Below are 46228 nucleotides of genomic sequence, written 5' to 3'. Positions count from 1 at the left end.
GGTTCAACTGTTGATGAATTGTGCAATATTAAAGGAATGACTAGTTTACACATCAATACGCTCTGTAAGTTTTATAAATTACTTTGAAATTTATTTATACATATGGTTTATTGCGATAATTTTCCCCTTATTTGTCCAAACGATGTGCGGAATGTTTCGTTGGTCCGATGTATTCGTTTAGTTGGAAAGAGCCTTTAATGGCAGCTGTGATGAATTCTTTTGCTGCATAAATGGCTTCTTTCACGTCTGAGCCGTTGGCTAGTTCAGCTGTGACTGCGGCTGAGAATGTGCAGCCTGCGCCGTGTGTGTATTCTGTGTCGATCTTGTCTGTTTCAAGGCGTTCGAAGGTTTGTCCATCATAAAGCAAGTCAATCGCTTTATCTGGGCTTAGCTTGCCGCCGCCAGTGATGACCACATACTTTGCACCAAGTTCATGGATGCGTTTTGCGGCTTCTTCCATTTGTTCCATCGTTTTGATCTCGCCAATGCCGCTTAATTGACCTGCTTCGAAAAGGTTAGGTGTGATAACTGTTGCCAGTGGTGTGAGCTTTTCGCGCAATGCTTCAGCGTGCTCTGGGTAAAGGACTTCGTTTGCCCCTTTACATACCATAACAGGATCAATGACGACATTTTTCAGCTCATATGTTTTGATCGTTTCAGCTGCGAGTTCAATGACGTCAACTGTTGGCAGCATACCTGTTTTTAACGCATCTACACCGATGCCTTCCACGATCGTCGAGAGCTGCGCGCGGATTGTTGATGTATCGATTGGAAACACTTGATGATCCCAGTTGTTATGAGGATCCATTGCAACGACAACGGTTAAAGCTGTCATCCCGTAGACGTTTTTTTCTTGAAACGTTTTTAAATCTGCTTGGATACCTGCACCGCCGCTTGAATCCGAACCTGCGATGGTGAGTGCTTTATTCATAGACATAGTTGCTGAACCTCCAATGTGATGTGTAACAGTTACTGTTCTAATCCTTATTATAATCAGCTTTTCCATTTATCACAATGAAACGGCATAAAAAAGCGTTCCACTCTTCATGGAACGCTCATTCTTTATCTTTTACAAATCACCAATTTCCCTTTTTTCAGCTCCTCTACAAGCGTTAAGGCTAATTCTTGATCGGCGCCGGTCGACATGATTTTGGCCATCAGTTCATCATCCCTGGTGCGAATGACATTGGCGATCTGATCTAAAATCCCTTGATCGACAGCTGTCATGCTCTTTGCTTCCGTGTACTCAGTAACGGTATCAGAGCGTTCGGGGTCATACGCAAACACAAACACATCGTCCTTTGCTGATTGTATCTGTTCGATCGTCTGTTTGGCTTCTTTACTATTCTCAACTGTGAAAAATTCCATCATCATCACTCCTTTTCATCAAAAATTCCCATTTTCTCGATCAATCAAACCGTCTTTTATATCATGAGAAGAAAGCCGATTTATGTTTTAATGAAAAAGACGAATCTATTAAAGGAGTTAGGCCGATATGAAGATTTCTTTATTAATTGTGACACATAACCGGCTGAGCGCATTGTGTGAACTGCTTGAATCCATCTCGAGACAAAGCGTACAGCCTTTTGAAATTGTGGTCGTAAATGATGCAGGAGAGCGAGTGGACGTGATTCAGGAACTCTATCCAGAGCTGCCAATCCGCTTGATTCATTTAGAGGAGAATGTCCAGCATGTGAACGCAAGAAATGTTGGGGTGCGGGAGCTGACAGGTGACGTCATTATGCTGAGTGATGACGATGATTATTTTACACCTTGTCATATTGAACGTATGAGCAAGGCGTTGGAAGACGCTGATTTTGTCTTTTCGGATGCGGAAATTGTTTCGTTTGAAGAACGAGGTGCGACTCGTTTTCCAGTATCAAGACGTTTGTTTGCTTATACAGCGGACATTGAGGACATGCGTGTTTTTTCTACATATGTTCCTTCTGGCAGTATGTACAAACGACGCATACATGATGAGATCGGCTATTTTGATCCAGCGATGCATCACTACTGGGACTGGGACTTTTTCCTGCGTGTTACGCAGCATGCACGAGCCAAACGAGTGCCAGCTGCCAGTGTGATCTATGCGTTCTTTGATGGTGGGGGCAATCAGTCGAGTGATCTTGGTGAAACAAGGAAGAACTATTTAGATGACCTGAGTGAAAAGCATGGGCTCGGTGATTTGCCGACAGCGAACTTTGCTGTCCTATTAGAAGAACCAGCGATGAAAAAACGAGAATCAGAGAGTGAGATTGTATGGGATGGAAAACCGATGATCTCAAGATTGGCACAACAGACAGAAGGAGGACAACCGCAATGAAGCCATTTTTAAATGATAGCTGGTGGGCTGTGATGAAAAGTGAATTTGAACAGCCATATTATCAGGAATTACGTGAGTGGGTAAAGGAAGAATATCGTACGCAGATCGTGTTTCCAAAGCCAGATGACATTTATCGTGCCCTCCATTTGACGTCGTATGAAGATGTGAAGGTCGTGATTTTGGGACAAGACCCTTATCATGGTCCAGGACAGGCACACGGATTAAGCTTTTCTGTTCAGCCTGGTGTCAAGCATCCGCCATCTTTGAGAAATATTTTTCAGGAGCTAAAGGATGACCTCGGCTGTCCGGTCCCTAACCATGGCTCGCTTGTCAGCTGGGCAGAGCAGGGTGTCTTGCTGTTAAACACCGTGCTCACTGTAAGAAAAGGGGAAGCGAACTCGCATAAAGGCAAAGGCTGGGAACGTGTGACAGACCGCGTCATCGACGTCCTGAATGACCGAGATCAGCCAGTCGTTTTTGTGCTTTGGGGCAGACATGCGCAAAATAAAAAAGAACGTATTGATCAAAGCAAGCATTACATCATTGAGTCACCTCATCCAAGTCCTTTTTCCGCAAGAAACGGCTTTTTTGGCAGTCGTCCGTTCTCAAAAGTAAACGCCTATTTAAAACAAATGGGGATCGATGAAATCAACTGGTGTATCAAGGACATCGAATCAAAATAGGACGAGGGGAAATCCCTTCGTCCTGTTTATTTTAAAAATTTACGGACAATGTCGAGTCCGTTTTTCGCATTTGGATAGCGGAAAGAAAAATCAAAGCGATTGGTCTGGCGCAGGACGCTTTTTTCATGCGTAAAGGTGAAAAAGCTTTCTTTTCCATGATATCGTCCGATACCGCTTTCACCAACGCCTCCAAATGGTAAGTATGGAGTGGCGACATGCATCAGCGTATCATTGATGCAACCCCCGCCAAATGAGAGGTTGTCTAGAATATAGGCTTCTGTTTCTTTATTCGTTGTAAATAAGTAAAGAGCGAGCGGCTTTGGTCTTGCCTTAATCATGTCAGCTGCCTCTTGAAGAGAGTCAAATGTGATGACAGGCAAAATAGGTCCGAAAATTTCCTCCTGCATCACAGGGTCTTCCCATGTAATGTGATCTAGAATGGTCGGTGCGATTTTGAGCTCTTGTTCATTGCGCTGTCCACCTGTCACAATCGTGCCATTAGAGAGAAATTGTGAAAGTCGATCAAAATGACGCTGGCTGACATTTTTTCCGAAATGCGGATTTGTTTCAGGCTGGTCCCCGTAAAAGTCTCGGATACAGGTCGTCATTTCACGCAATAGGTCCTCTTTGATCGATTCATGAACAAGTAAATAGTCTGGTGCAATACATGTTTGACCAGCATTCGTGAATTTACCAAAGGTGATTCGCTTCGCAGCGAGCTTGATGTCTGCATCAGGCATGACAATGCATGGACTTTTTCCGCCGAGCTCAAGTGTGACAGGTGTGAGATGTTTTGCGGCCGCTTCCATGACGACTTTGCCGACGGCTACACTCCCAGTAAAGAAAATATAATCAAAAGGCAGTTTCAGAAGCTCTGTGCTGACATCCACACCGCCTTCAACGACCGCTGCAAGATCTTCTTGAAACACGCTTTCCACAATCGTGCCAATCACGTTTGAGACGTGCGGCGTTAATTCTGACGGTTTTAAAGTAACGGCATTTCCGGCAGAAATGGCTCCAACTAATGGCGAAAGGGCCAATTGGAAAGGATAGTTCCAAGGGGCAATAATCAGAACACTTCCGTACGGTTCCTTAATGATCATACTTTTTGATCCGATATGGGTCAGAGGTGTTTTCGCGCGAGATGGTTTGGCCCATTTGTGAAGATATTTGACGGTATGATTGATCTCTTCATATACCATGCCAATTTCTGTTGTATAGGCTTCCTGTTCGGATTTATGTAAATCATGGGCTAAGGCTTGTAATATGTCCTTTTCATGATGTTTAATGGCTTTTTTTAAATCGTTAAGAAGACGGATTCGATCTTGAACCGCTGGTGTTTGCACGTTTTTTTGTTTGTGAATGAGTTCAGTGAGTTTGCTCATCTTTCAGTCCTTTCAAAGACGATATTGTTTCTTTTTTATTATGTGTGAATCTTGGGTAAGGGTCAAATAAGAGGAACAGAAGCACACAGCTTTGAAAAAATGAGCCCATTCGGTTTGTTCATTTGGTAAAATAATGTTGGAAAACGAATTTTTTAGATTGGAGGGTCTACCCTTGAATATTCATATATCAAGTCTGCTTCAAAAAATGGAGGAAGCCATTCAAAAAGCAAAACAAAGTGGAAATGATGAAGAGGTGAAACGTCAAGCGGCGGTCATTTCTTCACTATGTGATGTCATTCTCGACACATCATCACAGGTGCAAATGCCGCAGTCTTCGGTTATTTCACCACCTCCATCTATACAGACACCATCTGCACCGGCTGTGTCTACGGATCAAGCCATGCTAGAGAAATTGATGGGCACTAGCGGTGCAAAGAAATTTCAGCATAAAGAAGAGGGTCAACAAGAGAAAGATGGCAACGGTGACTCTATTTTTGATTTTTAATGGTCTTGTCACGACAAAGGGAAGGTGATCGGGTTGAAACTATTTTTGGGCGCCATTCAGTGGATGGCATTTTTTATCGCAGCTTCTATTGCTGTGCCGATTGCGATTGCACAAGCATTTGAATTAAATCAAGTGCAGTCGGCGGAACTGATTCAGAGTACATTCTTTTCACTTGGACTTGTGGCGATGGTGCAGTGTTTATGCGGTCATATGTTGCCGATCAATGAAAGTCCAGCAGGGCTGTGGTGGGGGGTATATACCCTATATGCAGGCATGACAGGGACGATTTTTGCTACATATCCTGAAACCTTGCAAGCATTACAAGGGGCTTTAATTTTTAGTGCTGCGTTCTTTTTTATTTTTAGTCTCTTTAAAATCATTAATTGGCTTGCGTCTTTATTTACGCCGGTTGTCACAGGTATTTATTTGCTGCTACTTGTTGTGCAGTTAAGTCAGCCAATCATGAAAGGGCTGATGGGGATCGGTTATCGGGGAAATCAAGTAGATGGGCTTGTCTTTTGTCTATCAATCTTGATTATTGTCATCACCTTCATGATCAGCCGCTCAAAATGGCATTATTTAAGACAGTTTTCTGTGTTATTCGCACTTGCAGGCGGCTGGCTGTTATTTGCTTTACTCGGACTAGCGAAGCCAGTTCGCATTCCTGAGCAGATCATTGAGTTTCCAAAACTGTTTCCGTTTGGCATGCCAGTCTTTGACAGTGGACTGCTTGTCACGTCCTTTTTTATTACGATCTTACTCATTGTGAATATGCTGGCAAGTATTCGAATTGTGGAAAGTTCCGTGAAGGCATTTGGTGAACTGCGTGAGCGAAAACGAGCTAGACCGGCTGGTTTTGTCGCCGCATTTGGTCATTTGCTAAGCGGACTGATTGGTGCGATTGCGCCTGTCCCTATTTCGGGGGCAGCGGGCTTTATACAAACAACCAAAATTCCATCGAGAAAGCCATTTTTTATTGGCAGTCTGCTCATTGTCCTCATTAGTTTATTTCCATTATTGATGAGCTTTTTCTCTGCATTGCCTTCTCCTGTGGGGCTGGCTGTGAACTTTGTGGTGTTCTCTTCTATGATTGGGATTGCTATGTCTGAATTCGATCAGTATGAAAAAGAAGACATCCCGCGCATTCGATTTGTGCTTGGCATCGCTGTTTTAGCAGGCGTGGGCGCAATGTTTGTGCCGCAGGGGGCATTGAAAGGCATGCATCCTGTGCTGATTTCTTTATTGAGCAATGGTCTTGTGCTTGGCACACTGATTGCGATTGTGGTCGATCAAGTGCTACTGCGAAAGAAGAAGAAATCCGACAATCTCGTGTCAGCATCATAGGAAAGTTGAATGTTGGATAAGACCCGCGCTATGATAAACATAATAGATGAGATAAGGAGAATGACGAATGAAACTATTTTTCATATTAGGTGCCATTAACGCCATGCTTGCGGTTGGTCTTGGAGCCTTCGGTGCACATGGACTGGAAGGGAAAATTCCTGAAAAGTATATTGAGATCTGGAATAAAGGGGTTCAATATCAGATGTTCCATGCCATTGGCCTGTTTATTGTCGCCTTTCTGGCAGATAAGCTGTCAGGTGTTTCCCTAGTGCCGACCGCTGGCTGGGTGATGCTGGCAGGCATTCTATTCTTCTCAGGAAGCCTTTATGTGCTTGCCTTGACTCAGGTGAAGATTTTAGGTGCCATTACACCAATTGGCGGAGTGGCATTTATCGCTTCTTGGATCATGCTAGTGATTGCAGCAGCAAAAAATTTATAAGATAAAAAACCGATGCTCTCATAGGGGCATCGATTTTTTTCTTAACTCCAATAAGGAGAATAGTTCGGAGGTGCTTGATAATAAGGTACATAGTGAGAAGGGGGGACAGGGTGCGTTTGTGCCTCTTCCTCCCGATGACAGAAAGGTCCGATAAACACACCAGGTTTCACAGGCTGCGTCGCCTGCTTCCACTGCGTTTCGTTCATGCAATAAGTATGTGCCATGATATGAGAAGGCGTGAGGGTTAGAAGGTCTGAACCTAAGATGACTTCTGGCGTCGATGCGTTAAAAATGGCTAACAAATGGGTTTTGTCCTGTAAGGCGACTTCGTAATGCCACCAGCCTTGTGGCACATTGGCTACCTGCCCAGGGGTAATGGTGTAGGTGGACAGTTTTTTAGTAAATGGGTTCAACATAGATACAGCAGCAGAGCCGGCGATACAATAAACAAGCTCGGCAGCATTTTGATGATAATGAGGCTCTACTACTTTGCTTTTACTCAAATATATATCCAGCAGAGATACTTGATCGAGCGAATTTAATTGTTTTTTTCCTAAAACATTAATCAGGTTGTGTTGGTCATATTTCACAAGGGGGCTTTGATTCAAATCAAATGAATATTTGACATTCGGCGATGTATAATCCAGCTCAACAGTCATTGATGTCACCTCTAGGCGTTTAATAAAAACTACTAGGCATCTTATGAGCCTTCCCCCGAAGGTGTGTCAAAAACCTAGACAAAAGAAAAAAGCAAGGGCGTCTGCACCTTGCTGCTGATATGACCTTGAGGTTATCTCGGAGAATACGTAGACATCGAGTATGGATAGTCATATTGAATTTCCCCATCAAACGTAATGTAATCAAGGTAGATTGTTAACAATAAGTATCGTGTCCCTGTTTTGTTATCACTAATGATAATGTGATCACGTCCTGCGGCCTCAATGACTCCTCTAAAAATTTTAGAGTTCCATTCTTTACTTGCCTCAAACGTCATATAGATCGTGGCTACTTTGCCGCGGTTTAATCGTAAAATATTTTCAATATAGGACTGCTCAAGCGGCAGCTGACCGGTGACGTTCTGCTGATAAATCGGTCCAGAAGGAATTTGATAGGGCTGCCCGCCACTTTGCCCACCTTGGCCTCCTTGTGAAGTACCAGTAGACGGCATTGGCGAATACCCCTGCTGCATTTGACCCTGCATTTGACCCTGCGTTTGGGGAGGGACTGAATAACCCATCTGCTGCGCAGGATACGGATTTGCTCCATATTGTTGCTGGCGAAAATCTTGACCTTCGAAACCCGAACCTTGCCCAAATTGATTTTTCAATTTCATAACGTTCCTCCTCTTTCCTCATGGTGTTCTAAACAGAAGGCAGAAAAGCGCCTGTTGTTTCCATAGCATTCTTTTTCTCTTTCACACTATGAGACAGGAAGAGAGAATATGTACATTGAACGAAAAAAAGGAACTGCTTTGTGCAGTTCCTCGGTATTCAGACAAACCCCGTATTCGTACTGCCTGGACTGCAAAGGTTTCCAACAATCTAAGGAATGCCTCTTTACATCAACCAATTCATAGCCCGCTGCACGTCATAAAGAAGGGTCATGATGAGAAAAAATAAGGCGATCGGTGCGATGGCAATGATAAAGGCCTGCCATATTCTCAGCTTCATCACAGCAACAAGGCCTAAAACAGCCATCCCAAATATCCATGCCTTGGTATACGCATCAACCAGTGGTAAAACGCTGAGATAATACCATACTTCATAGTGCTGGTCTAAATAGGGTGAGATTTTCACAAATGTATACGGACCAAGCAACCCCACAGTAAAAATCCAAGTAAGAGCAAATAAGGTGGAAGGGAAAATGACCGTCAGTGTGCAAGCTTTGAGCACATCTCGATACGGCGCTTTACTGCCAAAAAACAGTCGTCCTAACCACTGTAAAATGAAAGAACCGAAAAATAGAAGAAAATTGCCTACTAAAATACCAAAACCTGCTCCGTGTAACAGAATAAAAGGATATGGAATATAATTGCCCATATACTCACTAAAATACCCTTCGTACATCCAGCTTGTACCAGCGATACTTGCAAGGAGTATCATCAGCCACATGGGAATAGAGGTATGTTCATATGAGCGAATAATCGTTTTTGTCGCGACAAAAATTTTAAAGAATCGAAAAAAACCTTTTGCTTCCTCTTCTTGGGAGAGATCACTCTTCATATATTCCAATGTTCTTTACTCCTTTAATACACATAAATGATTACTTATATTACCAAAATTTTTACGTTTTTCAAAGATAGATCATGAAAAAAATCCAATTTTATAAAAAATAGGTCACTCTACAGTCTCTTTAAGAGGAGACACATATGATAACCATAGTTTAAAAGAGACCGAGGTGAAAACATTGACGAAAGTAACGGTCATTATGACGAGCTACAACAAAGCGGCCTACGTTGGCAGATCAATTGAAGCGGTGTTGCAGCAGACCTTGTCAGACCTTGAACTTTTTATCATGGATGATGGATCAAACGAACAAACCCTTGCTGCTATTGAGCCTTTCCGTAAAGATCCACGCGTCCATTTTATCCAAAGCGGGGTGAAAACGCTGGAGGAAAGAACGGCGAAAACCCGCTATGCCGTCCTCATTAATCAAGCATTAGAACAGGCAAAGGGCGAGTATATTTCCTATGCCACAGATGACAATGTCTACGCACCAGACCGTTTAGAGAAGCTCACGAATTATTTAGATGCTCGTCCGAATGAAGAAATTGTCTATTCTAGTTCAAAAGTTATCTATTTAAATAGCGAAAGAGAGCCAGTAAAGGAAACGATTCGACCTGCGCAAACGGTGCAGTGGAATGCACCTTGTGCTATTGATCACTGCTCGGTTGTACATCGTGCATCCATTTTAACAAAGATTCGAGCTGAGTTTGGATCCTACTGGGACGAGAGTCCGCATTTTTATCGAATAGGGGATGCCCGGTTCTTTTTTAGATTAAATCACTTTTATCCGTTCTACCCTTTTGATGAGGTATTGGATACAAACTACATCACAGAACAGTCTATTCATTATCAGTTGGCAGAAGAAGAGAAAAGCGATTTTATTCAAGCACTTCCTCCGCAGTCTACCTGCAGGGAGCTCCGTCATATATTAAAACAAAGACATGGGAGGTGACCTTAAGTGTCGCATTATATTCATCATTATTGGCAGGTGTACTTTGAGTATGTGAATCTGATGAAAGACTTAACCTATCGCCACATCCCCCTTGGATTAATCAGTAATTTTTATCAATACATCAGCCCTGAAGTGAGGGAACGTATGGAAGATGAGGCGTTTGGTGAAGAGCTGACAACGACTTGTCCAAAGCCGCAAGACATTCAGCCCTTTTTTGATCAGCATAAACAGCAGATCAAGCGTATCCCTTATCGTCCGAGTCATGGAAAGGTGCTGCTTCACTTTGAACACCTGCGTTTTACTGAACAAAATTACACGCGGTTCCATCCGAACCAAACAGTGGTGCTCGCGCGCTGGAAGAAGGCTGATTATTTCGGATTACCGGTGATCAGCAAGCCGGAATTAGCCGGAGAGGTTAATAAAGAAGCCCATGTTGAATATATTGAAAAAGCAAATGCTCTATTGAAACCTTACGCCCACCATCCTGTCTTTGGCAATGTCTTTTTTAGAGAAAAGCTTCGGAAGGACATTGTGCAATTTATTGATGTGATTGACCAAATAGAAACGCTATTTGAGATGCAGCCTATCACAGCTGTCGTGGTTGGTACGACGGAGGATGCATATAGCCGTGTGCTCGCCTTGCAAACCGTGAAGCGTCATCTCACAAGTATTTGTCTTCAGCACGGTGCGCTCATGGGAGACGAAGCCTTTTTGCCGATTTTCACCACCTGCCACGGGGTGTTTGGAAAATATGAAAAGGACTGGTATGTAGACAAAGGCTGTCAGCTTGAGCAGGTGGAGATCACAGGTCACCCGAGATTTGATTTGGTGCAGGAGCGAACACCGCTTCAACAGGAAATGGTCTTTCGTAAATTGAACTTCAACCCTGCCAAAAAGACTGTACTTGTGGCAACACAGCCGTTTTCAGAAGCCTTTTACGGTGATGTTCTTAAAACAATTGCAAAACGGAAAGACATTCAGCTGATTATGAAGCCGCACCCGTGGGAAATCGCTCGAAATCGTTTAAATGACTATACAGCGATTGAGCGCGCGGGGAACCATGTGAGATTAATTAAAAAAGAGATCGACTTGTATGACCTCCTGCCGTATATGGATATGGTCATTACGCTCACATCAACAGTTGGTCTGGAAGCAATGCTCTTTAATAAGAGTGTACTGATTGGAAAAATGACAGAAGGCAGAAGATACCCTTATTACGAGTCGCTTGGAAGCTACCACATGGAAAACCCTATTGAGTTGGCCGAGAAAGCGATCCGTATTTTATCGGATGAACAAGAAATGAAGCTGGCGAAACAGCAAGGGGCTCGTTTCATTCAAGAACATTATCCGCATGCACAATCGACCGATGTTCTGCTTTCTCTGCTCAAAACAAAAACAGGCATGGATTTTCAGAGATGAAGATAGGGGTGTGCAAGCGATATGGGACAAAAGAGAGCACAATTTCTTCCTTATGCACTGCCTTTTATTGAACAGGAAGAAATTGATGAAGTCATTGGAACATTAAAGTCCGGCTGGTTGTCCACCGGACCAAAAGTGAGACAGTTTGAAGAAGAGTTTAGGCAGCTGACTGGAGCGAAGCACGCAATAGCAGTGAATTCATGTACAGCTGCTCTATTTTTAGCGTTAAAGGCGAGAGGCATTGGAGCTGGTGATGAGGTCATCACAACGCCTCTGACGTTCTGCGCAACAGCCAATACGATCATCCATACGGGGGCAGCCCCTATTTTCGTGGATATTGATCCGGCGACACTCAATCTAGATGCGAAAAAATTAGAAGCGGCCATTACACCACATACGAAAGCGGTTGTCCCTGTACATTTTGCTGGTCAATCGTGTGATATGGACCAAATTTTAGCGATTGCCAAGAAGTATGATTTGTTCGTGCTGGAGGATGCCGCTCATGCCCTTTATACGACCTATCACGATCAACCGATTGGATCAATTGGTGATGCGACCGCTTTTAGCTTTTATGCAACGAAAAACATAGCGACTGGTGAAGGCGGCATGCTGACGACAAATGATGATGCCCTTGCAGCTAGAATCAGAAGGCTGGCGCTCCATGGCATGAGTAAGGGAGCGTGGAATCGTTATGGAGAAAAGGGAACATGGTATTACGAGGTCGAGGAACCGGGCTATAAAATGAACATGTTTGACGTGCAAGCATCGTTAGGGCTCGTTCAGCTAAGCCGGTTGAAGGAGATGCAGACACGCAGAGAACAGATTGCGAAGACATACAATCAGGCATTTCAATATGAAGCTGGTCTCATCTTGCCGCCTGTACATGATGAGGGAAGACATGCGTGGCATTTATATGTGCTACAAGTTGATCCAAAAGAAGCACTGATCACACGCGATGACATGATTGATCAGCTGCAAAAGGAATATAAAATCGGCACGAGTGTTCATTTTATTCCCGTTCACTTGCATCCATATTATCAAGAGACCTTCAACCATTCACCAGAGGATTTCCCTGAGGCACTCACTTATTACAAACGAACGCTTTCGCTCCCGCTCTATCCAAGTATGACAGATGAAGATGTGCAGGATGTCATCACCGCAGTCGTGTCAATTTTAAAAGACAAGAAGGCCTCTTCATGAAAGTCGTTCATGCAATAGACGATCAGGTGCTGGCAGCTTGGCTGAAAACATATGGTCATGAAGCGGAACGCATGACAGGATTCAAGCAGTTTGCTCTTGTCAGCGGCGCTAAGCTCAAAGCAGTGCTGCTATACGAATGGTCCAAATGGGAGAGCGGTATTTTTGACAAGCATATTTTTCATGTGAAGTTTGTGGAAGCTGAATCAGCGCTGCTCTTTAAAGAATTGATGGAGAGATTCATCAATTGGATGAGAACAGAAAAATGTGATTTTTTCTTTTTACGTCTTGAGGCGGCTGATCTTGAAAAAAACCGCATTGTTCAAAAACTATCCTATGTGTATTATGTCGGTGGTCTCACTAGGCTTGAGGCACCGCCTGCTCTCATGGAGATGCCATTATCAGATCAAGATGTGGTGATGGGTGTGCCAGATGAAAAGGATTACGATGAGGCGGTCTTACTAGGTGATCAGGCTTTTGTGAAAAGCCGTTATGCCCTTGATCCATATTTAGACCAGCGTGTTGTTCAGCATTTTTATCAGGAGTGGATGAGAAACAACCTACTTGGACGCGCAGATATTAACCTCGTTGCCAAGGTAAATGATGAAGTGGTTGGCTTGATTCAAGGTATGACAAAGGGGCATGAGATGGGGCTTGAGCTTTTTGCGATTAGACCGGACGTTCAAGGAAAAGGGATCGGAAAAAAGCTGTTTATTGAGATGATGAAAGTGTCTCATCACAGAGGGCATCACTTCATTTCTGCGGGGACACAGCTTCATAATACGACAGCCATCCAGCTGTACGAAAAGATGGGATTTAGGACAACAAATGCCTTTTTGTATTACCATGTGTGGCCGAAAAAAGGAGAGAGGTAAGATGGCGCATTTCTATATCGGAGATCGCAAAGTGGGAGATGATGCGCCTGTCTTTATCATTGCAGAGGCAGGCATTAACCATGATGGAAAGCTGGATCAGGCACTTGCTTTAATTGATGTGGCAAAAGAAGCAGGGGCTGATGCGGTGAAGTTTCAAATGTTTCAAGCGGATCGGATGTATCAAAAGGAACCGGGGTTATACGAAACGGCCAAAGGAGAAGAAGTGTCTATTTTTTCTTTAGTGGAACAAATGGAGCTGCCGCCAGAATGGCTGCCTGTCTTATTGAGGCGTTGTAAGGAAAAAGGATTGATGTTTTTAAGCACCGTGTGTGATGAAGAATCGGCTGATTTATTGAATCAAACGAATCCGCCTGCTTTTAAACTGGCATCCTATGAAATCAACCATTTGCCTCTTTTGCGTCATACGGCTTCTTTTCACAAGCCGATCATTTTTTCAACAGCTGGGGCCACCATTGCTGATGTTCATGAAGCATACGAAACGATTACGAGCCAGCAAAATAAGCAAGTCGCCATCATGCATTGTGTGGCAAAGTATCCAGCACCTAGAGCATATACGAACCTGCGGGTAATTCAAACCTTAAGGTCCGCTTTCCCTGAAGCAGTCATTGGCTTTTCAGATCATAGTGAACACCCGACGGAAGCGCCAGTAGCCGCTGTGAAGCTCGGGGCAGCAATGATTGAAAAACATTTTACAATAGATAAAACATTACCCGGAGCGGATCATTCATTTGCTCTTAGTCCTGAAGAATTAAAGGAAATGGTTCAGCACATTCGAGCAGCAGAAAAGCAGCGGAATCAAGCGGAAATAGACGTTCATTCATTACCAGAGGAGCTTCTTGGCAGTTCTTATAAAACGACAACAGCCATTGAAGGGCAGATTCGAGAATTTGCGTATCGAGGAATTTTTACGACCAAAGGCATTGCAAAGGGAGAGATCCTCACGTCAGAAAATGTAGCTGTGCTGCGCCCTGGACAAAAAAATCAGGGGTTGCATCCGCGATATATGCCGATTTTACTTGGCACAAAGGCTGTGAGAGACATCCCAGCCCATACAGGTGTTTCGTGGAAAGACGTACTCATGCAGGAGTCTCGAGATGATGCATGATGTACTTTTTGTCATTCAGGCTAGGATGGGGTCAACAAGACTGCCCAAAAAAGTGATGAAACCGATCGGCGGCATGGCGCTGATTGATTTGATTGTGGAGCGGGTGAAGCAATCAGATGATTACCATCACAAAATGCAAAACCTTATGATTGCCACAACGGTCGAGCCAGAGGATGACTATTTGGCTCAATACTGTATGTCAAAGGGTTATAAGGTGTTTCGAGGCAGTGAGGCAGATGTGCTTGAGCGGTTTGCGCAGATTGTCCGCCAATTTGAACCTAAAACGGTTGTACGTTTAACGGGAGACAATCCATTTATAGATCCTTCGCTTTTGTCGAAAATGCTTGAAAAACATAGACAGGAAAAGGCTGATTACACATATACGAACGGAACACCACTCGGTATTTCCGGGGAAATGATTGAAGCATCTATTTTATGTGAAATCGACAAATTTCCCCTCACTTATTCAGAACGTGAGCATGTCACGCTGTATATCAGAAAGCATCCCGAGCAATTTCACCTTCAATTATTCACACCGCCCAAAGAACTTGCATATCCTGCTTATCGATTCACGATTGATACAGAAGAAGATTATGTGTTTGCTACCCGTTTATTAGAGAAAGCTGGTGGTTCTATTGCTGTGCCGACAGCTGAGCTCATTTCCATCTGTGAACAACATCCAGACATTGTTTGTTTGAATCAATCTGTGAGACAGAAGGATGCTGAATGAACAAAAAAATCATGATTGTTGTTTATGGGGGTTTTTTAAGAGGAATGGGTCATGTCGTCAGAATGAAACGTTTGGCAAAAGAACTGCTTCAGGAAGGGAACGACTTATATTTCTATACAAATGATCAGATTTGTGTAGAAATGCTTTCGCACCCAAAGTGGCACGTTCAGATGGTGCATGAGCCGAATGCGCTTCTCCAGGTCCAACAAGACATTAAAAAGCTAAAGCCTGACCTTTTAGTCATAGATGTCCTTGATTGTGATCTTCAGTTTCTTCAAATGATCAAAGACTCCTGTGGCAGTGCGAGGCTGGTCTTATTTGAGGAAAAAAGAGAGGAAGCCTGTCAGCTTGCAGACACGGTCATAAACGGCATTTATGGCGGTCTGGACGGGAAGCACGAGCAACTTAATGGCACGGCTTTTTATCATGGAACGCCCTATTTATTGTTAGATCACGAGATTAATCGATTCAAAGACACATATGAGGTTCGAAAAGAATGTAAAAAGGTGGTCATCAGTCTTGGCGGTAGTGATCCGTGCGGCCTGTTATCAAAGGCTGTATCGGCGCTTCTTCAAACAAATCACCTAGACATTTTAGCGGTCGCAGGAAAAGCCTCTCACATCAAAGAGCAAGTAGAGGCGGAACATATCCAATTCATTCAACATACAGATCAACTACCGGTTCTTTTATCAGAAGCTGATGTGGCTATCGTAGCAGGCGGCATGACGTTATATGAGGTAATTTGTATCGGGGTGCCCAGCATTGTCCTATCGCAAGTAGACCACCAAGCAGTGACAGCGAGCATGTTTGCGCAAAAGGGCGCTTGTTTTCACCTTGGATTAGGTGCCCTTGTGGAAGAAAAAGACCTGTTGCAAGCTGTTCAAAAACTGTCTGACAGCTATTTTCTCCGCAGAAGCATTCATCTTAATGGACGTTCACTCATTGATGGAAAAGGAATCGAACGAGTGAAAAACATTCTTATACACCTCATGAATTCACACCAAAAAGAACATAAGGATGTGTAGATGTGAAGGGAGTTATTTTAGCAGGAGGAAAGGGATCACGGCTGGCACCATTAACGAAGATTTTCAACAAACACTTGCTGCCGGTTGGTCCATACCCGATGATTTATTGGTCATTATTCAAACTGAAAGAAGCAGGAATTGTAGATGTGATGCTGATTTCACAGGAAGAACAAATTCCGTTGTTTCAAAAGTTATTGGAAGATGATCGTGAACTTGGGATGAACATTGTGTATCAAGTACAGCCAGAAGCGTCTGGTATTTCCGATGGTTTATCCTATGCAAAGCCCTTTGCTCAAGGGGAGAAATTTGTGCTGATGCTTGGTGATAATGTATTTGAAGATTCATTACGCCCTTTTGTCGACGCCTTTAGGCAACAAGAAAGCGGAGCCAAGGTTTTATTGAAAGAGGTGGCAGATCCAAAACGGTTTGGCATTGCAGAAATTGATCCTGCTCATCACCGAATTTTATCAATTGAAGAAAAGCCAGAGCATCCGACGTCATCTTACTGCGTCACGGGCATCTATTTTTATGATCAAGACGTCTTTCAATATATCGAGGAAATCTCGCCGTCAGATCGAGGTGAACTAGAGATTACTGATGTGAATAATCTCTACATCTCAAATAGCCAGCTGACCTATGATATGTTAAAAGGGTGGTGGATTGATGCAGGAACTCATGAATCTCTCCACGAAGCATCAACAAAAATGTTTGAAACGATGAAGGAAAAAGAGGGATACGAATGACGAAGTCTTATTTAATTACAGGTGGAGCAGGGTTTATTGGACTGAATTTTGTGAAGCTGCTGCTTCAAGAATCCGATGTCCGGCTGACCGTATTTGATAAATTAACATATGCCAGTCATCCAGAGGAGATGGAATATTTATCAAAGCTGCCTCATGTCCGTTTTGTCCAAGGAGATATCACGCTGCAAGACGAACTAGATCAAGTATTTGATGAAGCCTATGATGCCATCATTCATTTCGCAGCAGAATCACATGTCGATCGCAGTATTGAGTCAGCAGAACCCTTTATCCAAACAAATGTCCTTGGTACCTATCGTATGCTTGAAGCTGTCTTAAAGGGAAAGGCGAATAAACTCATTCATATTTCCACAGATGAAGTATATGGAGATTTGGAGCCGGATGATCCTGCTTTCACAGAACAAACACCACTCTCACCGAATAATCCTTATTCAGCAAGCAAGGCAAGTTCAGACCTGCTTGTGAAATCTTATATCCACACCCACCAATTACCCGCCATGATCACAAGATGCAGCAACAACTACGGACCTTATCAGCATGAAGAAAAATTAATCCCAACCATTATTAGAAAAGCGGTCAATGGTGAAAAGATTCCGATTTACGGAGACGGCCAGCAGATTCGCGATTGGCTCTATGTAGAGGATCATGCGAGAGCCGTAAAACAAGTAGTAGAAAACGGAACAGCCGGTCAGGTGTACAATATTGGCGGAGGCAACGAGAAAACAAATCTTGATTTAACCAAAACCATTCTCACACATCTGGGCATCTCTCATGACCAAATCGCGTTTATTCAAGACCGGAAAGGGCATGACAGGCGGTATGCCATTGATGCCAGTAAGCTAAAGGAAGAGCTCGGCTGGGTGCAGGCAACTTCATTCGAAAAAGGTATTGAAAAAACGATCGATTGGTATCGTGCCAAATATGATCAAAGTGAAGAAGGGTGACCGATGAAAGTTTTAATCACCGGTGCAGGCGGCCAATTAGGGAAAGAATTGACGAAACAGCTGAAAGAAAAAGATATCACCGTCATTGCTTTAACAAGGAGTATGCTGAATATCGCAGATCAACAGGCAGTCAGACATGCAATGAGACATTTCCGTCCGGATATTGTTGTCAGTGCGGCTGCTTATACGTCTGTGGATCAATGCGAAACAGAAACGGAAAAAGCCTATCTTGTGAATGGGATTGGCGCCTACTATACAGCGCTTGAGGCTAAGAACGTAGGGGCTGATGTGTTACATGTCAGCACAGATTATGTATTTGATGGGCAAGCGGATACCCCTTACCAAATCGACGCACAAGCAGATCCACAAACCATTTATGGAAAGAGTAAGAAACTTGGAGAAGAATTGATTCATCTTGTGTCAGATGAAGTGAAGATCATTCGGACATCGTGGCTCTATGGACATGAGGGACATAATTTTGTGAATACCATTCTTCGACTGGCTGAAACGAAGAATCATTTGCGCATCGTCAATGATCAGTTAGGGTCTCCTACTTATACAAAGGATGCCGCAGAAGCTTTGATTCACTTGTTTGACCAGAAAGCAGGTATTTATCATGTCAGTAACCGAGCAAGCTGTTCATGGTTTGACTTTGCGACAGAAATTGTGGCAGCAAGCGGTCTGTCTACGATAATTGAACCCATTTCCACTGAAGAGTATGGTTTCCAAACACCTCGGCCCGCCTACTCTGTTTTAGATCTGCAAGCGATTGAAGCGACAGGCTGGAAGCCAAGGCATTGGAAGGATGCACTTCACGAATACTTGCAGAAAGAAGGGAGATTCGAGCAGCATGATTGATGGTGTACAAACGAAAAAACTCATGAAACATTGTGATGATCGCGGCTTTTTCGCAGAGCTTATTCGAGATGACGAACCGATGCTGAAGCGCTTTGGGCAGGCGTCGTGGTCGAAAAGTTTCCCGGGAGTCATCAAAGCCTTTCATTATCATGAAAAACAAGACGATGTTTGGTTTTTCCCAGCAGGTCATGCACAGGTCGTTTTATACGATTTGAGAGAAAATTCTCCGACAAAGGATCAAACCGATGTGTATTATATGGGAGAAGATAATCCGATGCTGCTCCTCATCCCAAAGGGAGTTGCCCATGGCTACCGCGTATTAGGCGAGACGCCGCTGCAGATTGTGTATTTTACAACAGAATCGTATGACCCAAAAAACCCAGATGAGAAGAGAATTGCGTGGAATGATGAGGCGATCGGATTTAATTGGGAAACGACATTTAAATAGAGAAGAGAGGCCTTTCGCAGGAGAAAGGTCTTTTTTTGTTGAAATACATTCTGTATGTGTCATTTTATGTATATTGATGAAAAGGGATGTGGATGAGTTTGTCTAAAAGAATTGCATTTGTAACAGGGGCAAGTACGGGCATTGGAAAGGCAATCGCAATAAAACTTGCCGCTCAGAGCGATATGAAGGTGATCATCAACTCTAGAAATATGGCCTCACTTGAACAGACGAAACAGCACATTCAAGATATGACAGAAACAAAGGAACCGCTGTCTCTATTCTGTGGAGATATGTCGCTTGAAGCAGTGAGGTCGGAAGCCTTTGAAGAAATAGAAAAGGAGTTTGGCAGACTCGATGTGCTGATCAATAACATTCCAGGAGGAAAGCCAGATACATTTGATTCATCTGAAACTGACCAGATGCTGGCTGCTTTCTCCCAAAAAGCCATCGCTTACGTCGATACAATGAAGCGTGCAGCAGCATTGATGAAAAGACATGAATATGGACGGATCATTCAAATTGTCGGGAACCTGTGGAAGGAACCTGGTGAACAAATGTTTACGAATAGTATGATGAATGCAGCGATTATTAATGCCAGTAAAAATGTAGCCACACAGCTTGCGTCGTCTAGTATTACGGTGAATTGTTTAAATCCAGGTTTTATTGCAACCGATCGGTATGAACAATTTATCGGCAATATGATGACGAAGCAGGGAGTGTCACGAGAGCAGGCTGTACAAGCTGTCGCATCAGGTATTCCAATGCAAAGAGTAGGCTCAGCGAGTGAGATGGCGTCATTGGCAGCTTTTATGGCATCAGAGGAAGCTTCTTATATCACAGGGCAACAAATCTCCGTAGACGGTGGAACGATGAAAAGTATATAAACTGAAAAAAACCCGCTATAGGCGGGTTTTTTGATGAAATCGAATGGGGAGGATGGACAGGCGATCGATAAAGAGAGCAAGCTCCTCAATCGGGGCAACCATGGAAATGCGTACATGACGGCTTCCATTGGCTCCAAATACTCCTCCAGGCGTGACGACAACATCGGCATGTTCGAGTAAATAGTCAGCAAAGGCATGAGAATGTTCAAAGTCATCAGGAATCGGAGCCCATAAATAAAAGGCGCCGGGTGGACGTTCGATTGTCCAACCAAGCTTTCTCGCCGCTTGCCGGATGAAGAAATTGATTCGTTCAAGGTATATCGCCTTTAATGATTGAATATGACGGTCATCACTTTGCAAGGCAGCAGTCGCTGCATGTTGAAATCCGCCATACATACTGACAAACACGTGGTCTTGGAAGGTGTTGATGGCTTGGATGATCTCCTCATTTCCAACAGCAAAAGCGACTCTCCATCCTGCCATATTAAAAGTCTTTGATAGAGAATATAATTCCACTCCTACACTTTTCCCAAGAGGAGTATTCATGAAGCTCACGGGTGTTTGTTCGTAATGAAATGACCCATAGGCGAAATCATGAATAACATATAGCTCGTGAGCGGCCGCAAAGGTAGCAGCCTCTTCAAAGAATGCCTCATTTGCGACAGCACCCGTGGGGTTATTCGGATAATTCAAGAACAGTACTTTTGCTTTTTTGACTACGTCACGATCAATTGAGGAGAGCTCTGGTAAATAACCATTTTTCTCTTCAAGTTTGATACTGTATGGCTTGGCGTCCGCCATCAAAATGCCTGAATGATATTCAGGGTATCCTGGATCGGGAACGAGTGCGATATCTCCTGGATCAAGCAGACACTGACTCATGACATACAGCCCCGTTTTTCCGCCAGTGAAAAGAGCAATTTCCTTCTGCGGATCAATCTCAGCGCCGAATTCCGATCTATAAAAATCTGCAATGGCTTGTTTGAAAAAGTCAAAGCCTCTAAAAGGGGCATATTGTTGAAATGGCAAAACACCCGCTGACTCCTGTAGGGCACTCACGATATGGGGAGGAGTTGGTAGATCAGGGTTCCCCTGACCTAGATTTATGATGTTTGCTCCGTTTTTTGTCTTTTGAGCTATTTTTTCAAAGACGGTGCCGAATTTCTGTTCAGGCAGCCGCTCAATCATTTTAGATGCTAACATTTTCACCACAGCAGCCTCTCTTTCTATCCCTTCACTAATTCATCCATTAACTGAATCGTTGCCTGTTTCTGAATGTTGCGGATGGACGCGGCAACGTCTTGTGAGGATGATCCTTTTAATTCAAGAGATACGATTCCATTAAAAGCTTCAAATAAATCAAGATCCACAATAGTCCCTTTGGCAGGGAATGATTGACTGACAATCGCAGTATCTCCAACGAATGCCTCCTCTGGAATAGACACATGATCAATGGTGATATGTGTGGCTTCAGGTGGGATAAGCCCACTCTCTTTAAAATGCTGAGGGTACAGGTGGCAGTCCGCTACATAAAATGTATGTCCAGAAAGCAGCTGTTTTGGCAGTACAGCCTTTTTGCCATCAACTAATACATCAATCAATAGCTTGGCCATATCGACGCCAAAGACCTTTTTAATATTTGGGATCATATTCCAGCCAGCGAATCGAGCCGCTGATTCGATCAGTCCAGTTTCTCGATTTTTCATGAGTTTGATTTCTGTATGGGTTGCACAATGTTCAAGACCTAGTCCTTCATTTGCCTTCCTTGCTGCTTCAATGATGATTTGCTTGGCTTCATTGTCTAAGATCGTCGGAGTGATATGAGCCGTTTCTGTAAAACCGATTTGAGGGGTTTTATCATGTATGACAAAAGGGAGATATTCGCCCTCTACGACCAGCCCTTCTACACTGACATAATCAGCATATCCTTCATCTTCATACCAATCTTCGTAAGCACCCTCTAAATACGTTTCAGCGACAAACGGTGCTTCATACGTGACAGCGTCTGGGACTGGTATGGTTTCTAAATACGATTGTACTTGTAAAAACAAGTCATCACTTCCGGCTTTGTCATGAAACAAGGTGACGCCAATAGAACTGGCTAAATATGTAGGCTTTAAAATGAGCGGTGTTCCGATAGACTCAATGGCTTTTTGGAAATCAGATAAAGTCGTGACAGGCTGAGTTTTCACCGCTTTGACGCCAGAGGCATTGAATGCAGCCCTCATTTGGCTTTTATCACGCGCCATTTCGGCTGCCTTGACACCGGCACCTCGTAGCCCAAGACGTTCAGCGGCCTTTGCCATCGGTGCAATGAATAATTCATTATTGGTCGTGATTGCATCTGCTTTGAAAAAGGAAGCTACTCGAATGAAGTCTTCCACAACTTCTTCTTCTGATTTTGGATAATCATCATGTGCCCAGTAAATAGAATCAGGGTGTTCAAAAGAAGGGTGTGTCTCAAAATAATCACGGTCTTTGATGACGGCAATGGAGTATTTTTCGATTAGCTCGGCATGTCCCTTTGTAATCGCAAAGGGTCTTGGGATATAAGAAACGATATGGTATGATGCCGCCACGCTTTCATAAAACATATGAGGCGGGCATCCTCCTAAGTCAGCAATGACAAGTACAGTTTTTTTACTCAATGAAAGCACTCCTTTTATCTAGCGGTGTAACCGCCATCTGCAGTGACGACACTTCCAGTCATATAGCTGGATAGGTCAGAGGCGAGAAACAGCATCACGCCAGCAATTTCTTCAGGTTTTCCAAGCCGTAGCATAGGATTCACCTTTGCTTTTTCCTTTTTGACGATCTCGAGACTTTCTGTGTGATTGTCTAAAAAGGACTTCTCGTTTAATGGTGTATCAATGATGCCAGGGGCAATACAATTCACCCTGATTTGATGAGCGGCATAGTCGATGGCCATTGATTTGGTGAGCTGAATGACACCGCCTTTTGTTGCGTTGTATGCAGGAATGTCAGGCCAACCCACAAGACCTCCGACAGATCCGGTATTGATAATACTTCCACTCTTCTTTTCAAGCATATGCGGCAATGTATGCTTACTCATGAGAAAGACGCCGGTCAGGTTGACCTGAAGAATACGATGCCAATCCTCCAGTGCCATCTCATGAATAGGTGAGACAATTTCGATGCCTGCATTGTTAATGAGGACATCAATGGCACCGAATCGGCTCAGCACGCTCTGAACGGTTTGGTGACAGTCAGACTCCTTCGTAATATCTGTTTTAAAAAATGCAAGGTGCTCATGCGGCAATGATTCAATGAGTTGGTTGCCGCTACTTTCATTGATGTCAGCGACAGCTACTTTTGCTCCATGCTCGAGGAAGAGCTTGACAGCAGCAAGCCCAATCCCCGACGCACCTCCTGTAATAAGGACAACCTTTCCGTCCAGCTTCATTTCTTCACCTTAGATGCTTTTGGTTTTAAGCGATTATAGCGAGGAGGGAAGAAGAGATTAATAGACTTTGATGCTTCTGGCTTTGGATTGATGGCCCCATGATCTTCCCTTGGGTCACAGAAATAGGTGGTGCCAAATTCCATCTTTTCTGTAAAGCCTTCGATCGTCATATCATACCCTCCGCTGATGCAAATACCGATTTGTTCATTTCTATGTTTATGAAAAGGCATTTCTCCACCGTTTCCAGGGATATTGGCAATCATCAGCTCCATCCAATCCTCCACAAAAAAAGTCACTTCCATGCCAGGGAGTAAATCCCGTGTTTTGAAAATGTCTAAGAAATAAGTAGGGGGAGCTGTATATTCTTCGTCATCCTTTAATCTCTTAATATCAATGGCGATCACTTCTTCATCTGTCAGATTTGAAGCGCCGTGAGGGACAAACGGTGGTGCGATATAGGCTGATTCTAATGGGGTGAGCAGTTGAGTCGATTGGCCGACAGTCATTTGAAGCTCGCCTTTTAATACAATGCCGATTTGTGCTTCGGGATGTTCGTGAGGTTCAATGATTGTGTGGGGAGGGACGTATGAAATTAACACTTCCGTACCGCCTCTTACAGTGGAATATTGGATAACGCCATTATCCCATTCTAATTTTTTCGCTTGAGGAAAATATCGTTCTTGCGTCTTTTGTTCAGTTTGCATCTTATATCTCTCCTTTTCCGAATATGGACCAGCTCATGGGTATACTTTTAAACGTTCGAATGAAGATGAGGCCATATGTGGCTCTTGCCACCTCATTCGTTAAAGCAAAATCAAATTCGCCGTCCCTTACTTTCTGCGCGGCAGTACTTGTAGAATTAACAAGTTCAAATTCAGCATTTTGGTGAATGAAATATTGAATTAAATTGACAGGTGCAGGATGTGAGACAATTTTTAAATGGTGGAGCATTTGTTCATGGAATGGGAAATCAGGTCTGACAGCCAAACCATACATGGGCGTGTCACATCTGAAAATTTGTAAAAGCTGTAGATCTGGTCTCATGTAGAAGTGTTTGATGCCTTCATATGCGTGTGGAACGAGAGTAAATTGAAGTGGTTGAGAGAGAGTATGTTCAATGCAAGTTTCGAATGTGTCATAAAGGGATAGTTTCGTATGAGTGCCGAGTGTAGTGGTGGATTGAGAGATGAAATGTTTTGCTGCGTATTCACTGCTTGTCCCCTTAGGGCCTAGTGTGTTGACTGTAAACATCTTGGGTGAAGGGCTAGGCTCTTCTTTGAAATGAAACACATCATCATTCTTTAGGATCATGTTTACCATCCAATCTTTTTCAAATTTTTACTAGATTATAAAATTTAAAATTGGTAATTGTCAACAAATTTCATAAAAAATGTAATATATGATGATATTAAAAATTGATCTAAAAAACTGCACATATCGAGATGTGCAGTGAAATGTGCTTACGTTTCAAGTGTAGTTGGCTGTTTTTTCTGTAAGGCGCGTTCTCTTTTATAGCTGCCGAAGCTGATGATAAAACCAACGAGTGTGATTAATGCACAGACAAGACCTACCGTATGATATCCGAAATGGACATAAACGGGTCCCATCAGTGCGGAACCGAGCATAACAGCAAGGTTGGAGGCCAGGCTGTAAAAAGCCATCACTTTCCCGCGATGGGTTTGAGAGCAGTCGCTTAGAACGGTGCTTAGAAGCGTGACAGATAAGCTTTGCATAGCACCCCAAATAAATAGGGCGAAAATCAGCAACATCCACGAGAATGGCGCATAAGGAAGCAAGGCTAGAACAAGCGCAATTCCACCCAGCACAAAGACAAGGGAACGGGTTTTACCGAACCAGTCTGCTAATTTTCCAGTAAACATACTCATAGAAAAGCCGACGCCATAAGCCATAATAAGAAGTCCAGCTGTTGATTGTCCGCCATCAAACAGACTTTGCAGATAAGCACCTAAAAACGAGTACATGCCGTAAAATCCAAGCATATTGCAAAACGTCACAGTCAAATAGGCAGGCACACGATCGATTTTCAAAGCTGCCCATAAAGAGCCTGTTGTCTCTCTAGCTTGAGGTGCCTTCGGATCAGCTGCTCTGACTTGTTTTCTTGATTCAAGGATGACGAGTAGCAGGACAATGAGACTCATCATAGCGAAGATCCAAAACGTCCAGCGCCAGTTTAAACTCTGGCCGATAAAGGCGCCAATGGGCACACCAAGGACAAGAGAAAGAGACCAGCTCGATACAATGAGTCCCATCACTTTGCCGCGATATTCGTATGGAACCCGGTCGCCCACAAGAGCATAGGCTGTTGGCACAAATACACCAGTTGCCAGCCCTGAAATAGCACGGCCTGCAAAAAACACGGCCAAATTTGGGGCAGCAGCACACATCACTGTTCCAATTAAAAAGAAAGACAGCCCAATTATCAAACACAGCTCTCTTGAATATCGGTCCCCTAAAGGAACGAGTAGCGGAGCTCCAACCAGCACAGCTAACCCATAAATGCTGATGGAAAGAGCCAGAACATCAAGAGAGTGCTGAAAGGAGTTTGATAAATCAGGCAGCAGTGGTGAAATCACCAGTTCCTCCGATCCCGCCGCAAAAACGCCAAGTGTGAGTGCAATGGCAAGTGTGATGGGAAATGTTTTAGAAGCCTGGCTGTCTAAAGATTCTTTCATCAAGTGATCCCTCCATACTTGCTTTTTCATTCAATTCCGTTAAAATAAATTCTACCATTATTTAGTTTTATTTTACATTTCGTATCATAAGTATCATCATAAAATACTTTTCAAATGGAACGATTTTGGGATAGGAGCGTAACGAATGAAAATCACCGATGTGGATGTGCATATTTTAAACGAATTGAGAGAAGATGCCCGCTTATCAATGAGGGAATTGTCCAAACGAGTGAATTTATCGGCGCCTGCGGTAGCAGAAAGAGTGCGAAAACTAGAGGATGCAGGGATTATCGAAGGGTATTCTGTTCAAGTCAATTATAAAAAGCTGGGTCTGATGATAGACTGTTTACTGGAAGTCACCGTATTAAATGGGGAGTATCAGCGTTTTGTGACATTTATGAACCAGCATCCACGTGCGTTCTTTGCTTATCGAGTGGCAGGACAGTCCTGTTTTTTCATTAAGCTGTCTGTTTCTTCTCTTGAAGAAATTGAAGCCTTTATTCAAGATGTGTCTGGCTTTACAAAAACGGTCTCCCATATTGTCTTATCAGAGCATTCCTTTACCCATCCCATTCAGGAACGTGTGAAACAAATAGAAGAGCCAGAAATGACCGTGGTGAAATAGAAAAAGGACCTGCCCTCAGGTCCTTTTGATTCGTTTATCTGACTGATAGCTCATGATCGTAATGATCAATCCAATGAATGTCACGCCTGCCGCAAAGAGCGGGACAAGCTGTAAATGTGTGATTTCGATAGCAAGACCGCCAAGCGCTGCACCGCCGGCATTTCCAATATTAAAGGCAGAATGACTGAGCGTTGATGCGAGTGTCGGGGCTTCATGTGCCATGTTCATCGTGCGGTATTGCAAGGTAGGAACGAGAATAAATGAAATAATTCCCCAAACAAAAATCGTCAGAACGGCAGGCACTTTAAAGGCAGATGTATATGTGAATAACAACAGAACAGCCATCAGCATCATAAGTGTCACAATTATACTCGGCATCAGCTTCCAGTCGGCAAGCTTTCCGCCGACTAAATTACCAATGGTGACCCCAAGCCCAAAGAGGACAAGAATGAGGGTGACCCCGTTTTCTTGAAAGCCAGTCACTTGCAGCAGGATCGGGCTGATATACGTAAAGGCGGTAAACACACCCGCAAAACCGAATATTGTCATCGCAAAGGAGACGAGAACCTGCGGCTTTTTCAACACCGATATTTCATTTCGAATATCTAATACTTCTTCCTTCGATTGATTTGGTACTAAACTGATTATACCGATTAAGGAAATGAGACCAATGACGGCAATGACGAGAAATGACATGCGCCAGCCGAATTGATTTCCGATAAAGGTGCCAAATGGCACACCCAGTACATTGGCTACTGTCAGTCCTGTAAACATGAAGCTGATCGCACTTGCGCTTCGCTCCTTAGGAACAAGCCGTGCAGCCATAATGGCGCCGACACCAAAGAAGGTACCATGAGCAAATGACGTTAAAATACGTGCAACCATCAATAGACCATAAGAAGACGATACAGCTGCGACAGCATTTCCTGCTACGAAAAGAATCATTAATAGAATGAGGAGACGTTTTCTCGACATTTTTCCAGTTGATAACGTTAAAATAGGGCCGCCAACTGCGACACCGAGTGCATATCCGGTAATCAACTGACCTGAAGCAGAAATAGATACATGAAGATCATTTGCGACATTTGGCAAAAGTCCCATGATCACAAATTCAGTCATGCCAATCGAAAACGCACCGAGCGTTAACGCAAAAATAGCGATGGGGAAGTTTTTCATGATGAGATCACCTTTCTAAACAAATACATAAAAAGGCTTCGGAGAGATCCGAAGCCTTAAGAGTTTATCATACATGGAAATAAGACGCTAGCTGCTCGTTTGCTAATCGGTTTCCAACAAAGAAGGAACCAAATTCGCCGTAACGTGCACTCACTTCATCAAATCGCATTTCGTAAACCAATTTTTTAAATTGAAGCACATCATCAGAGAAAAGAGTGACGCCCCACTCATAATCATCAAAGCCAACAGAACCTGTAATGATCTGTTTTACTTTCCCAGCATAGCTTCTGCCAATTAAGCCGTGGCTTCTCATAAGGGATTTTCGCTCATCCATTGAAAGCATGTACCAGTTGTCATTGCCAGAACGTCTTTTATCCATTGGATAGAAACAGACATATTGAGAAGAAGGAAGCTCTGGATAGAGGCGCGCACGTACGTGCGGGTTCTCGTAAGGGTCTCCGCCATCTCCGCCTCCTGCTAAGTAGTTGCTGAGTTCAACAACTGACACGTAAGAATAAGCTGGAATCGTAAACTCAGCTAGTCGTGTCTTGTTGAATTCAAGTTCAATTTCACCTAGTTCTTCCATGGTCGGACGTAAAATCATGAGCATAATATCTGCTTTTTGGCCGACAATACTATAGATTGTTTGGCTTCCAGCCTGATGGTGCTCAGCTGTTTTCCATTTTTCTAATAGACCTGTGAACTCATGAATGATCGCTTGACGCTCATCGCTTGTCAGCAGCTTCCAAGCTGTCCAGTCAATCGTTCTAAAATCATGCAGTGCATACCAGCCATCTAGTGTTTGAGCTGCTTCATTTGTTGTATGTTGTTCGCTCATTTCTTTCACTCCTATTAACAGTTTTCCATCTGTTCCAACTATAACATAGTTTGTCCAAATGAAGATGTGATCAAAACTTGAACGACGAAAACGCTTTTCTAGAAATTGATTTAATTAGTTTGAAAAATAAGAATTTAATTTGTAAGCGCTATAATGTAAGTTGGTAGTTTGAATTTATGTAGAAGAAGAGTATGCTTAAAAGAGAACGCTTTTTTTGTAAAATCAAGGAGGGTATTGAAGTGGCAGATATTTTTTCAACAGTTCAGGAAAAGGTTGCAGGTAAAGGAGTTAAGATCGTTTTTCCTGAGGGAATGGACGAACGCATTCTAACAGCCGTTCAAAAACTAGCAGATGGCAAAGTATTGCAGCCAATTGTTGTAGGTAAGAAAGAAGAAGTAGAAGCAAAAGCAAAAGAATTAGGTCTTACACTTGATGGTGTTGACGTGTATGATCCTCATACATATGAAGGTTTTGAAGATCTTGTACAAGCTTTCGTCGAAAGACGTAAAGGCAAAGCGACAGAAGAGCAAGCGAGAAAAGCATTACTGGATGAAAACTACTTCGGTACAATGCTTGTTTATAAAGGTCTTGCAGACGGCCTTGTAAGCGGAGCAGCACACTCAACTGCTGATACAGTGCGCCCAGCACTTCAAATCATTAAAACAAAAGAAGGCGTAAAGAAAACTTCTGGCGTCTTCATTATGGCTCGCGGCGAAGAGCAATATGTGTTTGCTGATTGTGCGATCAACATTGCACCAGACAGCCAAGATCTTGCTGAAATTGCGATCGAAAGTGCAAACACAGCAAAAATGTTTGACATCGAACCACGTGTAGCAATGCTTAGCTTCTCTACAAAAGGTTCAGCAAAATCAGACGAAACAGACAAAGTATCTGAAGCGGTTCGCATTGCAAAAGAAAAAGCACCTGAGCTTGTTCTTGATGGAGAGTTCCAATTCGATGCAGCTTTCGTTCCTTCAGTGGCAGCGAAAAAAGCACCAGATTCCGTCATCAAAGGCGATGCTAGCGTATTTGTTTTCCCTAGCCTTGAAGCAGGAAACATTGGCTACAAAATTGCCCAGCGCTTAGGTAACTTTGAAGCTGTAGGTCCAATCCTACAAGGTCTAAATCAGCCAGTAAACGATCTTTCAAGAGGCTGTAATGCCGAAGACGTTTACAATCTTGCGCTGATTACAGCAGCTCAAGCACTATAAAATAGCATCTCGACTAGAGCAGTCAGTACGATAGATTCGTGCTGGCTGTTTTTTTATTTTGTCCAAATGTGTACAATAAAGAGTGAAAAGAAAACACGAATCGTAGATAAAGCCGATAGGATAGGCAGGTGCTATAATGGAGGATTTAATATATAAACTTCAGCATAAGGTCGCATTTTTAACCGATGCGCAGAGGAGAATTGCAGATTATATCGTACAAAATCCAATGGAAGTCGCTTTTTTAACTGTCGATAAATTGGCGTCAAAAGTCGGGACGAGTACAGCAACGATCATGCGCTTCTCTGCTGCTGTGGGGTATTCCGGTTTTTCTGAATTCCAAAAAGAGCTTCAATCAGCTATGAAGCATAAAGCCGACCCTCAAACGAGACTTGAAGCGAATCTCAAGCATTCAAATAAAAATAAGCTCCTGCATGACCATGTAGAACTGCAATTTCAAAATATCCAGTATGCACTAGACAATATCACGGAAGAAACCTTTCAGCAGATTGTTGGGAAAATAGCCAGCGCACGCCACGTTTTGTGTACAAGTGTTCGAAGTGGAAGACCTGTTGGTGAGTATCTGTCACTCGGAATCAATCGGTTATTGGGGAATTGCCAATACATTGATGCAGACAAAAGCGACTGGGTGGATGATTTGGTTCATTTCAACTCGGGTGATTTCATTATAGCTGTCAGCTATCCGCGCTATGCAAAGCGTATGAAAGATTTGATGGAAGCAGCGAAGTCTTATGGGGTGGAAGTCCTTTTAATTACAGACAGCTACAGCTCTCCATTAACCAAATATGCACAATATGTATTACCATGTTCCTCAGCAAGTGTAGGCTCTCATAACTCTGTCGTATCTGCTATCTTTATCGTCGATTACATTTTAAGTGCCTTAGCGATGAATGATCCTGAAAGAACAAAACCACGTTTAGATCAAATCAATCATATGTTAACGAAAATGAGTTACCACACAACACATTAGTCGTGTGGAACTCATTTTTTTATTTTTGAAAGCGCTTTACTAATTGAAAATGAGGTGGTATGATCATATCACGAAAGTAATAAATATTACTTTAATAAAAATAAGTGTAATGAATATAACTCAAAGGGGATGATGGAAACAATGAGTACTGTTCATTTCGTGTCAAATGATCTTATCGCTAGGGCAAAAAAGCTTAACTCGACCTTGCTGTCAGACGTAATGGGATGCACCGGCGCGATGGATCATCAAATCAAACCAGTTGCGAAAGGCATGAATGTAGTCGGCACAGCTTTTACTGTTAGCTTACGGCCAGGGGATAATTTATTTCTTCATCAAGCGATCTACTCTGCTAAAGAAGGAGATGTACTGATTGTTGATGGAAAAGACCATAAGGGTCATGCCTATTTAGGGGAATTGATGGCACATTCAGCAAAGGCTGTAGGAATAGAAGGAATCGTGATTGACGGGCTTGTTCGCGACAAACTCTCTTTAGAGGAGCTGGCTTTTCCAATCTACAGCAAGGGATTTATGCCAAACGGACCTTTTAAAGATGGTCCTGGGGAATTGAATCAAACCATCTCGTGCGGCGGTGTCAAAGTAGCCCCAGGTGATCTAGTGATTGCTGACGATGATGGAGTCGTCATCGTTCCAAAGGAAAAGGCGGAACACCTGCTGACACTAGCGGAAGAGAAACAAGCGTATGAACATCAGAGATTAAAAACGATTCAACAGTATGTGGACGAAGGAAAGCAAGACATCAGTCTCTTAGCACCGGCATGGCTGGAAGGCAGAATGAAAAAATTTCAAGGATAGGGGAATCGGTGATGAAAATAGGCTTTATCGGATATGGTGAAGCAGCATATGAGCTGTCAACGGGATTGAAAACAGAAGGATTAGACCAATTTTATGCGTATGATGTCCTATTACTAAGTGAGAAATTAGCTGGCTCGTTGAAAGAAAAAGCATCGCAAACAGGCGTTCAATTAACGAGCAGTATTAGCGAAGTCATTGAGAAATCTGATCTTGTGATTGCAGCTGTGCCAGCGAATAAAACCTTAGAAGTGGCACAATCCGTATCGGGAAGTTTGAAAAAGAATCAATTATATGTAGATGTATCGGCATCAACACCAGACATCAAAAAACAAGTAGCAAACGAAATTGAAAAGCAAGAAGCTCTATTTGTAGATGCCGCCATGCTAGGGCCTCTTCCAATCAACAAACACAAGGTTCCGATCACGGCAAGCGGCAGTGGAGTTGACCAATTCATGAAAGTGATGAATGCTTATGGCATGAATATCACAAAAATTAGTGACCAGCCAGGAGATGCTTCGGCACTAAAGCTAATCAGAAGCATTTATATGAAGGGGATTGTCGGTCTCTTGATTGAATTTTTGGAAATTTCCAAAAAATATAATGTGGAACATCAAGTGATTTCTTCACTAAGCGATACAATCGATAGCAAAAGTTTTGAAGAGACCATGAACCGTCTTGTGACAGGGAGTGCATTGCATGCAAAAAGACGGGCGGTTGAGCTGCTTGGCTCTATTGAAATGCTAGATGAAGCAGAGATTGATGCCAGTATGTCTCGGGCAGCACAACAGAAGCTTGAGAGATTAGCAGACTTTCACTTTGCTGAACGATTTGACGGGGTAAAACCTGCTAGCTGGGAAGAAGTCATTGACGTGATGCAGCAAGGGGAATAAATTGTAAGCGTTTTATTTAATAAAGGGGAGGCGAAGAAACGATATGGGTTTTATTGCGTTGATTGTGTTCATAGCTGTCATCATTATATGGAATGTTATGGTGAAACGGAATATGGGAGAAGCCATGCTACTAGGCTTTATTGCGACCACATTATTTGGCGGATTAGATGCGTTAAGACTTTTCTGGGATGGTTTAATATTTGCATCCACATATGAGGTGCTTTATGCAGCTGTCGCATTTGTATTCATGGCCTATTTAATCGAAAAGTTGGAATTAATTCATGCACTCTTACGAATCCTAAATTCGGTTGTAGGCAAACTTCCTGGTGGAGCGGCTTATATGAGTACGTTAGGTTCAGCAGTGTTAGGCGCTCTTTCAGGTTCAAATTCTGCAAACACAGCTGCGACTGGCTCTATCACGGCCTCTTGGATGATTAAATCCGGGTGGAGCCGGACCCATACGGCCACGATTCTAGCAGGGAATGGCGGACTTGGAGCGGCACTGCCTCCGAACTCTTCCATGTTTATCATGCTTGGGTTTGCACCAGTTGCCGCCCTTGTATCTGAGGGAGATTTATATATTGCCCTTCTAATAGGAGGACTGTATCAAGTCGTATACCGATTTATTTTGGTGTATCTTCTGGTGAAAAAGAATAAAATTCAGGCCATGCCGCCAGATGATATTCTTCCTTTCTGGGAAGCGGTAAAACAAGGGTGGAAGTCGATCTTTATTTTTTTCGGTGCCTTGATTCCTATCATGATCACCATTGGTCCGTTTGCAAACTACTTAAAAAGTAATCCAAACATCGGACCGGAGGCAATGGATCAAATTTCTTTAATTACGTGGATTCCGATTCTCATGATATTAATTAGTCTAACAATTGGAAGAAGCAAGGCGTCTGCTTTAGATTGGTCTCAATTTTTCAAATCAGCCATTCCTAAATTCACAACGATTGGCGCTTTGATGCTGTTTGCAGTGGCTGCTAGTCAAGTGCTTGCTGAATTAGGGCTCGCAGATGATTTGACGCAAATCACATCAGTACTTGCCATTCCGAAATGGCTCATGGTGCTCATTGTGGGTGTTCTTGTCACACTGGTGGCAGGCCCTCTATCTTCAACAGCGACATTAACAGCAGTTGGGCTTGTCTCATTTTCAGCTTTAATCTCAGTTGGAGTGGACCCAGTTGTGGCTGTAGTTGCCATTCTTGCTTTTTCATCAACTGAAGGCGCTTCCCCGCCTGCATCAGGGTCCATATTTATCGCTTCTGGTCTTGCAGGGGCCAGACCAGAAAAAACCTTTATCCCACTGATCCTCTATTATATGCTTCCGATCGTTGGTATTGGCTGGCTCATTGGAATGGAGATACTTCCCGTATAGAAAGGAGAAACAGATGAGAGTATTGATGGAATTGTTATTTAAAGTGCTGCTTGTCCTATTTCTAACGTCAGGAACGTTGTTGGTATTCGGTCAAATACTAGGAATTCTCTTGCAAAAGGGAGATATGATCATTGCTAGTACGAACCTATTTAAAAACCCAACACTGGTGTTAAGTGCCTTTTTTAGCCTTGTCGGGTTTTCACTCCATTATATACCTGAGAAGAAAGACACCTCATTTAGCGATCATCCATCAGCATCAGCAGGTGATTCGCTCAAATAAGCATGAAAAGCTGGATTCAGTTGATGAATTCAGCTTTTTTGTGCGTGTGAATTAGGTATAAAAACCCAATACATACGATTCATTTTTTAGTGAATTCGTTTTCAATCATATGCCTCTTGTGCTAGTAAATGGTAACATAACGGAGGACTATTTGAGGAATAGAGGTGTTTGACGATGTCTGGAGCTATCATCGGTTATACAACAGCCTTGTATTCGTTAAAGGCAGACATATCCATAAAAAAAGAACAAATCATAGAACTGAACATGTGTCGAAAAGAAATAAAAGAAGCAAAGTCTGCTCTGGCAGATGCTAACAAGAAAATGACTCATCCAGATCTGACATCACATACATGGTTTGGCCATCTCGCAGATACGTTTGATGACATTCGAGACGAGATGGCATCCGCCAGTCAAGAGATAAAAAGTGTACAGCTGACCAATCTAGTGAACCGAATTGATGAGAAAATCAGCGACTTAAAATCAGAGATCCATTCATTAGAACATGAAATTCATTCGGTTGAAAGAAAAATAGAGAAAGAAAAGCAGAAACAATTGGAAGAAAAAAGAGGGTAGTCACATGAGCAGAGAAATTAAAATAGATGCCAGTCAGGTCAAACGAGTATTACAGCATGCAAAACAATCAGGCGCTCAAATGAATGCAACACTTCCAACAACCATCAAAGGAAGAAATCAGCTCCTGACGGCAGACACATTAGAAAAAATCAATCAGCAGTTGAACGAATTAAGTACATCCTATATAGACATTCTTCAGAAACAACTTGTACAAACAGAACAAGCGGTGAACACCATGATCGAAACGGACAAGGCGCTTGCTTCCAGCAGTAAAAGAAAATAAAGGAGAACGCAATGAAAACCCTTGATGCTTTTGCGCTAATAAACGGAATTGACCAAACGCTGAATACATTAAAGCAGCAATCACAACAGATTAGCTCCATAGAAAAACAAATCCAACAGATCATCTCACTTGATGGCGCACTAAAGGGAGAGGCGGGACAAGCCATCCGCTCCTTTTATACAGAATGCCATATTCCCTTCCTGCAATTTTTTCAGGTTGTCATTGAGGAATACAGCTCTGCGCTCAAACAAACAAAGCAGGCACTTCATACACTTGAATCAAATCAGCACGGCTTTATATCACAAGCATTTATTGAACACGAACTTGATTCAGGTTTAAAAAAAGCAGAGCGAGCGATTTCTGACATTGTTTCAGATGTGAGCCAGGCGATCGGCAGGGTCAGTCATATCGTTCACTTGCCTCATGTAGACGAGTCTGCTTTTCAACAGAGCTATCAAAAAACGTGGCTTGAGACATCCAGAACCATTGGACTGCTCCATGCCTTTGACAGAGAACAAACAAGTGCTATGAATGAAACAACAAGTGCATTGCAAACAATGAAGCAATACATCAACACGCTAAGCACCATGTTCACCGGTCCCAAAATCGACATCACGAGCTATCAAAAAGGGTCTATTTTCAAAAATGGAAAAGAAGAAAAAATAAGCAGCACGATCAGCGGATTGAATGACAAAATAGACAACACGAAAGACCATCCGATGATGATCATGCTGAAGAAGCTGAGAGAGAAACAACAGGCGAATGTGGAGACGGTTGTTCGGGACGAATCTCATAAAAACATTAATCAACAAGTCACAGCAAACGATCCATCACTTACGATATTGCAAAGGGAAGCTGTGAACGGGAAAAACAAGATTCATAGAGACATCAGGGTCATAAATGGTAAACTGTACAACGTCAAAGGCATTAAAAAATTAAAAGAATTCGATATAGCAGATGAAGTCGTCACCGACTCATCCGATATTGATTTTATTGGCGGTCGATACACCGTTTACGCCAATAAACAAATCATCCGAACGTATATCGCAAACGGTGAAGTTAGAATAGAAGAAGTCGACAAAATCCCAGCAAGCCGGAGCCGAGGCAATGCGAAACGCATATTAGACGGTGAAGTTGTCTCAACAACCGAAAACATCATCCTAGAATACAGCGGAATCTATGACGGTTATCGAGCCGTCACCGGCAAAGACCCAGAAACCAGCAAAAATATTAGTAGCACAGAACAAGCCCTATCCGCAGCCTCTATTATCCCATTTATGAAAATCATTAAAGGTGGGAAATATGTCTTTAAGATTGATCAAGGGAAGAATGTGGTGAAGAGGGTTGAGAAGACAAGAAAGGGTACGGGTGAACTGATTAAATTCAAAGGTGATGAAGCTATTATTCATTTTGAAAAGCATAGTAAAGAGATAATGGGTGCAATGGGCAAAAACAAATACAATATTAAAAATTATCTTGAAGATGCAAATCACCTTATTCAGAAGGGACAATATGTACCAGAACTGAATGGATATGTGAGAATTGTTGGTGGAAAGGGAAGTGCAAAATACGGATTTGTTGGGCTCGATAGAAAAACAGGAAATATCACCACATTTCATATAAAATCGGTTAAAGAACTTTCTAAAAAAGCACCAAGTTTAGGGATAAAAACAAAGAAGTAAAAAAGGGTGATCGTATTGAAAATAAAAAAAATAAACTGGATTTCACAAGAAGCCTCAGAAGCTGAAGTGATTGTAACAGATGGCGAACTGGAAATAATGTGTTTTGCTCAACCATTAAATTACCTTGAAGAAAATGAACTATTAGAACCTATTTATTGTTTAGACGTGTCAGACTTAGTGAAAGCTGAATTGTCAGAGTATAGAATTGAAAAATTAGATGATAATTTCAGTTATAGTTTTTTAGGACAATTAATTGATAAGCGTGATGAAAAAGTGAAGGTAGGCGGACTTTTATTAGAATTAGATTACAATATACCGGGAGATATAAATGAAGGCGATTTTATAAGTTTTAATTGTCAACGGTTAGATATTTATTAGTATGAGCCAAAGTCTTAAGGAGCATTAAATGCACAAAAAACAAGAACTAACAAAACAAATCCAAACGGTCATCAACATCCTAGAAAAAGAATATTCGCAAGAGATCAATCAAGGTGTACTTGAATTAATATATAGAAGATACAAGAATGCCCAAAGAATCATGCAAGCCAATGATGATCTCCAAAAAGTCTTTATTATTGGCGGAGTTAGGGCTTACTTGGATAGTCATAATGATTATCTAAATCCATTTTTAGATGAATTACATAAAGCGGAAAGTCTACTAAAAGAATTGTTGTATTGATTATATAGTGATAGGTAGAAGTCTTTGTATTAGAAAGCGATACAAAAACACAGAAAGGAATTCGTATGAATCAGAAAAAACACATCAACAAAAAAACAGTCAATTGGCTATTAAGCATCAGTGTTCTTCTCGTCATTGGGACAGCTTTTATGAGAGGGGTTTATGTCCCACATGCCGGTTCGGATTATCGAGGTTTTCCCATTGATTGGCTAGTCCTGCATTCAAATTATGGTGTTGAATTTCTATTTTTAGGTTTTATACTCGATGTCATCATTTTCTATTTTCTATTAAAGGTGCTCCTGCGGGTGTATAAAAGGATTATGACAAAATCAGCTGAATAAACGCTAGTTCAACCTTTTAGGAGGCTTTCAAAATGATTCATTTTTCTCAGATTCCCAACTTGGTCATGAACGAACCAGCAAGTGACATACATATCAAAGAGGCAGAAGCTGAACTAAATATGATGTTTCCTCATGCCCATCAAGTCTTACTGAAACAATCAAATGGATGTTCCATTGGAGGCGACCTGCTTTTATACGGAACTGAGGACATAGTGGAACGCAATAAAACATGGGAAGTCCATCATTATGCAAGCGGCTATGTAGCCATTGGTGACGATGGCGGCGGGCGGGTATTTCTTATGCGGCAGGCAGAAGAGGAGAAAAAAGTGTGGATCGTCGATGCTGGTGTGATGGACCCTCAGCATGCGGAATTAGTGGCTGAAGATTTGTTAAGCTGGGTAAGTCACGGCTGTTTCATAGAAGTTTAGTCTATTAAGGAGATGATCGATTTGCCGTGGAACACATTGATCGCTGCGGGCCTCGTGGTTGGGGTTCCTGTCGTTTTGATTGCAACTGTTTATTTCATCTCGAAAAGGAAGAGCAAGAAAACCAAAGCATCCAGTTGAAAAGCTCTGTGACGTTCCTTGTCATAGAGCTTTTTTCTCGCTCATTCTCCCTCCATGTTATAATAAACACAGTTTATGAACGAGAGGATATGCAGGACATGAAAAATGAACCTATTGAGTTATTGACGCAGCCGACATGGCGAATCATAGATCAATCGAGCCTTGGTCTCTATGTAGACCCAAAGCAATCTTTTGCGATGGATGATACGCTTTGTGCGTCGGTTGGGAAAGGACTCTCATCAGCGACAGCGCGTTCTTGGGTGCACCACAATACGATCGTTCTTGGGATTCAGGATACAAGACTTCCATTTCTCCAAGATGGTGTAAAGCTTCTTGAGGAAGAGGGATATCGCGTCATTGTGCGCAATTCAGGCGGTCTTGCTGTTGTGCTGGATGAAGGCGTACTAAATGTGTCTTTAATCTTTGCGGAACAAAAGAAGGGCATTGATATTGACCGAGGATATGATGCGATGGTGGAATTGATCCGCCGGATGTTGTCGATGTATGAAGTGGACATTGAAGCCTATGAAATTGTCGGCTCTTACTGTCCAGGTAGCTACGATTTGAGCATCAATGGAAAGAAATTTGCCGGCATTTCTCAGCGTAGATTACGCGGAGGGGTCGCTGTGCAAATCTATTTGTGTGCAGATGGAAGCGGCCGGGAACGAGCTGATTTGATTCGCCGTTTTTATGAGGCGGCCTTAAAGGATAGAAGGCATGAGGTGAAAGCGGTATTCCCTGATATACAGCCTGATACGATGGCATCCCTATCAGAATTAACTGGAGAACCCATTGATTGTGCGCTTCTCATGCGTCTTTTACTAGAAGAACTTCAAAAGCTGAGCGAGCAACTGACCGCTTCAGGGTTGACCACCGAGGAACAACTGGAGTTTGAGAAAAACATGACGCGGATGATTGAGCGGAATGAGAAAGTGTTCTCGTAAACATATCTTTCCAGCCATCTTAAAAATAGGGGTGATGTAATGGAAATGAAACTTCTGAAAGCGATTGAACTTCGAGAAAATGGACATCTTCAAGAATCCAATGACATGCTCATCCGTCTTGTAGAAGAGTATCCAGATCATGCCTCCATTCACTATCAATGTGCTTGGAGCTATGATGTGTTAGGGAAGGAAAAACAAGCTGTCTTTTTTTATGAGAGGGCCCTTGAACTAGGTTTGTCTTCAGAAGAAAGAGAAGATGCTTTCTTAGGATTAGGAAGTACATACAGAACCTTAGGGGAATATGAAAAGTCAAAACAAATATTCCTCCATGCGATGGAAGCTTTTCCGCATAATAAAGCCATTCAAACGTTTTATGCCATGACTTTGTATAATTTAAATGAACATAGCAAAGCCATGGAAATACTATTGAACTGTTTAACTGAAACGACAAATGATCCTGCTATTTTGAGTTATCGAAAGGCCATTGATTTTTATTCAAATCAGTTAGATCGATTGTGGAAATGATTTATATAGAAATGGAGGGGCAATGTAATGGAAGAATCCCCTCCTTTGCTATGACATTTTATATGTGATCGTCCTTTATGACATAAGAAAGAAGGAAAATGTTTTGTCACTCATCACCACGTATTACCCGCTGTTTATGCTTTGTATTTTGTCTCTGTTGTATATGATATATCGTATCCAGCCAATGGCCTCTACTGTGAAAAAAGTCATCATTGTGCTATGTGTGTTAACAAATGCTGCCTATATTTGCTGGCGTCTCTTCTTTACATTGCCGCATGAAGGTACTTTTAATATTGTCATGGGCATTTTGCTTGTTGCCTGTGAATGCATTGGGTTTATCCAGTTGCTTGTGTTTTATACACTGGTTTGGAAGCCTTCAAATCGGAAACAAGTCATGATCAGTGATCTTGACAGGCTGCCGACAGTTGATATTTTCATAGCTACATATAATGAACCGATTGAGGTGCTGAAACGCACTGTTGCAGGTTGTTTGAATCTCTCTTATCCGAAGGAAAGCGTTCAAATTTATTTATGTGATGATGGCAATAGGGAAGTTGTAGAGCAGCTTGCTTCTGAGTTTGGTGTTCATTATCTGACAAGAACAGATAACAGATTTGCTAAGGCAGGTAATTTAAATCATGCGATGTTTCAAACGGATGGGGAGCTGATTCTGACGCTTGATGCAGATATGGTCCCTCTTCCTTCATTTTTAGAAAAAACAGTGCCCTATTTTCATGATGGGGCAACTGCGTTTGTTCAAGTTCCACAGGCGTTTTATAACGAAGATCCTTTCCAATATAATATGTTCTCGAAAGATCGAATTCCAAATGAGCAGGACTTCTTCATGCAAACTCTCCAAGCTGGTAAGGATCGGTTTAATGCCGTCATGTATGTTGGGAGTAATACGGTATTTAGAAGAACGGCATTAGATGAAATTGGCGGATTTGCTACTGGAGTGATTACAGAAGACATGGCAACAGGAATGCTTCTCCAAGGGAAATTCAAATCTGTGTCTGTCGGAGAAGTATTAGCCGTCGGTCTGGCACCTGAAAGCTGGCTTGATCTGTTAAAGCAGAGAGATCGCTGGTCGAGAGGGAACATTCAGTGTGCCCGTAAGTTTAATCCTTTGAAGGTGCGCGGCTTAACGCTGATGCAGCGTGTTCTTTATTTAGATGGCATTGTGTATTGGTTTAACGGTTTGTTTAAAATGATTTACATTCTCACACCGATTTTGTTTTTATTGTTTGGTATTCAAAGTTTCTGGGCAGATTTCCAGTCCGTTTTCATGTTTTGGTTGCCGGCGTTCTTTAGCTCGTATTTAGCTTTTAAACTTGTGTCGAATCAAAAAAGAAGTATGTTTTGGAGTCATATTTATGAAAGTTCAATGGCATTCCACTTAGCTGGTGTGGCACTCAGTGAACTGTTCTTGAAAAAACGGGTTGAATTTCTGGTGACACCGAAGGGAATTCAAACGGACAAAAGGCATTTCCATTTAAAAACGATGATTCCCCATCTGATCTTCTTGCTGCTCTCATTGCTTGCCCTTGTGAAAATAGGTTACGATGTGAAGGTAAATGGGACGATGAACGCTGATCTCATGTTGATTAATATTTTTTGGGTGCTTTATAACGGTGCAGGCTTATTCATGGCACTGCTTGTGGCGTTTGATCGACCGCGTTACCGGAAATCAGAGCGATTTGTCATTGAAAAAGAGGGGCATCTTCGTTCTGATCATCAAGATCAGTCGATTGCTTGTTTTCTACTAGATATGAGTGATTCAGGTGCGCGTCTATCCATTCCATTGGACCAAGCGTCTTCTCTTTATCAAGGACAAACGCAATTGTTTTTTTCAGAGAATGAAAGCGTGTCGTGTGACGTGGTTTGGAGCTATCCAGAGGGAGACCAGCTGATGGTTGGTGTTGCTTTTACTGACACCAAAAAATCAGAGTATTTATCACTGATCCGTTTCTTATTCACACGAGAGCATGTAGCGATGACGGATCGTGAGAAAAAATCTCATGCTGTTCGGACGTTTCTCCGCTTTTTAAGAGAAACGGAGAAGGTACCAAAGGCTCTGCGTCGCAAATGGATGAGAAGGCCATTGCAAGGTGTGACAGGCACGATCGCCTATGAGGACCGACTAGAAGAGAAGGTGCCGGTGATCATACATGATATCAGTTTATCTGGGTGCAAAATTGAGTTTGAAGATTCAATTGAATTAAATGGGAAAGTGCTGATCACCATTGACACAGAGTCTCTAACGGATCAGCCGGCGATTGCGGTTTGGACATCACAAAAACGCAGACGTACAATGGCCGGACTCAAGTTTGTTCAGCCTGAAATCAAGCAGATAGAAGAAAGAGAGGGAGTGGTTTCTTGAAATCTAAAAATGGCGGTTACCTCTATTTACTATGGCTTCCTGTCATCATAGGAGCCGGCTACGGCATTTCGCTTTTCGTGCCGTTTCTTCAGCCTGTACTGACGCTTGGTATCGCAGGGCTTTATATTTTTATGTTTGGTGATTTTCAGGTGAGGCAAGTTAGGTATATTTTTATGTTCGTCTTCTTGATCAATGTCCTTTTTAGTGTGATGCTATTTTTGGATATTTAAAAAAGTGCTTCCCGCAGGTGGGGAGCACTTTTTGGTTATTCAGCCATTTTTTCAAGGTTGCCGTTACGATCCATTTTAAAGGTTGGTGCGGCACTGTCGTCCTCTTCAAACAAAACTAGTTTTCTTGCACGGTTCATGATTTTGACGAGTGTTTCATAATCTTCTTGAATCGTGAGCTGATCCTTTTCAAGCTTTTTCACTTCAGCTTCTAGCTGCGACACTTTATGTGAAAGTTCATTGTTTTCTTGTTTTAACCGGCTGTTTTCCATGCGTAAGGCAGAAGATTGCTGCCCATTGCCTTCATAGCGGCGTAAGAAATCAATGATATCTTCAATGGTTAGCTCTTGGCGCTGCCCAAATGGATTGGCTTCTGGCTTTTTCTCTGTCACTTGAGAAGCCTGTGACAATAAATGTGATAAACTAGCTAACTCTTCATTGTAGCTTTGATCCACAAACTGAAGCTGGTCGGCTGTTTCGGCTGCAGGTGCAAACGTTTCTTCTTGCGCAGGTTCCAGTTCTTGAGAGAACTCTTCCTGTGTGATCGTTTCTTCAACTTGCGGCTGATAGAGCAAACGTTTTTTCGCAGGCTGTCCATTGCCGAGTGCACGCATGCGTTGTTTACGCTGTTTTTTGGCAAGTGCCAATGCTTTTTCATATTGATGCCTCACGACAGCATTCCATCTAAATCCGCATGCCGCTGAGGTACGGTTTAGCTTGTCTCCAACTTCTTCAAATGCGTTCAGTTGTGTACTGCCCTCTCTGACGTGACGTAAGACGGTTTCTGCCAGAAGGAGATCATTTTCCTCTGACCAAGCATCTTGTCTTTGTTTTGACATGTGTTTAAACCCCCATAAGATTTGATGGTATTAGATTAGCCAAGTTGAAGAAGGTTTATACAAGTTTGCTAAAAGGATAGTGGAAAATACTAGCTTTTATGTGAATACGTCTCTGTGCTTACAATGCTTCTTGCAACTCCAGTCGCTTCGATGTACAATGTTGGGTGGTATATTATTCACTCTTAGTTGTCCAACTGTTTCATATAGAATGAAGTTTCATCATTGAAAGGAAGCGTAAGAACATGGCTAATGAGTTTCGCGTATGTGACGATTGTGATGCGACGAACCTAAAAACGTTATTGCCTCGACTTAAATCGGTTGACCCTGATGCAAAAATTGAGATTGGCTGTCAATCGTATTGCGGTCCAGGACGAAAAAAGGCTTTTGCGTTTGTGAACAATCGCCCATTATCCGCACCAACAGAAGATGAGTTACTCGAAAAGGTTCAAAAAAAAGTCAAATAAATGTCACTGAATGTGTTCAGTCGACCTAAAAAGAGGTCCGTCCCTGTCAGGTCGGGCTTTTTACGTCCGTTCAATCTATGAGAACACATTCGCCAGCAAATTCAAGGATGTTTTCGGGAAAAGTTACCCGATATAATAGAAACACGTCTTAAAAAAAGAGGGACGAAACGATGGCGTATCCAAAAGGGAAATTATCCGAAGAAAAGGTATTTAAAGATCCTGTGCACCGCTATGTTCACGTACGGGATGCATTGATATGGGATTTAATCGGAACGAGAGAGTTCCAGCGCCTTAGACGAATTAAACAGCTAGGCACCACTTATTTAACGTTTCATGGGGCAGAACACAGCCGATTTAATCATTCACTCGGTGTATACGAGATTGTCAGACGAATTGTGGATGATGTGTTTAAAGGAAGACCCGAATGGGATGAAGGGGAGCGTGAGCTTGTACTGAGTGCCGCCCTGCTTCATGACCTTGGACATGGTCCGTTTTCTCATTCCTTTGAAAAGGTCTTTCATTTAGATCATGAATCGTTTACAAGAGATATCATTTTAGGGCAGACGGAAGTCAATGAAGTGCTGCGCCGGGTCAGTGACGATTTTCCAAAGCATGTAGCAGAAGTCATTGCCAAAACGTATCAAAACAAACAGGTGGTCAGTTTGATTTCAAGTCAAATTGATGCCGACCGAATGGATTACTTGCAGCGCGATGCTTACTATACAGGCGTCAGCTATGGTCACTTTGATATGGAACGTATTTTACGCGTGATGCGTCCAAGAGAAGATCAGATTGTGATGAAACAGAGCGGGATGCATGCCGTAGAGGATTATATTATGAGCCGCTATCAAATGTACTGGCAAGTGTATTTCCACCCAGTGACACGCAGTGCGGAAGTCATTTTAACAAAAATCCTCCATCGTGCAAAAGAGCTGCATGAAACGGGATATATTTTTACACATGCCCCGGTTCATTTTTATTCAATTTTTGAAGGAAATGTCACCACAGAGGACTATATTAAGCTGGATGAATCCATTGTCTTATTTTATTTTCAGGCGTGGGAAGATGAAGAAGATCACGTGCTGGCTGATTTGTGCCGCCGTTTTATGAACCGCCGTTTATTCCAATATACAGAGTTTAATCCTAACGAAGAAATGACGAAATATTTCAAGCTGACTGCTTTGTTCAAAGAAGCAGGAATTGATCCTGACTATTATTTAGTGGTCGATTCTTCCTCTGATTTGCCTTATGACTTTTATAGACCGGGCGAAGAAGAAGAGCGGCTGCCGATCCACCTTTTGACGCAAAGTGGTCATATTAAAGAACTGTCGAGACAGTCAGATATTGTTGACGCCATTTCCGGTAAACGAAGAACCGATCATAAACTTTATTTCCCGATGGACTTAATTGTAGATATGTCGGAAAAAGCTGAAGAAAAGAAGGCGATCATGAAGCTGCTTGGATTGGGATAAGGAAGTACTGAAAAAGGAGATGTCGGGAATTTGTTGAAAGAGCATGCAAAGTTGATGAAGGTGTTCTCTGAATCTGGGGAAATCGTTGGACGGAAGAAGCTGCAAAAAATGATTTACATAGCAAAAAAGCTAGATTTGCCTTTTTACGAGAAATACGATTTTCATTTTTATGGCCCCTATTCAGAGGAGTTGACGCTCAGAATTGAAGAGCTGTGCAACCTTGGATTCTTGGACGAAATGAAGGAAAAAAAGGGCGGATACTATCAATATCGTTATTCGCTGACGGACAATGGGAAAGAGTTTCTCGATCAGTGTGAAGTGGACATGCCTGACCTCAAAGTGCTGACGCAGCAGATGAATGAGCAATCGTCTCGTTTTCTAGAGCTTGTCTCAACGATTTTATACTTTGATGATCTGCCAAAAGATGAGGTAAAGGAAAAGGTCTTCACCATTAAAAGCAAGCAGCGCTATACGGACGAAGAATTTGAGGCAGCCCTTGCTTATATTGATCAGTTGAAGGAATTGAACTAACGACAAGAACCAGTTTGTGATAGCCAATGGCTAGAACAGACTGGTTTTTATTTTGCACGCATATAGAAACAGAAACAAGTCGACCTCATGGATCGACTTGTTTTTTAGGAATGATGATAAGAAAATCTTGCTAAAAATTGTTTCGTCCGTTCTTCTTTCGTCTGTTCAAAGACTTCTTCTGGTGTGCCTGATTCGACAATCACACCATCTTCCATGAAAATGACCCTGTCGGCAATATCATAGGCAAAGCTCATCTCATGCGTGACGATGATCATGGTGACGC

General features: G+C 42.6%; 53 protein-coding genes and 1 pseudogene. 38 read left to right on the top strand and 16 right to left on the bottom strand.

What is annotated here, in order from left to right; translation table 11 throughout:
• Positions 1–127: 127 nt before the first annotated feature.
• Both V7L95_RS05870 and V7L95_RS05865 read right to left on the bottom strand, forming a co-directional pair.
• Positions 128–937 carry a bifunctional hydroxymethylpyrimidine kinase/phosphomethylpyrimidine kinase gene (locus tag V7L95_RS05870; protein ID WP_008343648.1) on the bottom strand — a complete coding sequence of 270 codons (810 nt, stop codon included), beginning with the start codon at positions 935–937 and terminating at the stop codon, positions 128–130.
• Positions 938–1062: 125 nt separating this feature from the next.
• Complete coding sequence (locus tag V7L95_RS05865; protein ID WP_113746873.1) at positions 1063–1368, bottom strand: general stress protein; 306 nt, start codon at positions 1366–1368, stop codon at positions 1063–1065.
• A 127-nt stretch (positions 1369–1495) separates the two neighbouring features.
• On the opposite strand from V7L95_RS05865, the gene V7L95_RS05860 reads away from it, so the two are divergent.
• The gene (locus V7L95_RS05860) at positions 1496–2323 is read left to right on the top strand and encodes a glycosyltransferase family 2 protein (protein ID WP_017360125.1); all 828 of its coding nucleotides are present in this window, start codon (positions 1496–1498) and stop codon (positions 2321–2323) included.
• Positions 2320–3006, top strand: coding sequence for a uracil-DNA glycosylase (locus V7L95_RS05855; protein WP_017360124.1), 687 nt, complete (start codon positions 2320–2322; stop codon positions 3004–3006). Before V7L95_RS05860 ends, V7L95_RS05855 begins: the two co-directional genes overlap by 4 nt.
• A 26-nt stretch (positions 3007–3032) precedes the next feature.
• On the opposite strand, the gene V7L95_RS05850 is transcribed toward V7L95_RS05855, so the two are convergent.
• A complete protein-coding gene (locus V7L95_RS05850; protein WP_340968427.1) occupies positions 3033–4391 on the bottom strand; it encodes an aldehyde dehydrogenase in 1359 nt (452 codons plus the stop codon).
• Positions 4392–4563: 172 nt separating this feature from the next.
• On the opposite strand from V7L95_RS05850, the gene V7L95_RS05845 reads away from it, so the two are divergent.
• From V7L95_RS05845 to V7L95_RS05835, 3 genes are all read left to right on the top strand, one after another.
• Positions 4564–4896, top strand: coding sequence for a YwdI family protein (locus V7L95_RS05845; RefSeq protein ID WP_008343634.1), 333 nt, complete (start codon positions 4564–4566; stop codon positions 4894–4896).
• 33 nt (positions 4897–4929) lie between these two features.
• The gene (locus V7L95_RS05840) at positions 4930–6240 is read left to right on the top strand and encodes a purine/pyrimidine permease (RefSeq protein WP_041507947.1); all 1311 of its coding nucleotides are present in this window, start codon (positions 4930–4932) and stop codon (positions 6238–6240) included.
• 67 nt (positions 6241–6307) lie between these two features.
• Positions 6308–6679, top strand: coding sequence for a DUF423 domain-containing protein (locus V7L95_RS05835; RefSeq protein ID WP_003215282.1), 372 nt, complete (start codon positions 6308–6310; stop codon positions 6677–6679).
• Positions 6680–6720: 41 nt separating this feature from the next.
• On the opposite strand, the gene V7L95_RS05830 is transcribed toward V7L95_RS05835, so the two are convergent.
• The 3 genes from V7L95_RS05830 to V7L95_RS05820 form a co-directional block, all read right to left on the bottom strand.
• Positions 6721–7338 carry a cupin domain-containing protein gene (locus V7L95_RS05830; RefSeq protein WP_007497783.1) on the bottom strand — a complete coding sequence of 206 codons (618 nt, stop codon included), beginning with the start codon at positions 7336–7338 and terminating at the stop codon, positions 6721–6723.
• A gap of 131 nt (positions 7339–7469) precedes the next feature.
• Complete coding sequence (gene gerQ / locus V7L95_RS05825; RefSeq protein ID WP_007497781.1) at positions 7470–8012, bottom strand: spore coat protein GerQ; 543 nt, start codon at positions 8010–8012, stop codon at positions 7470–7472.
• A gap of 223 nt (positions 8013–8235) precedes the next feature.
• Positions 8236–8910, bottom strand: coding sequence for a YIP1 family protein (locus V7L95_RS05820; protein ID WP_340968423.1), 675 nt, complete (start codon positions 8908–8910; stop codon positions 8236–8238).
• Positions 8911–9085: 175 nt separating this feature from the next.
• On the opposite strand from V7L95_RS05820, the gene V7L95_RS05815 reads away from it, so the two are divergent.
• The 12 genes from V7L95_RS05815 (at position 9086) to V7L95_RS05760 (ending at position 20123) form a co-directional block, all read left to right on the top strand.
• Complete coding sequence (locus V7L95_RS05815) at positions 9086–9856, top strand: glycosyltransferase family 2 protein (protein WP_025208175.1); 771 nt, start codon at positions 9086–9088, stop codon at positions 9854–9856.
• Positions 9857–9862: 6 nt separating this feature from the next.
• Complete coding sequence (locus tag V7L95_RS05810) at positions 9863–11275, top strand: spore coat protein (protein ID WP_017368270.1); 1413 nt, start codon at positions 9863–9865, stop codon at positions 11273–11275.
• Between the two features lie 21 nt (positions 11276–11296).
• Positions 11297–12475 carry a DegT/DnrJ/EryC1/StrS family aminotransferase gene (locus tag V7L95_RS05805; protein WP_017368269.1) on the top strand — a complete coding sequence of 393 codons (1179 nt, stop codon included), beginning with the start codon at positions 11297–11299 and terminating at the stop codon, positions 12473–12475.
• Complete coding sequence (locus V7L95_RS05800) at positions 12472–13347, top strand: GNAT family N-acetyltransferase (RefSeq protein WP_251185861.1); 876 nt, start codon at positions 12472–12474, stop codon at positions 13345–13347. The genes V7L95_RS05805 and V7L95_RS05800 overlap by 4 nt, the downstream gene beginning before the upstream one ends.
• A 1-nt stretch (position 13348) precedes the next feature.
• Positions 13349–14473 carry an N-acetylneuraminate synthase family protein gene (locus tag V7L95_RS05795; RefSeq protein ID WP_251185860.1) on the top strand — a complete coding sequence of 375 codons (1125 nt, stop codon included), beginning with the start codon at positions 13349–13351 and terminating at the stop codon, positions 14471–14473.
• A complete protein-coding gene (locus V7L95_RS05790) occupies positions 14463–15203 on the top strand; it encodes a glycosyltransferase family protein (protein WP_251185859.1) in 741 nt (246 codons plus the stop codon). The genes V7L95_RS05795 and V7L95_RS05790 overlap by 11 nt, the downstream gene beginning before the upstream one ends.
• Positions 15200–16228, top strand: coding sequence for a glycosyltransferase (locus V7L95_RS05785; protein ID WP_251185858.1), 1029 nt, complete (start codon positions 15200–15202; stop codon positions 16226–16228). Before V7L95_RS05790 ends, V7L95_RS05785 begins: the two co-directional genes overlap by 4 nt.
• A 2-nt stretch (positions 16229–16230) precedes the next feature.
• Positions 16231–16971 carry a sugar phosphate nucleotidyltransferase gene (locus V7L95_RS05780; protein ID WP_008343615.1) on the top strand — a complete coding sequence of 247 codons (741 nt, stop codon included), beginning with the start codon at positions 16231–16233 and terminating at the stop codon, positions 16969–16971.
• Positions 16968–17933, top strand: coding sequence for a dTDP-glucose 4,6-dehydratase (gene rfbB, locus V7L95_RS05775; protein ID WP_098680519.1), 966 nt, complete (start codon positions 16968–16970; stop codon positions 17931–17933). Before V7L95_RS05780 ends, rfbB begins: the two co-directional genes overlap by 4 nt.
• 3 nt (positions 17934–17936) lie before the next feature.
• Entirely contained in the window at positions 17937–18791 is an 855-nt protein-coding gene (rfbD, locus tag V7L95_RS05770) for a dTDP-4-dehydrorhamnose reductase (protein ID WP_340968416.1), read from the top strand.
• Positions 18784–19239 carry a dTDP-4-dehydrorhamnose 3,5-epimerase family protein gene (locus V7L95_RS05765; protein ID WP_340968414.1) on the top strand — a complete coding sequence of 152 codons (456 nt, stop codon included), beginning with the start codon at positions 18784–18786 and terminating at the stop codon, positions 19237–19239. The genes rfbD and V7L95_RS05765 overlap by 8 nt, the downstream gene beginning before the upstream one ends.
• 92 nt (positions 19240–19331) lie before the next feature.
• The gene (locus V7L95_RS05760) at positions 19332–20123 is read left to right on the top strand and encodes an SDR family oxidoreductase (RefSeq protein WP_340968412.1); all 792 of its coding nucleotides are present in this window, start codon (positions 19332–19334) and stop codon (positions 20121–20123) included.
• A gap of 15 nt (positions 20124–20138) precedes the next feature.
• On the opposite strand, the gene V7L95_RS05755 is transcribed toward V7L95_RS05760, so the two are convergent.
• The 6 genes from V7L95_RS05755 to V7L95_RS05730 form a co-directional block, all read right to left on the bottom strand.
• Positions 20139–21332 (bottom strand): aminotransferase class I/II-fold pyridoxal phosphate-dependent enzyme, encoded by a 1194-nt coding sequence (locus V7L95_RS05755; protein WP_340968410.1) that lies wholly within the window; start codon positions 21330–21332, stop codon positions 20139–20141.
• Positions 21333–21349: 17 nt separating this feature from the next.
• Positions 21350–22771, bottom strand: coding sequence for an ATP-grasp domain-containing protein (locus V7L95_RS05750; RefSeq protein ID WP_340968409.1), 1422 nt, complete (start codon positions 22769–22771; stop codon positions 21350–21352).
• Between the two features lie 14 nt (positions 22772–22785).
• A complete protein-coding gene (locus V7L95_RS05745; protein WP_008343608.1) occupies positions 22786–23547 on the bottom strand; it encodes an SDR family NAD(P)-dependent oxidoreductase in 762 nt (253 codons plus the stop codon).
• Positions 23544–24251, bottom strand: coding sequence for a cupin domain-containing protein (locus tag V7L95_RS05740; protein ID WP_008343606.1), 708 nt, complete (start codon positions 24249–24251; stop codon positions 23544–23546). The genes V7L95_RS05745 and V7L95_RS05740 overlap by 4 nt, the downstream gene beginning before the upstream one ends.
• A gap of 1 nt (position 24252) precedes the next feature.
• The gene (locus V7L95_RS05735) at positions 24253–24858 is read right to left on the bottom strand and encodes a bacilysin biosynthesis protein BacA (protein ID WP_008343604.1); all 606 of its coding nucleotides are present in this window, start codon (positions 24856–24858) and stop codon (positions 24253–24255) included.
• A gap of 149 nt (positions 24859–25007) precedes the next feature.
• Positions 25008–26240: an MFS transporter gene (locus tag V7L95_RS05730; RefSeq protein WP_008343602.1), complete on the bottom strand. Its 1233-nt coding sequence runs from the start codon at positions 26238–26240 to the stop codon at positions 25008–25010.
• A 145-nt stretch (positions 26241–26385) separates the two neighbouring features.
• On the opposite strand from V7L95_RS05730, the gene V7L95_RS05725 reads away from it, so the two are divergent.
• Complete coding sequence (locus V7L95_RS05725) at positions 26386–26865, top strand: Lrp/AsnC family transcriptional regulator (protein WP_008343601.1); 480 nt, start codon at positions 26386–26388, stop codon at positions 26863–26865.
• Between the two features lie 15 nt (positions 26866–26880).
• On the opposite strand, the gene V7L95_RS05720 is transcribed toward V7L95_RS05725, so the two are convergent.
• On the bottom strand, positions 26881–28041 hold the full coding sequence (locus V7L95_RS05720) for an MFS transporter (protein ID WP_008343599.1): 1161 nt from the start codon (positions 28039–28041) through the stop codon (positions 26881–26883).
• A gap of 67 nt (positions 28042–28108) precedes the next feature.
• Positions 28109–28879 (bottom strand): hydrogen peroxide-dependent heme synthase, encoded by a 771-nt coding sequence (gene hemQ, locus V7L95_RS05715; RefSeq protein WP_007497744.1) that lies wholly within the window; start codon positions 28877–28879, stop codon positions 28109–28111.
• Positions 28880–29118: 239 nt separating this feature from the next.
• Here hemQ and pta point away from each other — a divergent pair, with 239 nt between their 5' ends.
• From pta to V7L95_RS05630, 17 genes are all read left to right on the top strand, one after another.
• Entirely contained in the window at positions 29119–30090 is a 972-nt protein-coding gene (pta, locus tag V7L95_RS05710) for a phosphate acetyltransferase (RefSeq protein ID WP_008343597.1), read from the top strand.
• 136 nt (positions 30091–30226) lie between these two features.
• The gene (locus V7L95_RS05705) at positions 30227–31078 is read left to right on the top strand and encodes a MurR/RpiR family transcriptional regulator (protein WP_048001138.1); all 852 of its coding nucleotides are present in this window, start codon (positions 30227–30229) and stop codon (positions 31076–31078) included.
• Positions 31079–31219: 141 nt separating this feature from the next.
• Positions 31220–31891 carry an RraA family protein gene (locus tag V7L95_RS05700; protein WP_079919313.1) on the top strand — a complete coding sequence of 224 codons (672 nt, stop codon included), beginning with the start codon at positions 31220–31222 and terminating at the stop codon, positions 31889–31891.
• A gap of 11 nt (positions 31892–31902) precedes the next feature.
• The gene (locus tag V7L95_RS05695) at positions 31903–32781 is read left to right on the top strand and encodes a prephenate dehydrogenase/arogenate dehydrogenase family protein (RefSeq protein WP_025208161.1); all 879 of its coding nucleotides are present in this window, start codon (positions 31903–31905) and stop codon (positions 32779–32781) included.
• 43 nt (positions 32782–32824) lie between these two features.
• Positions 32825–34159 (top strand): TRAP transporter large permease subunit, encoded by a 1335-nt coding sequence (locus tag V7L95_RS05690; RefSeq protein ID WP_007497735.1) that lies wholly within the window; start codon positions 32825–32827, stop codon positions 34157–34159.
• Positions 34160–34172: 13 nt separating this feature from the next.
• Entirely contained in the window at positions 34173–34439 is a 267-nt protein-coding gene (locus V7L95_RS05685; RefSeq protein ID WP_046526753.1) for a hypothetical protein, read from the top strand.
• Between the two features lie 174 nt (positions 34440–34613).
• Complete coding sequence (locus V7L95_RS05680) at positions 34614–35012, top strand: DUF5082 family protein (RefSeq protein ID WP_008343584.1); 399 nt, start codon at positions 34614–34616, stop codon at positions 35010–35012.
• A gap of 4 nt (positions 35013–35016) precedes the next feature.
• Positions 35017–35295: a YwqI/YxiC family protein gene (locus V7L95_RS05675; RefSeq protein WP_008343583.1), complete on the top strand. Its 279-nt coding sequence runs from the start codon at positions 35017–35019 to the stop codon at positions 35293–35295.
• Positions 35296–35306: 11 nt separating this feature from the next.
• Complete coding sequence (locus V7L95_RS05670; protein WP_129547950.1) at positions 35307–36977, top strand: T7SS effector LXG polymorphic toxin; 1671 nt, start codon at positions 35307–35309, stop codon at positions 36975–36977.
• Between the two features lie 6 nt (positions 36978–36983).
• The gene (locus tag V7L95_RS05665; RefSeq protein WP_017368247.1) at positions 36984–37355 is read left to right on the top strand and encodes a hypothetical protein; all 372 of its coding nucleotides are present in this window, start codon (positions 36984–36986) and stop codon (positions 37353–37355) included.
• 28 nt (positions 37356–37383) lie between these two features.
• A complete protein-coding gene (locus V7L95_RS05660) occupies positions 37384–37656 on the top strand; it encodes a hypothetical protein (protein WP_017368246.1) in 273 nt (90 codons plus the stop codon).
• A 65-nt stretch (positions 37657–37721) separates the two neighbouring features.
• Positions 37722–37997, top strand: coding sequence for a hypothetical protein (locus tag V7L95_RS05655; RefSeq protein WP_216099206.1), 276 nt, complete (start codon positions 37722–37724; stop codon positions 37995–37997).
• Between the two features lie 32 nt (positions 37998–38029).
• Positions 38030–38425 (top strand): SMI1/KNR4 family protein, encoded by a 396-nt coding sequence (locus V7L95_RS05650; protein WP_017368244.1) that lies wholly within the window; start codon positions 38030–38032, stop codon positions 38423–38425.
• A 236-nt stretch (positions 38426–38661) separates the two neighbouring features.
• Complete coding sequence (locus V7L95_RS05645; RefSeq protein WP_255835677.1) at positions 38662–39507, top strand: biotin/lipoate A/B protein ligase family protein; 846 nt, start codon at positions 38662–38664, stop codon at positions 39505–39507.
• Between the two features lie 39 nt (positions 39508–39546).
• Positions 39547–40032 (top strand): tetratricopeptide repeat protein, encoded by a 486-nt coding sequence (locus tag V7L95_RS05640; protein WP_249476684.1) that lies wholly within the window; start codon positions 39547–39549, stop codon positions 40030–40032.
• A gap of 103 nt (positions 40033–40135) precedes the next feature.
• A complete protein-coding gene (locus V7L95_RS05635; protein ID WP_340968393.1) occupies positions 40136–42412 on the top strand; it encodes a glycosyltransferase in 2277 nt (758 codons plus the stop codon).
• A complete protein-coding gene (locus tag V7L95_RS05630) occupies positions 42409–42642 on the top strand; it encodes a DUF5970 family protein (protein ID WP_035702387.1) in 234 nt (77 codons plus the stop codon). Before V7L95_RS05635 ends, V7L95_RS05630 begins: the two co-directional genes overlap by 4 nt.
• A 35-nt stretch (positions 42643–42677) precedes the next feature.
• Here V7L95_RS05630 and V7L95_RS05625 read toward each other — a convergent pair whose 3' ends face one another.
• The gene (locus tag V7L95_RS05625; protein ID WP_340968392.1) at positions 42678–43478 is read right to left on the bottom strand and encodes an RsfA family transcriptional regulator; all 801 of its coding nucleotides are present in this window, start codon (positions 43476–43478) and stop codon (positions 42678–42680) included.
• Positions 43479–43720: 242 nt separating this feature from the next.
• On the opposite strand from V7L95_RS05625, the gene V7L95_RS05620 reads away from it, so the two are divergent.
• From V7L95_RS05620 to V7L95_RS05610, 3 genes are all read left to right on the top strand, one after another.
• On the top strand, positions 43721–43942 hold the full coding sequence (locus V7L95_RS05620; protein ID WP_003215259.1) for a DUF1450 domain-containing protein: 222 nt from the start codon (positions 43721–43723) through the stop codon (positions 43940–43942).
• 170 nt (positions 43943–44112) lie between these two features.
• Positions 44113–45414 carry an HD domain-containing protein gene (locus V7L95_RS05615; protein WP_007497716.1) on the top strand — a complete coding sequence of 434 codons (1302 nt, stop codon included), beginning with the start codon at positions 44113–44115 and terminating at the stop codon, positions 45412–45414.
• A gap of 30 nt (positions 45415–45444) precedes the next feature.
• Positions 45445–45945 carry a YwgA family protein gene (locus V7L95_RS05610; protein WP_007497715.1) on the top strand — a complete coding sequence of 167 codons (501 nt, stop codon included), beginning with the start codon at positions 45445–45447 and terminating at the stop codon, positions 45943–45945.
• A gap of 104 nt (positions 45946–46049) precedes the next feature.
• Here V7L95_RS05610 and V7L95_RS05605 read toward each other — a convergent pair.
• A pseudogene (locus V7L95_RS05605) lies at positions 46050–46228 on the bottom strand (amino acid ABC transporter ATP-binding protein); the annotation flags it as partial.

It is taken from the genome of Bacillus sp. PPSBB_11 (genome assembly GCF_038023285.1).
Classification (GTDB): Bacteria; Bacillota; Bacilli; order Bacillales; family Bacillaceae; genus Bacillus; species Bacillus altitudinis.
The sequence above is the reverse complement of the archived record's forward strand: the minus strand, read 5'-3'. Positions and strand labels throughout refer to the sequence as shown.

Bases quoted from the DNA above. Each gene is read 5' to 3' on its own strand.
- V7L95_RS05870 (WP_008343648.1), bottom strand. From the start codon at position 937: ATGTCTATGAATAAAGCACTCACCATCGCAGGTTCGGATTCAAGCGGC.
- V7L95_RS05865 (WP_113746873.1), bottom strand. From the start codon at position 1,368: ATGGAATTTTTCACAGTTGAGAATAGTAAAGAAGCCAAACAGACGATC.
- V7L95_RS05860 (WP_017360125.1), top strand. From the start codon at position 1,496: ATGAAGATTTCTTTATTAATTGTGACACATAACCGGCTGAGCGCATTG.
- V7L95_RS05855 (WP_017360124.1), top strand. From the start codon at position 2,320: ATGAAGCCATTTTTAAATGATAGCTGGTGGGCTGTGATGAAAAGTGAA.
- V7L95_RS05850 (WP_340968427.1), bottom strand. From the start codon at position 4,391: ATGAGCAAACTCACTGAACTCATTCACAAACAAAAAAACGTGCAAACA.
- V7L95_RS05835 (WP_003215282.1), top strand. From the start codon at position 6,308: ATGAAACTATTTTTCATATTAGGTGCCATTAACGCCATGCTTGCGGTT.
- V7L95_RS05830 (WP_007497783.1), bottom strand. From the start codon at position 7,338: ATGACTGTTGAGCTGGATTATACATCGCCGAATGTCAAATATTCATTT.
- gerQ (WP_007497781.1), bottom strand. From the start codon at position 8,012: ATGAAATTGAAAAATCAATTTGGGCAAGGTTCGGGTTTCGAAGGTCAA.
- V7L95_RS05805 (WP_017368269.1), top strand. From the start codon at position 11,297: ATGGGACAAAAGAGAGCACAATTTCTTCCTTATGCACTGCCTTTTATT.
- V7L95_RS05800 (WP_251185861.1), top strand. From the start codon at position 12,472: ATGAAAGTCGTTCATGCAATAGACGATCAGGTGCTGGCAGCTTGGCTG.
- V7L95_RS05795 (WP_251185860.1), top strand. From the start codon at position 13,349: ATGGCGCATTTCTATATCGGAGATCGCAAAGTGGGAGATGATGCGCCT.
- V7L95_RS05790 (WP_251185859.1), top strand. From the start codon at position 14,463: ATGATGCATGATGTACTTTTTGTCATTCAGGCTAGGATGGGGTCAACA.
- V7L95_RS05785 (WP_251185858.1), top strand. From the start codon at position 15,200: ATGAACAAAAAAATCATGATTGTTGTTTATGGGGGTTTTTTAAGAGGA.
- rfbB (WP_098680519.1), top strand. From the start codon at position 16,968: ATGACGAAGTCTTATTTAATTACAGGTGGAGCAGGGTTTATTGGACTG.
- rfbD (WP_340968416.1), top strand. From the start codon at position 17,937: ATGAAAGTTTTAATCACCGGTGCAGGCGGCCAATTAGGGAAAGAATTG.
- V7L95_RS05765 (WP_340968414.1), top strand. From the start codon at position 18,784: ATGATTGATGGTGTACAAACGAAAAAACTCATGAAACATTGTGATGAT.
- V7L95_RS05760 (WP_340968412.1), top strand. From the start codon at position 19,332: ATGAGTTTGTCTAAAAGAATTGCATTTGTAACAGGGGCAAGTACGGGC.
- V7L95_RS05745 (WP_008343608.1), bottom strand. From the start codon at position 23,547: ATGAAGCTGGACGGAAAGGTTGTCCTTATTACAGGAGGTGCGTCGGGG.
- V7L95_RS05740 (WP_008343606.1), bottom strand. From the start codon at position 24,251: ATGCAAACTGAACAAAAGACGCAAGAACGATATTTTCCTCAAGCGAAA.
- V7L95_RS05735 (WP_008343604.1), bottom strand. From the start codon at position 24,858: ATGATCCTAAAGAATGATGATGTGTTTCATTTCAAAGAAGAGCCTAGC.
- V7L95_RS05730 (WP_008343602.1), bottom strand. From the start codon at position 26,240: ATGAAAGAATCTTTAGACAGCCAGGCTTCTAAAACATTTCCCATCACA.
- V7L95_RS05725 (WP_008343601.1), top strand. From the start codon at position 26,386: ATGAAAATCACCGATGTGGATGTGCATATTTTAAACGAATTGAGAGAA.
- V7L95_RS05720 (WP_008343599.1), bottom strand. From the start codon at position 28,041: ATGAAAAACTTCCCCATCGCTATTTTTGCGTTAACGCTCGGTGCGTTT.
- hemQ (WP_007497744.1), bottom strand. From the start codon at position 28,879: ATGAGCGAACAACATACAACAAATGAAGCAGCTCAAACACTAGATGGC.
- V7L95_RS05705 (WP_048001138.1), top strand. From the start codon at position 30,227: ATGGAGGATTTAATATATAAACTTCAGCATAAGGTCGCATTTTTAACC.
- V7L95_RS05700 (WP_079919313.1), top strand. From the start codon at position 31,220: ATGAGTACTGTTCATTTCGTGTCAAATGATCTTATCGCTAGGGCAAAA.
- V7L95_RS05695 (WP_025208161.1), top strand. From the start codon at position 31,903: ATGAAAATAGGCTTTATCGGATATGGTGAAGCAGCATATGAGCTGTCA.
- V7L95_RS05690 (WP_007497735.1), top strand. From the start codon at position 32,825: ATGGGTTTTATTGCGTTGATTGTGTTCATAGCTGTCATCATTATATGG.
- V7L95_RS05685 (WP_046526753.1), top strand. From the start codon at position 34,173: ATGAGAGTATTGATGGAATTGTTATTTAAAGTGCTGCTTGTCCTATTT.
- V7L95_RS05680 (WP_008343584.1), top strand. From the start codon at position 34,614: ATGTCTGGAGCTATCATCGGTTATACAACAGCCTTGTATTCGTTAAAG.
- V7L95_RS05675 (WP_008343583.1), top strand. From the start codon at position 35,017: ATGAGCAGAGAAATTAAAATAGATGCCAGTCAGGTCAAACGAGTATTA.
- V7L95_RS05670 (WP_129547950.1), top strand. From the start codon at position 35,307: ATGAAAACCCTTGATGCTTTTGCGCTAATAAACGGAATTGACCAAACG.
- V7L95_RS05660 (WP_017368246.1), top strand. From the start codon at position 37,384: ATGCACAAAAAACAAGAACTAACAAAACAAATCCAAACGGTCATCAAC.
- V7L95_RS05655 (WP_216099206.1), top strand. From the start codon at position 37,722: ATGAATCAGAAAAAACACATCAACAAAAAAACAGTCAATTGGCTATTA.
- V7L95_RS05650 (WP_017368244.1), top strand. From the start codon at position 38,030: ATGATTCATTTTTCTCAGATTCCCAACTTGGTCATGAACGAACCAGCA.
- V7L95_RS05645 (WP_255835677.1), top strand. From the start codon at position 38,662: ATGAAAAATGAACCTATTGAGTTATTGACGCAGCCGACATGGCGAATC.
- V7L95_RS05640 (WP_249476684.1), top strand. From the start codon at position 39,547: ATGGAAATGAAACTTCTGAAAGCGATTGAACTTCGAGAAAATGGACAT.
- V7L95_RS05625 (WP_340968392.1), bottom strand. From the start codon at position 43,478: ATGTCAAAACAAAGACAAGATGCTTGGTCAGAGGAAAATGATCTCCTT.
- V7L95_RS05620 (WP_003215259.1), top strand. From the start codon at position 43,721: ATGGCTAATGAGTTTCGCGTATGTGACGATTGTGATGCGACGAACCTA.
- V7L95_RS05615 (WP_007497716.1), top strand. From the start codon at position 44,113: ATGGCGTATCCAAAAGGGAAATTATCCGAAGAAAAGGTATTTAAAGAT.